Here is a 57,671-nt window from a genome sequence, read left to right on the forward strand (position 1 = left end):
TCCATCATATTCCTGTTTATGGGAAGGGAGAAGCGTATGACAGTTATAATCCTTGCCGGGACGAATGGGGAGCTATTTTGGAAAAGGCTCCGTTTGCTGTGAGCATCAATGCGCATACACACCGTTTTGCCTATCATCCCAAGGGAACTGTCGGCAATAATTATCCGGTTGTAGTCGGTGGCGGCTACCGAATGGACGGGGCGACGGTTATGGTTTTACAGAAAAAAGGGAAAGAGATGACGCTCAGTGTGCTGAATGCGAAAGGTGAAACACTCCAGAAACTGAATTTATAAAAGACAAACAAATACAAGTATGAATCTTAACTCCGATCTTATCTACGGCATAGACGACCGTCCCCCTTTTAAAGAAGCTCTGTTTGCGGCGTTGCAGCATCTGCTGGCTATTTTTGTGGCGATTATCACTCCGCCGCTTATTATTGCCGGAGCTTTAAAGTTAGATTTGGAAACGACCGGTTTCCTGGTCTCGATGGCCCTGTTTGCTTCCGGAATTTCCACCTTTGTCCAATGCCGCCGGATCGGACCGGTCGGAGCGAAGTTGCTTTGTATCCAGGGGACGAGTTTTTCTTTTATCGGACCGATTATCTCTGCCGGATTAGCAGGCGGGTTGCCTCTTATATTCGGCGCTTGCATTGCTGCCGCTCCGATCGAGATGGTGATCAGCCGTACATTTAAGTATATGCGTTCTATTATTACGCCGCTGGTGTCCGGCATTGTGGTATTGTTGATCGGTCTGAGTCTGATTAAGGTCGGTGTCGTTTCGTGCGGCGGCGGATATAGTGCGATGGATGACGGCACGTTCGGTAGTTTCCGGAATATAGGAGTGGCGGCGACTGTCCTGTTGAGCGTACTGTTCTTTAACCGTTGCAAGAACAAATATCTCCGGATGAGTTCTATCGTGCTTGGATTATGTATCGGGTATGCGTTAGCTTATTTCCTGGGTATGGTCGACATGGCGGCGGCTTCTTCGCAAAGCCTGATGGGATTCAATATCCCGATGCCGTTCAAGTATGGGCTGGACCTGAATATCTCGGCTTTCGTGGCAATCGGCCTGGTCTATCTGATTACAGCGATTGAGGCTACGGGTGATGTTACGGCAAACTCTATGATTTCGGGGAAATCGATAGAAGGAGACAGCTATTTGAAAAGAGTGTCGGGCGGCGTATTGGCAGATGGGGTGAATTCCTTTATCGCCGGTATCTTTAATTCCTTCCCGAATTCGATATTTGCACAAAATAACGGCATTATCCAGTTGACGGGTGTTGCCAGCCGGTATGTCGGATATTATATTGCCGGTATGTTGGTGTTACTGGGGCTGTTCCCGATCGTAGGCGTTGTCTTTTCGCTGATGCCCGATCCTGTGTTGGGCGGGGCTACCTTGTTGATGTTCGGTACGGTTGCGGCTGCCGGTATCCGCATTATCGCTTCCCAGGAGATCAACCGGAAAGCGACTTTGGTATTGGCTGTCAGCCTTTCCCTGGGGTTAGGCGTGGAGATGATGCCGGATATCCTGAATACGGCGCCTCAAGCCATTAAGGGCATTTTCTCTTCCGGCATTACGACCGGAGGACTTGCAGCTATTGTTGCAAATGTATTGATACGAGTAAAAGAAGATAAAACAGAATAAAATGGAATTACTTAAACAACGTATTTTGCAGGACGGCAGATGCTATCCGGGAGGCATCCTGAAGGTTGACAGTTTTATTAACCACCAGATGGACCCTATGCTGCTTTATAAGGTGGCTGAAGAATTTATTTATCGTTTCCGGGATGCTGATATCAATAAGATCGTAACAATAGAAGCAAGCGGTATTGCCCCGGCTATCATGGTCGGATACATCATGCATCTGCCTGTTGTCTTCATCAAGAAAAAGAAGCCGAAGACAATGGAAAATATGTTATCTACCGTTGTTCACTCGTTTACGAAGGACCGTGATTATACAGTCTGTATCAGTAATAACTTCCTGACTCCCGACGACCGTATCCTCTTTATCGACGACTTCCTGGCGTATGGTAACGCTGCAATGGGAGTGCTCGACCTGGTGAAACAGTCCGGCGCCAAGTTGGAAGGAATGGGCTTTATTATAGAAAAGGCGTTTCAGCATGGACGCGATGTGCTGAACGAGGCGCAAGCGCGTGTCGAAAGCCTTGCTATCATCGACAGCCTGGAAGATTGTACGATTACGATCCGTTAATAAAATATCCGTCGGAAGATTACGGCAGTGTGAAACGCATACATGCCGTATTCTTCATGATCGGCAATTCAAGCATCTGTTCGGGGGCGCATTTTTCCAGTCGTACTACGATGGCACGGTTGAAGCCGCCGTGCCCGATTGCCAGAACCCGTTTTCCCGGGAACTCTTTTTTCAGGAAATCGATAAACTCTCCGGCCCTCTTATACATCGCTTCGATTGTCTCCACACTTTCAGGCAGCGTGGTGAAATCCATTTCGTCCGCCACTTTTCCGGTATAGACGCCCCAGTCCATTTCCCGGAGCAGGGGAGTGGCTACCGGTTGTAATCCTTTCTTGCGCGCGACAGCCATCGCCGTGTCGTAGCTGCGTGCCAGATCGCTGCATACGATCACATCTAACTTTTCTTTATCCAGCTTTTCGGCCAATGCCTCGGCTTGCTGTTTGCCCAGTTCCGACAGGTGGCCGGGTAGCTGGCCCTGCATGATGTGCTGTTTGTTTTCTTCCGTTTCGCCGTGACGGCTCAGGATTAATTCTATCTGTTTCATGATTGTTCCTTATTTGGCGGCAAAGGTAAATAAAAAAAGAGAACCAATTGCTTGATTCTCTTTTACTGGTTGCGGAGGCAAGACTCGAACTTACGACCTTTGGGTTATGAGCCCAACGAGCTACCACTGCTCCACTCCGCGATATAGTTGCGATCATCCCTGATTGCGAGTGCAAAGGTACAAAAATATTCTTACAAACCAAATTTATTTACAAATAGTTTGTAATATATTCTTGTACCCAGTCTACTGGAGCCTATGAAACAGCAATTTGACAGTTTATAAATCTGCTATCGATTCATGATTACCCGTTTCGTATAACCTCAGTTTGCTCTTCAGATGATTAATTTCCTGCTGCATGGACTTGATCCGGTCCAACAGATGATGGATGGCGTCTATTCCTTCCACATTGATGGACAGGTCGTAGTACATACGGGTGTATCGTTCAACGTCGTACAGTTGGGATGCAGGCAGGTAGCTTTCTCCTTCTACGGTGTCAATCTCTATCAGTCCGCCCTTTTCCAGCATGTAAAGGAATGACGGTTCGATATGGCATATCTGGCAGTATTCACTGACTATGATTAAATCTGTTTGCATAACAATCTTGTTTTTTTAATTAAGACTCTGTATCTCGCGGAATAGCTCTTTCTGCTTGTCCGTCAGGTTGGTCGGGATCTCGATAGAGTAGGTGACTATCAGGTCGCCAAATTTTCCGTCCTCTTTGTAAACAGGGAATCCTTTTCCTTTCAACCGCACCTTGCTGTTGTTTTGGGTTCCCGGGTTTACTTTGAGTTTTACTTTTCCGTCCATTGTCTCTACGATCTGTTCCCCGCCGAGGATCGCCGTGTAGAGGTTTAACGGAGCGGTGATGTAAAGGTCGTCGCCCACCCGCTTGAACCGGCTGTCTTCGGGAATGTGGAACGTGATGTAGAGGTCGCCTGCCGGTCCGCCGTTCACGCCCGGACCGCCCTGGCCTTTCAGTTTGATGGTCTGTCCGTTTGTAATACCGGCCGGGATTGTGATACGCAGGTTCTTGCCGTTTACCGTAATAATCTGCTTGTGTGTCTTGGCTGCCTCTGTCAGGGAAACCTGCAATTCTGTCGTATAGTCCTGTCCGCGGAAGCCATGGCTGCCTCTGCTGCTGTAGCTGCTTCTGCCACCCATGCCTCCGAACATTTGCTCGAAGAAGTCGGAGAACTCGCTACCGTCGCCTGATGTGCTCCAGTAAGTGCCGCCGCCCTGTCCGTTCTGGCTCTGATATTGGCGGTATTGTTGTTGCTGGGCTTCAAACTCGTCGGCATGTTTCCAGTTCTCTCCGTACTGGTCGTATTTCTTACGTTTCTCCGGGTCGCTCAACACCTCGTTGGCTTCATTTATTTCCTGAAACTTGCGGTGTGCATCCGGATCATTCGGGTTCAGATCGGGATGGTATTTCCGCGCCAGCTTCTTGTATGCCTTTTTGACATCTTCCGGCGAAGCGCTCTTGTCCACTCCTAAAATCTTGTAATAATCTATATAGGCCATATTTATATATGTTGTTAAGTCTGCTTTTTCTTTGTTTCAATACATATATAAAATAACAACAAACGTGCCAGAGAGTTCAAACCGGACTTCATGTGTATGTTTGTGCCGTAGAGGAAGGAACAACCCGGCAGATAGAATGAATGATGCGGAATGTGTGGCCCCTCCATACCTGCCTGCTATTCATGTTACAGCTGTGAAACAAAAGAAATCCAGCTGTAACATAGAAGGAAGACAGTTGTGACATGGAAAGAATACAGTTGTGACATGCAATAGAGGAGCATAGTTAGGTGGTAATAAGAAAGCCTCCGGTTCAAAAGAACCGAAGGCTTTTATTGTTGCGGAGGCAAGACTCGAACTTACGACCTTTGGGTTATGAGCCCAACGAGCTACCACTGCTCCACTCCGCGATATAGTTGCGATCATTTCCTGATTGCGAGTGCAAAGGTACGGATTATTTTTAATAAAACAAACTTTCCGGGTATTTTCTTTCGTTTTGGTCTGGAAGTAATCTCCGGGAAGGCTTTGTCTGCATAAGTTCTGTCTTATTATAAAAGGATTGGTCCATATCTCTATTATAAAGGTTTGTTTGGATAAAATGTAAACATGTTTTTGGTAGTTAATAATTTTTCCGGTACTTTTGCGCACAGTTTTAATCAAAATGTGCAATACAAATGCCGATGACAGTTTCTAAAACACGTGAGATGTTGGTGGATGTGGCCAGACAATTGTTTGCCCGCATGGGGGTGGATAATACGACAATGAACGATATTGCACAGGCATCCAAAAAAGGAAGACGTACGCTTTACACGTACTTTAAGAGTAAGAACGAGATTTATCTGGCAGTGGTCGAATCCGAGTTGGACCAGTTGTACAAGATGCTGCAGGATGTGGCTGAGAAAGACCTTCCGGCAGATGAGAAGTTAATGACGTTTCTTTATGCCAGGCTGGATGCTGTTAAAGCGCTGGTGTTCCGTAACGGGACGCTGAGAGCAACCTTTTTCCGTGATATATGGCGTGTAGAGAAAATCAGGAAGAACTTCGACATCCGTGAAACAGAGATGATACACGGTATTCTGGACGCCGGGGTGAAAGAAGGTATCTTTGATATGCCCGATACTGAAATTACGGCAATTGTTCTTCATCATGCCCTGAAAGGGTTGGAAGTACCGTATATACGTGGAATCATGGGAGACAACATCAGCCAGCGGATTAAACGGAGAGATAATGTAATGAATTTAATATTCAATGGTATAAAGATAAAGTAACACAATACTGAGGAATGTTTATTAATGCAACAGGGTTTTATGTGCCTGAAGAACGGGTAGATAACCAACATTTTTTAGAGTTAAACGGGCTGACAAGCGAGTGGATTGAACAACGTACAGGAATTCGTTCCCGCTCCAAAGCAAAAGCGGAGGAAAATATTAATACGATGAGTATGGATGCTGTCCGCAATGCCCTTCCCAAATTACCGTATGACATCACGGAAGTAGACTTGATTATATCAGCCTCTTATTCCCCTTATGATACGGTAGCGACTGCTGCCCATCTTGTCCAGCACGAATTTAATATCGAGAACGCAAAAGCACTCTATCTTTCTTCCGCCTGTTCTTCTTTCTTGAATGCGCTGGAAGTAGTGGAGGGATATTTCGCTATGGGAAAAGCAACAAAAGCATTGATTCTTTCTGCGGACAAGAACTCTGCTTATTATAATGAAACGGACCCGAAAGCCGGTCACCTCTGGGGCGATGCGGCAGCAGCTTTCTTTATTTCAAAGGAACGTGTGTCGGATACAGACCCGGAAGTGGTGGAAGTCTTTACGCAAGGACTCGGCCATCTGGGCAAAGCTCCGGATGCCGTGCATCTCCGTCCGTGCGACGGCGGTATCATGATGCCGGAAGGACGTGATGTCTTTATCCAGGCTTGTACCTATATGCCGAAGAATGTGCTCTTCCTGTTAGAGAAGAATGGTTACACACTGGACAACCTGACTTACTTCATCGGTCATCAGGCTAATATGCGTATCATGTCCAATATAGCCAAGCAACTCGAACTGCCGGAAGAAAAGTTCCTGCATAATATTGAAGAATTAGGCAATACCGGTTCTGTAAGTTCCGCATTGGTGTATGCTCAGAACGATCATAGTTTCAAGAAAGGCGACCTGGTGGCTATCACCGTGTTCGGCGGTGGTTATTCGGCAGGAGCCTGTCTGATTAAATGTTGAATCTAAAAACGAAATGAATATGAAATTATTAGAAGGAAAAGTGGCAATCATTACCGGTGCCGCACGCGGTATCGGCAAAGCTATCGCATTGAAGTTCGCAGCCGAAGGCGCAAACATTGCATTCACGGACCTGGTGATCGACGAAAACGGTCTGGCTACCCAGAAAGAGATTGAAGCATTGGGCGTAAAAGCAAAAGGTTATGCTTCCAACGCTGCCAATTTCGAAGAAACACATAACGTGGTCGCTGAAGTGGTAAAAGACTTCGGTCGTGTTGATATTCTGGTGAATAACGCCGGTATCACGAAAGACGGCCTGATGATGCGTATGAGCGAAGGCCAGTGGGATGCTGTTATCGGTGTCAATCTGAAGTCTGCTTTCAACTTTATCCACGCTTGTACTCCGGTGATGATGAAACAGCGTTCAGGCAGTATTATCAATATGGCATCCGTTGTCGGTGTACACGGTAATGCCGGCCAGAGCAACTATTCCGCCTCCAAAGCAGGTATGATCGGTCTGGCTAAGTCTGTTGCACAGGAATTAGGTTCACGCGGCATCCGTGCCAACGCAATCGCTCCGGGCTTTATCATGACAGATATGACGGCTGCCTTGTCGGAAGAGATTAAGGCCGAGTGGGCAAAGAAGATCCCTCTGCGTCGCGGCGGTACGCCTGAAGATGTGGCTAACATCGCTACATTCCTGGCTTCCGATATGTCTTCTTACGTATCCGGCCAGGTGATCCAGGTTGACGGTGGCATGAACATGTAATATATGGAAGTTATCTACGAAGACAATCATATTATTGCGGTAAACAAGACTTGCCGCGAGATTGTACAAGGAGATAAAACCGGTGATACTCCTCTTTCAGACATGCTTAAGGCGTGGCTGAAAGAGAAGTATTGTAAACCCGGTAATGTCTTTGTAGGCGTTACGCACCGGCTGGACCGCCCGGTTAGCGGCGTCGTTTTGTTTGCCAAGACAAGCAAGGCGCTTTCCCGTCTGAATGAAATGTTTCGTGTGGGTGAGGTGAAGAAGACCTATTGGGCGATCGTCAAGAACTGTCCGCCGGCGGAAGAAGGCGAACTGGTGAACTGGCTTGTCCGCAATGAGAAGCAAAACAAGAGTTATGCTTACAACACGAAACGGGCGGATGCCAAGAAAGCAATCCTGCACTATAAAGTAATTGCCCGCTCGGACAATTATTATCTATTGGCCATAGACCTGAAAACCGGCCGTCATCATCAGATCCGTTGCCAGCTTGCCAAAATGGGCTGTCCCATCAAAGGCGACTTGAAATATGGTTTCCCCCGTTCCAACCCTGACGGCGGTATCAGCCTGCATTCCCGCAGTGCCGAATTTATCCATCCTGTCTCAAAAGAACCGGTCAGCATTGTTGCTCCTGTTCCGGAGGATGCGCTTTGGAAAGCGCTTACAGTTGAAAGTTGAAAACTGTAAAAACTATAAAAACTTCTCCTGCCGTATTTCCTGTTACGGGACCGTCTTGCTTAAGTCAATTATAATCTGTAACTTTGTCGGATAAACTGAATTTGTAATGAAATATAATACAGAAGAAAAGAAATTAGTGATGCCTGAGTACGGACGTAATATACAGAATATGGTAGATTATTGTGTCGCTATTCAGGATAGGGAAGAACGTAAACGCTGTGCCGATTCTATAATTAACATCATGGGAAACATGTTTCCCCATTTGCGCGATGTAAATGACTTCAAGCATATTTTGTGGGACCATCTGGCTATCATGGCTGATTTTAAACTGGATATCGATTATCCGTATGAGATCATACGCAAGGAAGACCTTTACTCGCGTCCGCCGCGTTTGCCGTATAACAACCAGCGCATCCGGTACCGTCATTATGGAAAGACGCTTGAAAAGATGATTCAGAAAGCAACGGAATTTGAGCCGGGAGCCGAGAAGGACCAACTTGTCAAATTGTTGGCTACCCAGATGAAGAAGTCGTTCCTGACCTGGAATAAGGAGTCAGTTGACGACCGGAAGATATTTAAAGATTTGGACGAACTGTCGGAAGGACAGATTGTGTTGGACGAAGAGGTGCACAAGCTGGCGGAAAGCCGTGACATCCTCGCACGCAACAATACAAACAGCGGCGGCAGCAAAAAGAACTATTCACGTAAAGGCCGATGAGTTCATTTGTCATAGAAGGCGGTTACCGGCTGTCCGGTGAGATTGTACCCCAGGGCGCGAAGAACGAGGCCCTGCAGGTGATCTGCGCGACACTGCTTACGCCGGAGAAAGTGACGATTCATAATGTCCCCGATATCCTGGATGTGAACAACCTGATCCAGCTCTTGCGTGAGATGCAGGTGAAGGTGGAGCGTCCGGCAGCCGATACTTATACTTTTCAGGCGGATGCCGTCGACTTGAATTATCTCGAAACGGACGAGTTTCTGCGTAAGAGCAGTTCCCTTCGCGGTTCGGTGATGATTGTCGGGCCTTTGGTCGCCCGTTTCGGAAAGGCATTGCTCCCGAAACCGGGAGGAGATAAGATCGGACGTCGCCGTCTGGATACTCATTTTGTCGGCATACAGAAATTAGGTGCCAGCTTTGGTTATGATCCGGACCGTCAGTTATACGAAATTGAAGCCAAGAAGCTGAAAGGTGCGTATATGCTGCTCGACGAAGCTTCTGTGACCGGTACGGCTAATATCCTGATGGCTTCTGTGCTGGCGGAAGGAAAAACAACGATATATAATGCTGCCTGCGAACCATACCTGCAACAACTTTCCTCCATGCTGAACCGCATGGGAGCCCGTATTTCGGGTGTCGGCTCTAATCTGCTGACGATTGAAGGGGTTGAGGCGTTGGGCGGTACGACACATACGATCCTGCCGGATATGATCGAGGTCGGCAGTTTCATCGGAATGGCCGCTATGACCGGTTCCGACATTACGATTAAGAATACAGGCTATGAAATGTTGGGAATTATTCCCGATTCATTCCGCCGCCTCGGGATCACCGTCGAACAGATGGGAGACGATATCCATATCCCGGCACACGATTCTTACGAGATCGAGACATTTATCGACGGTTCTATCATGACAATTGCCGATGCGACCTGGCCGGGACTGACGCCGGACTTGCTGAGTGTCTTCCTTGTTGTAGCGACACAGGCGGTCGGCAGCGTGCTGATCCATCAGAAGATGTTCGAGAGCCGTCTCTTTTTTGTCGACAAACTGATTGATATGGGAGCGCAGATTATCCTTTGTGATCCGCACCGGGCAACTGTGATCGGTCTGGGAAACCGCTTCAAACTGCGTGCTTCCAATATGGTGTCTCCGGATATCCGTGCCGGTATCGCCCTGCTGATTGCCGCCATGAGCGCCGAAGGGACCAGCCGTATCCATAACATCGACCAGATAGACCGCGGATATCAGAATATTGACAAACGGTTGAATAGCATCGGGGCACGTATTACCCGACTTTAAACATTCTTGTCATGATAAAGAAAGAAGACGTTTTCAAGATAGGACAGTTTGCCAAACCTCATGGCATAAAAGGGGAGATCGCATTAGTGACGAACAGTGACGTATTCGATGATTCGGACGATCCGTATATCGTCTGCGAGATGGACGGAATCCTGGTTCCTTTTTTTATCGAAGAGTACCGTTATAAGACGGACACAGTCATTTTGCTGAAGTTGAAGAATGTGGACGATGAAAAGGCAGCCCGCGAATTTTCCAACCGCGAAGTGTTCTACCCGCTCGATGAGGTGGACGAAGATGACCTGGTCGGAGATATGACATGGGACAGCTTTATAGGCTATACCGTCATAGACGAGGTACATGGCGAGATAGGAGAGGTGACCGATGTCGATGAATCGACGCTCAACGTACTTCTGCAGATCGACCATAATGGCGAGGAACTCCTGTTGCCGGCTGTCGAAGAGCTGATCCTGTCGGCTGATCACGAGAATAAAAAGCTGGTCGTGTCCATTCCGGACGGCTTGCTGGATTTATGAAATTGATGAATACACATGGCACGTAAGCAAAAACGAACAAACACAAAATCATTCTGGCACCGGATCCGGTTTAAATATAAGCTGTCTTTCTTCAACGAAAGTACATTGGAGGAAGTATGGTCGTTCCGTTTGTCGCAGCTTTCCGCGTTTGCCATGTTGGGCTTGTTCGCTTTTCTGCTGATTGTTTTCACATCGTTGATCATTATTAAGACGCCGATACGAAACTACCTGCCGGGTTATCTGGATGTGGAAGTCCGGAAAGAGATCATGCAAAACGCCCTGCGTGCTGATTCGTTAGAAAGGATGATACAGATTCAATCCCTTTATCTGAATAATGTTGCCGGTATCCTGTCGGGGACGATGCCGATCGATTCGATTCGCGAGATCGATTCGCTGGCGCGTGTCAATCCGGATTATGAGATTCCGCGCAGCAAGGAAGAAACGAAATTTGTAAAAGAGTTTGAGGAGGCGGAGAAATATAACCTGGCTGTGCTGGACCCGAACCCGGTTCCGACCGACGGGGTCTTCTTCTACAAGCCGGTGAACGGTGTTGTCTCTGCCCATTATGATGCCAATATCCGCCATTACGGGGTCGATCTGGTGGCCGCTCCGAAAGAGAGTGTGCTGGCAACGTTGGACGGCACGGTGATCTTTGCCGGTTTCGATCCGAATAGTGGAAATGTGATACAGGTACAGCATAAGAACGGTTTTTTATCGATCTATAAACATAATGAACTATTGCTGAAAGAGGTGGGCGACCGTGTTGTGGCGGGTGAAGCCGTCGCTTTGGTAGGCAATACGGGGAAACTGTCGACAGGCCCTCATCTCCATTTTGAGTTGTGGTATAAAGGCAGTCCGGTCAACCCCGAAGAATATATAGCATTTTAATACGCATGAAAAGAAGCTTGGCCATATTAGGCTCTACAGGTTCTATCGGGACGCAGGCACTGGAAGTTGTCAGTGAACATCCCGACCTTTTTGAAGTATATGCTCTCACTGCCAATAATCAGGTCGATCTCCTGATCAACCAGGCACGTAAATATATGCCCGAAGTGGTGGTGATCGCCAACGAACAGAAATATCCCGAATTGAAAGAGGCGCTGGAAGACCTTCCTATCAAAGTGTGGGCGGGTTCGGATGCAATAGCCCAGGTGGTCCAGTCGGAACCGATCGATATGGTCCTGACGGCTATGGTGGGCTATGCCGGTCTGAAACCGACGATTGCCGCTATCAAAGCAGGCAAGGCGATCGCGTTGGCAAACAAGGAAACCCTGGTCGTGGCAGGCGAATTGATCACAGCGTTGGCTGTCGAACATAAGGTGCCGATCCTTCCTGTCGATTCTGAACATTCTGCCATTTTCCAGTGTTTAGCGGGGGAATGGGAGAATCAGGTCGAGAAGATATTACTAACGGCTTCCGGCGGTCCTTTCCGGACGAAGACTATGGAAGAACTGGCTGTTGTTACCAAGGCGCAAGCGTTGAAACATCCGAACTGGAGTATGGGCGCCAAGATCACGATCGATTCGGCCTCCATGATGAATAAGGGTTTCGAGATGATCGAGGCGAAATGGCTGTTCGGAGTGACTCCGGAACAGATACAGGTCGTTGTACATCCGCAATCCGTGATCCATTCGATGGTTCAGTTCGAGGACGGCGCGGTGATGGCACAGTTGGGTATTCCCGATATGAAGCTGCCGATCAGCTATGCCTTCTCTTATCCTAAACGGTTGCACAGTAAAGCGCCCCGTCTGGATTTCAGCCAATATGCAACGCTTACTTTTGAAGAGCCCGACATGGAGCGTTTTCGCAACCTTGCGTTTGCTTTCGATGCCATCCGGAAAGGCGGGAATATGCCTTGTATCCTGAATGCGGCTAACGAAGTGGTGGTGGCTGCTTTCCTGCGCGACGAGATCGGTTTCTTGCAGATGAGTGAAGTGATCGAAAAAACAATGGCAAAAGCCACCTTTGTCCCTGTCCCCACCTATGACGACTATGTGGCGACAGATGCGGAGGCGCGGCGCATAGCGGCGAGTTTGTTTTAAAGAATATATAAATTAAAGAATAATAGATGGAAACATTTTTGGTTAAGGCACTACAGCTCATTCTGAGCTTATCGATATTGGTCCTGGTCCACGAGTTCGGGCATTTTATCTTTGCCCGTATCTTTAAGGTCAGGGTAGAGAAGTTCTACCTCTTTTTCGACCCCTGGTTTTCGATATTCAAGTTCAAGCCTAAAAACAGTGAAACGGAATACGGCGTCGGCTGGCTTCCCTTGGGAGGTTATTGCAAGATATCCGGTATGATAGACGAGAGCATGGACAAAGAGGCAATGGCACAACCGCCCAAGCCTTACGAGTTCCGCTCCAAACCAGCCGGGCAACGGTTGATGATTATGATTGCCGGCGTATTGTTCAATTTCCTGCTGGCTCTCTTTATCTATTCGATGGTATTGTTTACCTGGGGTGATACCTACCTGCCTTTGAAGAACGTGAAAGCCGGTATGGATTACAGCGAAACTTTCCATAACGTAGGCTTTCGTGACGGCGATGTCCTTTTGCGGGCTGACGATACGGAACTGGAACGTTTCGGTGAAGATTGCTTGCGCCATGTGCTCAATGCACAGACTGTAACAGTTCTGCGCGACGGTGTGGAAACCATCATTCCCATCCCCGAAGATATGGCACAGCGTTTTATGCGTGACAAGCAAGGCTTTGCCGCTTACCGTTTCCCGATGGTCGTGCGCGAGCTTGCCGGAAATGATTCGCCCGCCGCTATTGCCGGGCTGCAACCGAAGGACAGTATCGTGTCGATCAATGGTGTTATGACGCCTACTTTTTATGAAGTCGGAGAAATATTGGCGCAGAATAAGGATAAAGATATCACGGTCGGATTTTACCGCGCCGGCGCCCCGCAGTCCTTGACATTGCGTACTGATACGGCAGGCAAGTTAGGCGTTTATTCTCTCTCTTATTTTGATATATATCAGACCGTGACTCGCAAATATAGCTTCCTTGAATCATTCCCCGCCGGCGTTATGTTGGGCGTGAATACGTTGAAAGGCTATGTGAGCGACATGAAATATGTCTTTACGAAAGAAGGCGCTTCCAGCTTAGGCGGTTTCGGAACGATCGGAAACCTGTTCCCTGCCGAATGGGATTGGCAGACATTCTGGATGAGGACGGCATTCCTTTCCATCATCCTTGCCTTTATGAACATATTGCCTATCCCGGCATTGGACGGCGGACATGTGATGTTCCTGATCTATGAAGTGATTGCCCGCCGCAAGCCGAGCGACAAGTTCCTCGAATATGCGCAGGTCACCGGCATGTTCCTCCTGTTCGCCTTGTTGATTTATGCGAACGGCAACGACATCTTCCGGTACTTCTTCAAGTAGCGGGAAGCACAAGCATTTATACAAAAAAAGGCGGGTCATTGCGATCCGCCTTTTTTTGTTCTATTGTTTTCTGAATTATTTTGTCATTTGATAGCATCCAGAATCTTTTTGGAATTGGCATCTGCCGGATTCAAGGCGATTGCCTGCTCCAGGTAACCTTTTGCTTTTGCCATCTGGGCGTCTGCTTTCTTCTTTTCGGCAGCGTATTTATCCGGATCGGATGTTGCGATAGGAGTGGCATCTGTCAAGATTTTAGCACCTGCATTGTAAAACATTACGCCGAGGCTGTAGAGGGCGTTGCCTTTGTATGTCTTGTTTCCGACAACCAGAACGTCTTTGAACAGTTCTTCCGCTTCGTCTGTCTTGCCGGCTTTCTGGGCTGCCTGTCCTTTTTTCATGCAGTAACCGTAGAGTAATTTCTCCAAATTGGTATTTTGCGGGTTGACTTTTAAACCTGCTTCGACTGTTGTTGTGAAATCGGCTGCTTTGTCCTGGCTACGCAAAGACATTGCTTTCCCTACGTAAGCGTCGTCGACTTTATAGCCTTTCTGGATGGCCATGTCGTAGAATTTGATAGCGTTGTCAAACTGTTTTGCATTAAAGGCTGCAAAGGCACAGTTAAAGATACGGCTTTCATCTTCATAGTTTGTTAGTTTCAGAAATTCGCTGTACTTGGTGACAACTTCAGGATAGTTTTTAGCAGTCATGGCTGCATCTCCTTCTTCACGCAATTTGTCTGCGTTCGCGTCTTGAGCGAATAAATTGCCTACGCTCAGGCAAAAAGCCAGTAATAAGATAATTTTCTTCATGGTGATTAAATGTATATTTTAAAATTAATTCGACTAAGGTAGTAAGTGTGATGTAAGGGACAAAAGGTTTTTGTGTTTTTTTAGATTTATAAAGAATATGAAGGGGCAACGTTTTCGCTGCCCCTATGTTTTTTATATTGTTTGTATCATTTTATAGAGCGGTGGAGCAAGGCAATTCGAACGCTTCCGCTACTGCCGGATAGACGATGTTGCCTTCCACGATATTAAGACCGAGTGCCAGCCCTTTGTCTTCTTCGCAAGCCTTCCGCCATCCTTTGTCCGCCAACTTCAGGACGTAGGGAAGCGTGGCGTTGGTGAGGGCGAGGGTGGAAGTCTGAGGAACGGCCCCCGGAATATTGGCTACGCAATAGTGTACGATCCCTTCCACTTCGAAGATCGGATCGGCATGGGTCGTCGGGTGTGAGGTCTCGAAGCAGCCGCCCTGATCGATGGCGACGTCTACCAGCACACTGCCTTTCTTCATCAACTTGAGCATCTCCTGGGTTATGAGATGGGGCGCTTTGGCTCCCGGAATCAGGACGGCACCGATCACGAGGTCGGTTGTCGGAAGTTCTTGTTCGATGTTATGGGTGGAAGAATATAATGTCTTGACATTGGCCGGCATGATCTCGTCTAAATAACGTAGGCGTGGCAGGGAGATATCGGCAATCGTGACATCCGCACCCATGCCGGCAGCCATCAAGGCTCCGTTATGTCCGACCACACCGCCGCCCAACACCAGCACTTTGGCGGGCTTGACACCCGGAACGCCACCCAGCAGGATGCCTTTTCCGCCTTGCGGCTTTTCAAGGAAACGGGCGCCTTCCTGTACGGACATGCGGCCGGCGACTTCACTCATGGGGATCAGCAGCGGAAGCGTACCGTCCGGATTCTCGACCGTTTCGTATGCTAAGCAGATAGAGCCGCTTTCCATCATGGCTAATGTCAGTTTCTCGTCGGAAGCGAAATGGAAATAGGTGAATACTAATTGCCCTTTTCGTACGAGGGGATACTCGGCTGCGATAGGTTCTTTTACTTTGACGATCATCTCGGCAATCTTATATACATCTCCGATAGAGGGGAGGATCTGGGCGCCTGCCGCCTCATAGGCTGCATCCGGAAATCCGCTGTTTTCACCGGCTGTGTGCTGTACATACACGGTGTGTCCTCGTGTTACCAACTCCTTTGCACCGGCGGGCGTAAGTGCCACGCGGTTCTCATTGTTCTTAATCTCTTTAGGAATTCCGATGATCATATTGTTAGTATTTAATGGTTTATTGGCCTCCAATATACGAATAATCTGACAAAATGATATTTCGGTAATGTTATTTTTTCGAAACAACAAAGACGACCTTTTGGGCCGCCTTTGTTTATAGCAGGGAGGGGATTATAAACCCTGTCCGTGACAGTTCTTGTATTTCTTACCGCTTCCGCAAGGGCAAGGATCGTTGCGGCCTACGCGTTTTTCGGCGCGAACCGGTTCCTGGCGCGGCTGTTGCGGTGCACGGGCTTCCGGATCGTTGTTGCCGGTGATATCGGTTTTTACTGCACGATATTTGCTCATGTCCTGGTGACGTTCGGCCTCGGCTTTCTGGATGGCGATACGCTGGCGGGCTGCTTCTTCGGCTGCTGCCTGGCGGGCTGCCATAGCCTGCTTTTCTTCTTCGGTCGGTTCTTCGCGGACAGGGATCTGACCACGCATCAGGACGGCTGCTGTCTTGCGGTTCATTACGTCCACCATGTTCTTGAACAGGTTGTATGATTCCAGCTTGTAGATCAACAGAGGATCTTTGTTTTCGTAGCTGGCGTTCTGTACCGAGTGGCGCAGTTCGTCCATTTCACGCAGGTGTTCTTTCCAGGCTTCGTCGATCGTATGCAGGACGATTGATTTCTGGAATGCCTTTGTGATGGCCTTACTCTCTGTTTCATATGCTTCTTTCAGGTTGCAGGAAACATTATACATGCGTTTGCCGTCTGTGATCGGGATCATGATGTTTTCATACATTGCTCCCTGGTGTTCGTAAACCTGTTTGATAACCGGGTTGGCAACCTGTGTCATGCGTTCCATACGGCGTTTGAACAGTTGCAGCGCTTCGTCGAACAGTCTGTCGGCCAGTTTATCCGCCTTTTCGCTCTTGAATTCCTCTTCTGTGAACGGACATTCCATAGCGAACGTCTTGAACAGTTCCAGCTTGAAGCCTTCGTAATCGCCATCCGAATGCTGGTCGACGATTGCAACGGAAGTATCATAAATCGTATTCAACACGTCCAGTCCGATACGTTCTCCCATCAGGGCGTGACGGCGGCGGGTGTAGATCACGTTACGCTGTGAGTTCATCACGTCGTCGTATTCCAACAGGCGTTTACGGATACCGAAGTTGTTTTCTTCCACCTTCTTCTGTGCACGTTCCACAGACTTGCTCAGCATGCTGTGCTCCAACACTTCGCCTTCCTTGAATCCTAACTTGTCCATCAGTCCGGCAATCTTTTCGGAAGCGAACAGACGCATCAAGTCATCTTCTAAAGAAACGAAGAATACAGAAGAACCCGGGTCACCCTGACGTCCGGCACGACCACGCAACTGGCGGTCGACACGGCGGCTTTCGTGACGTTCCGTACCGATGATAGCCAAACCGCCGGCAGCTTTCACTTCCTGCGATAGCTTGATGTCGGTACCACGACCGGCCATGTTGGTAGCGATTGTCACCGTACTGGTTTGTCCGGCTGTTGCTACGATCTCGGCTTCCTTCTGGTGCAACTTCGCATTCAATACGTTATGTTTGATCTTGCGCATCGTAAGCATACGGCTCAGCAATTCGGAGATTTCGACGGATGTCGTACCGACCAGTACCGGACGTCCGGCTTCGGTCAACTGCACGATCTCTTCGATTACGGCGTTATACTTTTCGCGTTTGGTCTTGTAGATGCGGTCGTTCATATCGTTACGGGCGATCGGGCGGTTTGTCGGGATTACGACAACATCCAATTTATAGATGTCCCAGAATTCGCCTGCTTCCGTCTCAGCCGTACCGGTCATACCTGACAGCTTGTGATACATACGGAAGTAGTTCTGCAGGGTGATCGTTGCGAATGTCTGTGTGGCAGCTTCCACTTTCACACGTTCCTTGGCTTCGATAGCCTGGTGCAGACCGTCCGAATAACGGCGTCCGTCCATGATACGGCCCGTCTGTTCGTCGACGATCATGACCTTGTTGTCCATCACCACGTATTCGTCGTCCTTTTCAAACAAGGTGTAAGCCTTCAACAGCTGGTTGATCGTATGCACACGTTCGCTCTTGACAGAATAGTTGGCCAGCAGTTCGTCTTTCTTGGCCTGTCTTTCTTCCTCGTTCTGGATGTGCTCCAGTTCGGAAAGCTGTGAGGTGATATCAGGCAATACGAAGAATGTCGCGTCGTCCGAGTTACCGGTCAGCAGGTCGATACCTTTATCTGTCAGTTCGATGCTGTTGTTCTTTTCGTCGATCACGAAGTACAGTTCGTCTGTCGCTTCGTGCATATGGCGCATGTTTTCAGACATGAAGTATTCTTCCGTCTTCAACATCTGGGCCTTAACGCCCTGTTCGCTCAGGAATTTGATAAGCGCCTTGTTGCGTGGGTATCCCTTGAAAGAGCGGTAGAGCTGGATGGAACCTTCTTCCACCTCTTTCTGGTCGCTGCTTGCCATTTTCTTCTTGGCTTCGATCAGGAATTTGGAGCAAAGGTCTTTCTGTGCATTAACAACCACTTCCACGTTCGGACGGAACTGTTCGAACAACTGTTCCTCACCGCGGGGGATCGGACCGGAGATGATCAACGGCGTACGGGCATCATCGATCAATACGGAGTCGACCTCATCGACAATCGCATAGTTGTGTTTGCGCTGTACCAGGTCGTTCGGGCTGATCGCCATATTGTCGCGCAGGTAGTCGAAGCCGAATTCGTTGTTCGTACCGAATGTGATATCTGCATTGTAAGCCGCACGGCGGGCATCGGAGTTCGGCTGGTGTTTGTCGATACAGTCAACGGAAAGTCCGTGGAACATATAAAGCGGGCCCATCCATTCCGAGTCACGTTTGGACAGATAGTCGTTCACTGTTACGACATGCACACCGTTGCGTGTCAGCGCGTTCAGGAATACCGGCAGAGTTGCTACCAATGTTTTACCTTCACCGGTTGCCATTTCTGCAATCTTACCTTTATGCAGAACGACACCACCGAACAGCTGGACATCGTAGTGGACCATGTCCCAAGTGATTTCGTTACCGCCGGCAACCCAATGGTTGTGGTAGAGGGCTTTGTCGCCGTCTATTTCCACAAAGTCGAATTTGGTAGCCAGATTGCGGTCGAAGTCGTTTGCCGTCACTTCGATCGTTTCGTTCTCTGTGAAACGGCGAGCCGTATCTTTCATGATGGAGAATACTTCCGGAAGAGATTCTTCCAGTACGACTTCCATCTTTTCTGTGATTTCTTTTTCGATCTTGTCTACTTCAGCCCAGATCGCTTCACGTTCTTCCAGTTCTTTGTCGTCGATGCCTTTGCGCAGTTCTTCCACTTTGGCGCGTTCATCGGCTACATAGTCCTGGATACGTTGTTTGATCTCGTCTGTTTTTACACGAAGCTCGTCGTTCGAGAGCTTTTGGATTGACGGACATACGGCCTTGATCTTATCCACATACGGGGTAATCTCTTTCAGGTCACGCTGCGACTTGTTGCCGAACAGCTTCGTCATAAATTCATTAAATCCCATGATATAATTATTGAATTGAAGATTAAGAGTTCTCCTAATCTTCGGACGTTATTATTCTTTTATTTAGTTTTAAAATAGTATTGTTTGAAACCGGGGGAACTGATGATTCAATCTTATTTTTTGATTGTCAATTCCCGGAGCGGCAAGCTGAGGGATGCGTTTGGCGGTCTGATCCTCAGCACGTGGGTTACCGTAGGGGCTACCTCTGTGGCTTTTACTTCGCGGTAGATATGTTCCGGTTTGAGACCGTTGCCCATAAATACCAGCGGGGTTATCACTGCATTATTTCGTATTACTTTTATTTTCGCTTTCGGATCGTCGTTGTTGATGGTCCATCCCGGTTGCAACTCGATGATCAGGTCGCCACGGTTTGACAGATGCGTACCATGTAGGTATTGGGAAGTTTTTTCGTTCCAGTTGCCCGTACGGAGCACATTTTCCGTTGCAACGAACTGTACGCCGCTGAACTCGCGCAGGAATTCGGCGGCCTTTTCCTGTATGGTGATCAGTTCCAGCTTGGCATCTTCTATCGCTTTGCGGTTCAGATAAATCTGGTTGTTATAGAAACCTTTTACCCAGTTTGTGTGCTGGCCGTAGAGAGCCATCAAGTACATATTGAGCAGGGCGACGCACCGTTTCGGGTGGAATTCGCCGTTAATCAGCTGCATCCCTTCCGGGTATTCTTCTTCGCTCTTGTAATAGCCGGAACCGGTGAATACGATCAGCGTATTGTTGAGCCCGACCTTCTTGTCGATCTTGTCCAGCAACTCCTCCAGGTCCTTATCCAGTTGATAGTAAGTGTCCTGTATCTCGCGGGTGTATTCCTTGTTCATGTTTCCTCGATAGTTGCCGGCATAATAAGTGATGGCAAGCATATCCGGACAGGAACGTGTACCGAAAGCTCCGTATTCGAGGAATTGAAGCGCCAAGCGGTTGACTTCCTTATTGATAAAGGGCGAGGTCTTTAAGTTGAAGAAACACTCGTTTGTGTTTTCCTTAAATGTATATTTGAAAGGAATTTCATCCAGCACATACGGGAAAGCATTGAATTTGTCCAACGGCAATGACGGCGTCCAAGCCATCTGTTCCAGGCGTGCCGACAAGGATTCCGGCCCGTTATTGTAGCGGTCGACATACCAGGGAAGCCCTTTATAGTAAGTCGTTGTCGCCCATTTTCCGTTGTAATCGTCCATCCAGAATGCACCGTTGGCCGCATGTCCGGCCGAGATGATGGCGCTCTCCGGATTGGGAGCGATGGAGTAAACGTCGCTTCTTCCTTTGGAGGCGATTTTCAGTTCGTCTCCGATGGTGGAGCTGATTAGTTTGCGGGGAGAATAATGCTCTTTCGTATAGTTGCCGAGATAATCCGGATCGTTCAGGATCGAAACTTCCCTGTCTTTATCGAAATCGTATGTGTTAGTCCCGGATATCCCGTTGAAGTTCGGGTTGCTTCCGGTGAACAGGGTTGCAAAGGCGCTGGCCTCGTCGATATCGGAAAATTCGAACCGGATATTGCTATACACCAGTCCTTCATTCATCAACCGCTTGAATCCGCGCTCGCCGAATGTATTGTAGAAGTATTCGATGTAATCGCCACGCAACTGGTCAACCGTGATGCATACAACCAATTTGGGCGTGCTCTGTTGAGCCTCCATATTGGTCGCTGCCAGAATTGCGATGAGCGATGTTAGTATTTTCCGTACCCGATGTTCCATATTTTTCTGTAAACGCCATATCCCGAACGCAGCCAAAGGCTCATTACCAAAGGGATGAATGCTGTATTTAAGTGCTGTGGAATGAAATACCAGCCAGCCAGCATTAGCGTAAGCGCCGCAAAGTTAATAAAATGATAGTAATATGCAGCCTTTCTTAACTTTTTTACTGCAAACAAAATAACAGCTATCAGATCAAATGGTTGTAACCAGACGATCGACCAGTTCGGCCAGATGCTCGGATGCGTTGAAATGAAGCAGAGGAAGAACATCACGACACCTGCCATTCCCGCTATGAAAAACAGGACGCAGTCGACAATGCGGAAATATGTTTTCCGGCGCCATTCGATAAAAGTGACCGCTAACACAAGCAGGAAAAACGTCCAGCAGCAGACAAGCGGGGTGAAGAGATCGCTCTCCACGTCGGTATCGTCCGTGATCCCTTCCGTCAGGATTTGTTCCGAGCCGACCAGATTCCGGACCGAACCGTCTGTTCCGTTGATGGTAGCCTTCCCGAAAGCCTCTTTCAGATAGATCGGCAGGAACATCTCTTCGCGGGGCGTCGCGACGCGGTCGGTCGGGCTTCCCAACGCCAGGTCGCATCCGAATGTCAACCAGGGATGATTGCGGGTGCAATCGTTTATCATATTGCGGAACGTCTGTTTCCTACCCGGGTCGGGAAAATGAATCTTGCCTTCTACGTTCGCCTCCACGATAGCTGCCGGACGGGTCGCGCAGTTATCGAAAAAGAAATTATACCGGTAGACTCTGTTTTCCGGCCGGTTATTGATGAGCAAGGCCTCCCATATCCGGTTCTTCGTGATGGAGTCGAGGTCCAGCACTTGTTCCGTCACTTCGCTTCCCCGCATCTCATATTCGATCATGAAGTCTCGGAAGTGTTCCACACCTAATCGGTAATCCGTTTCCCCTTTGGCAAAGCGGTAAATGAAATTAGGTTTGGCAAAAGAGAAGATCCCGTAGTTGAACACCGCATCGATCTTTTGCGCCGCGTCCTGCACCCGGAGCGCCGAATGCCCGTAAACCGTATAAACCGCATCATCCGACGGCGAAACCGTCAGCAGGCTGATCTTCGCATCGTTACTAAGCTGTGGAGTCTGCGCCTGAAGCGGCAGCAGGAAAAAAAGTAATAAAGAAAGGATCAGGTGCTTATTTATTTTATTCCCCATAATTTGTAGCCTTTGTTTGCTCGTTCGATAGATTTTGCTTATTCCTATTTCCAGACTATCCGTCAGTAAATTTTTGTGTACTGCACGTGATTGTCTGCGCAACAAAGATACGACAGAACAGGAGAAAAAAGTGCCGGAGATGCGGATTATTTTCTCCGGCCTTCCAGTCTTCTTCCGAATACTCCTGCGATCAAGATGAAGATAGCAGCAAAGCCGGACAATGTAATCAGTGAGTCAAAGTTCGACTCCTGCTTGTAAGTCTGCTGCAGCACTTCGTCGTAGCTACGGACATCGAAAGATGATTCGTTGTCGAACCCGGCTAACGATTCGCGTACATGTTTCATCCCCGCGTGCAGGTCACTACCCGCCTTGAACTTCACGTAGGCGACGTCGTAGAAATGGCCTTCCTGTCCCCACTGGTACTTGCCCCACACGTAAAAAGCCATTGGCGCAACTTCCTGGCGGAAAGAGGCGAACTTGATGTCGGGGATGAAGCCGATAATTTCTGCCCCTTCTATCTTTTCATTCAACTTCAGGCCATATTCCGCCCTCGCCTTTTCGTTAAACAGATAGCAACCTGTCTCTTTCTGATCGTCTTCCGGGCGGAAATCCCGGCCTTCTGTCACTTCTATTCCCATAACTTTCAGGAAGGAAGATGATACGGGAATGCACTGGAAAGTAATCGGTTTACCGTTGTAATCGCGTCCGTAGCCCATGTATTGCTTTTGACTGGATAACAAGAATTGGGAATAGGTGACGTCTTTTACATCGGCGAATGCTTTCAACCGATTCGTGAATGCCTCCCGGTTTCTGTTGATCTTAACATTTAAATGAGCGACAACAGTTTCGTTTTTGTCATAACCTAACGGCGCATGCCGCATATAATAATTTTGCAGGTGCACGATCAAAGCTCCGGCGATTAGCACGAGAGAGACCGCGAGTTGGAAACCAATCAGCATGTTCCGCATCCGGTGTCCTATCCTGCTGAAGTTCGTGAAATTAATCCCGGCAATGATAAGGATGATAAAGGCGATGGAGAATAGAACGAATATCGTCTGGCGGCTCGCCTTCGGCATCGTGTCGAAATCCACGTTAGTCAGGAAATGGAGAGCCGGCAAAGAGGTCAGATGGTAGACGATCGCGTCCTTGTCTTCTCCGAACAAGCCGCTTTCGAGGATTTCTTTCGCATTGAAGTTCTTCCTGAAATTGTCCAGGACACTTTCTTTATTGGCCGGATCGTCGAGGCGGAGGAAAAACAGATAGCCCCAGTTTTCCCAATCGTCGTAGCTTTCCTTCGGATTCATGGATGCGTACATCGAGTTCTTCAGGGAAGAGTTGCGGGGGAAATCCTTATAGACGCCTTTGACGGTCATCGGAGCCATTTGCGGAATGTAAACGTGCAGTTGTTTGTTTATCGCCGATTTGTTGCCGAAGAGTCTCCGGGCTGTACTTTCAGGGATGATAACGCTGTTGGGCTCGTCTAACGACTGTGCGTCGCCTTCCAGCATGTCGAAATGGAAGACCTGCATGATTTCGGGCGAAACGCTCCAGACATCTTCATCGTAGTTCACCTGTTTTCCGTTTTGTTCCACATAGAGCAGGAAGTTGTTCGACCATGCTGCCATGACACATCCTTCTTTTATATGTGGAGACGATTCGGTAAACGCCCGTGCGAAAGGGCGGCAGACGATTGCTTTCGCGCTTCCGCCCTGTTCGATATCCAAACGGAATATCGAACAGGCATTCTTCTGGCAAGAATCGAAGCCCAGGTCATAATTCACTTGTATCATGATAAGCATAAAGGCCACAAAGGCAATGCTCAATCCCAACACATTCAATATGGTTGCCATTTTGAAACGGCGTAGCACACTCAGGAAGTTTCGCGCGATTGTTTTCATATCCGATGTGATTTAAAGTGAATTAATAGTTGTTGTTATCCGGTTGTTCTCAGACCGGTGTTTCGCCGCTCTTCGCTAACGAAACCAAGCCTCCCATAGCGCCCAGATTCATAGAATCGAGTGCCGAACTGGGAACGATGACCATAGAGCCTTTTTCTTTCAGGCCCTCAAACAGCATATTCATGCCTCTCAGATGCAAGGCGACAGGATTATTGGTGTACTTCCGGCTTGCCTGCTCGAACTTTTCGGCAATCTCCGTTTCGGCCGTTCCTAAGATGACACGCGCCCTTCTTTCACGCTCGGCCTGCGCTTCTTTACTCATGGCATCGGCCAGAGCCTGCGGGATGGCGATGTCGTTGATGCCGACGGTTTGACAGGTGATGCCCCAAGGGCTTGTGTTATGGTCTAAAACTTGTTGCAGGTCTTCGGCGATTTTATCGCGCTCCTGCAAGAGAGTCGACAGCTCATGTTTGCCGATCGTATCTCTTAAACCGGTTTGGGCGATGTGTTCGATGGCTTTCTGGTATTCCTGCACTTCCAGGGCTGCTTTTTCCGCATCCCAAACCGTCCAGTACACGACTGCATCCACATTGACCGGCACCGTATCTTTGGTCAGTGTCTGCTCCGCCTTGAAAGAACTAACCCGCACCCGCTGGTCGATATAACCCGAGACTGTGTCGATGATCGGGATGATCATAAAAGGACCGGGGCCTTTTAACCCTTTGTATTTTCCCATACGCAACACCACAGCACGTTCCCATTGGTCGGCAATGCAGATGGCGGAAGCCAGTAATCCGGAAAAGATAACCAGAAGCACCAGCATCGGAATGTTTATGATGTGCAAAACATACAACACAACCGATACGCAAAGCAATATCAGCAACACGGAAAGGGAAATGGGATTAAACCGCCCCTTGTTAATTACACTTGTTGTCATAATCTTTATTTTTTAGAAGTTCCTATATTCTTTAGTTCTCGTATGACTTCATTTAGGCTGAAGCCGTAACTGTGTGCAACGGAAGAAAACTGTATGCAAATTTCTTTCAGTTTATCATTCCTTTCCTTTTCCGGCATCACGTTTTCCGTCTTGTTGATAAAAGTTCCGGTTCCTTGTTGAGTCTCTAAAATGTCTTTAATCTCCAGTTCTTTATATGCTTTGGATACCGTGTTGAGGTTTACTTTTAACTCTACGGCAAGCGCTCTGACCGTAGGAAGCTGTTCGCCCAATTTAAGTTGTCCGGATGCTATACCGAATATAATCTGGTCGATAATCTGGCGGTAGACCGGCACTCCGCTGGAATAATCTAATACAAACTTAATCATAAATTCCTATATTATATTATACAAATATTGCACTATTGTTATATGACAAAGGTACGGAAAGATTTTAATCTTCCAAATCTTTTGTGAGATTTTTTCGGATAATTTCTGTACTCGTACATTTGTCCTTGTTTTCGGATATTTCCTACAGTGGGCATTAGGTTACATTCAAAACAATATATCTTCGTCGTTTGAGTTTTTATATATATGATAATTAAGGATATATTTGTCAACTAAATATTACAAGATGAAGACAAACAATCAGAAACGAATTACAAACAGTCGGATCCAGGAACTGAATCCAGGAGAAATATTTGTGTTTGGCAGTAACCTGGAAGGCGCTCACGGTGGAGGCGCAGCACTTTTAGCCTTCCGTAAATGGGGGGCAATCTGGGGACAAGGCGCCGGATTACAGGGACAAACGTATGGCATTCCTACGATGCATGGCGGAGTAGAAGAAATCCGCCCTTATGTGGATGAGTTCATCCGTTTTGCCAAGGAACATCCTGAACTGACTTTTCTGGTAACGGAAATCGGTTGCGGTATCGCTGGTTTCCGCCCGGAAGAGATAGCGCCTTTATTCAGAGATGCTGTTCCGGTTGAGAATATTCATCTTCCGGAAAGGTTTTGGAATATATTATTGGAATAACCGTTCTATATATTAATGTATTAGTGACGAAACTTGGAAATAATTAAATTTAAGATGGGAATAAGACAATTGTATTTACTGTTGGTTGTTGCAGCCTTGAATCTCGTCAAAGGTGAAGCACAGAGCTTTTTAAATGATACGATTGGGGTTCGTATGGACAGTACTGCCATAATAGGAGAATGTATTGATTTTCCTTGCTGGATACAATCTGTAAGTGCGGATTCTACAGGAACACTGTTCTTGGTACAAGGTCGCGATCTGAATAAAAAGGAGACATCTGTCAAGAACACCGGAGATATATGGATGATTTCTCTGCCTGATAAAAAAGTCTTGTGGCAACGTCCTATTAATTATTTTATGCAAGAGGCCAAACTTACGAATAAAGGAGTGTCATTTGTTTCAAAGGATAAGTACTTTTTACTTGATTTGCGGACCGGAGCAGAGATATGGAAAGGGAAGAAAATGGTCCCTTATTCATTGAATACACAGGGTAATTGTTTGTTGGCTTACAAGGGAAGTACAATGAATGGAGTTTCCAGACAATTGCAAGGCTATGATATGAATACCGGTGATATGTTATGGAAGCGGGAAATCAGCCATCGGTATGGTTGGAATGAAAGTTTAATGCTGGATGATTCGACAAGGCTGATTGTCTCCGACGGACTTCATACTGTAAACTTGTCTGATGGAACAGGTAATAGTTTTCTGATGAAAACCGGAGTTGATGACTATAGAGCGACTGCTGCATTGGGGGCATTAGGCGTTTTAAGCGGTGTTTTAACAGGAATGGCTGTTGTTCCTTATGGAAATAACGTAGTGGTTGATCTCGTTTCAGATGTGTTGCTTGATGATTCTTTGCTTTATGTAGCAAACCGGGAACAACTTCTTTGCCTGGATCGGCAACTAAATATGAAATGGGGATATCCGATTCCTGAAAGTTCAGCATCCCGCTCAGTACTCTTTTTTTATGGGGATTATTTGTATATGGTTAATTATGGATATGGATATCGTGATAATATAAGGAATCATTCGGATTCTTATGCCAAGAGTCATCTGAAGGCTAAGATCGGTAAACCATTTATTGCCTGTTTTGATAGGAAATCAGGTAAGAATATCAGTTTTCACTTTTTATCGGAAAAGAAGGAAATGGTTGAGGACTTGTGGGTTGACAGAGACAACGAACGTGCTGTTTTACTGTTTGAAGACCGGATGGTGGTAGCTCCGTTTGGGTCGGATTCCATGATGGAGTATCGATGGGATACCGAAACGGATGGCAAAATAATAGGCATGGTGAAACGTCCTTTTTATTTGGAAGATAAAAACAGTTCCGGTTTTAAGAAATGCAATGAAACGTTGGGGACTCCGACTTATTTTATTTACACGGATAAAGGGCAGGTCTTTGATGTCGATCAATCTTTGAATCGTTTGCAAACATTCTCTTTTGAGGAAATCGGATTTTACAGGTCGCTGCAGGATGACTTTTCAATGGTCGATTATAAAAAGGATGTTTATTTGTTGAACCCTGAAGGAAATAGAAAAGCGACTTTACGTGTTTCCTCTGATTTATTTACTATTGGAGATAAAATCTATGCTTTCAGTCCTGATCGAAAACGGCTTGTTGAAATATCGGGAATAGAAGAATGAAATACTGGTTGAATATATTATTAAGTTTGGTATCTGTTCAACAGGAAGACTTCTTAATTACTGCAGTTTCTGAGCCTCCTTGTTTCGATGGGGATATAAAAGCCTTTATTCAATCAAATATATCTTATCCTGTTGAAGCGCTTCATGATTCCGTAGAGGGACGGGTTTCTGTTGAATTTTGGGTTGACACTGCCGGTAATACGGTTAAACATGAGATTCTTCGTGGCGTGCGTGATGATTTGGATCGGGAGGCGTTGCGAGTTGCCCGCTTGATTAAATTTGTTACTCCGGCGAAGCAAAAAGATCGGCCAGTTGCTGTTAGATATGTTATTCCGGTTGATTTTTTTCTCGATGAACAAATGAATCGCAGGGTATTCTTTGACAAGGATACATCTGATTGCTTTGAAGAATTTAATGAGAGGTATGGGAAATGGATGGAGAACTCTCTTGTTACATTTTGGGCTGTACCTCCAAGTTTGAAGAGGTCGTCTAAAAAATATGCAGACTTGATTTGTGAAAGGCTGTCTGAAATAAACTATGGAAATCAGTACTTGCAGACAATGATATTGATAGATGAAAATGGAAAGCCTTATTGTTGTTCGCTTTCATCCCAAGAGAGTTTGGAAGGAGAGGATAGGCGTGCTATACTGGGACTTTTGAAGTCGTTAAGGTTTAATCCGGCGAAAGATATTAAGCGGAATGTCAAAAGTTTTTACAGTTTTTCCCCCAGGAAAAATAAAAAAGACGGTCGCTGGTTCTATCCCGAATCAACAAATTGGGAAAAGGAACGTAGGCATGATAAGTCCTGACCAGAAGGAAATCAACATTCAATTACTTAGGGGGGCTTATTGTATAAAACGCATTTTTCAGACCCAAAAGACATCCGAAACAAAACAAATGTTAATCCGCTTTTCGGGCCTCAAAAAGGGACTTTTTCGCTTTTTTTGAGCGTTTTCCGCAATTATGACCGTCCTCTTTGCCATTGCGACCGTTCTAATAGGCAGTGCACTCGGCACCTCGCGAAGATTAGGACGGTCGTAATGGCGATTATGACCGTCCTAATTGAAAAGAGGACCGTTTTCATGGCAAAAAAGCGTCTGAATTTCCTTGCGATATTTGGAACGCCGTCCGTTTTATTTTCAAATATTCGATTCTCCGGGAGTTAAGGTTTATCACATTGTCGGCGTTTTCGCTTTTTGGTAATCAAATTGTACGCTTTCCGAGACGGACTGCGCACCTCATTTTTTCTATTGTCATTCGATCTGATTAAAACCGTGAAAAGAGTCAATCCAAAATGGATCAAGATTTCGGATGAAATAGAAAAACGGCCGGAATGGGGGTTATTGTAATTTATTAGGTTTGCAGGAGGTTCAAAACTTGGCAGAACTGAACTATCCCGTTCCCGCGCTCCGACGCGGGATCGCAAGGAAACAGGCGTTATCCTGAACCTATAAATGAAGATTAAGGATGTGGCAGGCTATTTTGCGATCCCGCGTCGGAGCGCGGGAACAGGATAGCTCATTATTTCTTAAAACTGTTTCTGTGCCATTCAATAAAATAAAAAGCGGGTTGTCAAGGTAGTCTGTAAAGCGTTTGGCTAATTTATGAAATAGAGGACTGGGGGTATCTGTTTTTGAATATAGATAAAGATACTGATAATTCTTTCGTATCCTGTCTTATTTGCGTATATTTGTGAACATTTTGGCACGTCTAAGAATGAATACACAAATAAAATCTATTAATATCTAACATGGACAACTTGAAAAAAATCTCGTTAACCTTAGCGCTTTGCTGTGCCTCTTTTCATGGTATGGCGGATCAACAGCCGCTTGGGGGATTTAGTTATGGTTCGGTGGAAGCGCCGACCGGTAAAGAATGGGAGTCGCCTGAGAATCTGGCTCTGAACAAAGAACAGCCGCATGCTTATATTTTCCCTTTCCAGGATGTGGAGAATGCCCGTAAGGTGTTGCCTGAAAACAGTAAATTCTGGCAGTCGCTGAATGGTGACTGGAAATTCAATTGGGCGCCCGATCCCGATTCCCGTCCGAAAGATTTTTATAAAACAGAATTCGATGCCTCCGGATGGGATAACATCCCGGTTCCTTCCAGCTGGAATATCTATGGTATTCAGAAAGACGGAAGCCAGAAATATGGTGTGCCTATCTATGTGAACCAGCCCGTTATCTTCCAGCATAAAGTGGCGGTGGACGACTGGCGCGGCGGTGTGATGCGGACTCCTCCGACAAACTGGACGACTTATAAACACCGGAATGAAGTCGGCTCTTACCGTCGTAACTTCGACATCCCGCAGGATTGGGATGGCCGTGAAGTCTTTATCAGCTTCGATGGCGTCGATTCTTTCTTTTATCTGTGGATTAACGGTCAGTATGTCGGTTTTTCCAAGAATTCCCGCAACGCGGCTAATTTTAATATAACTCCTTATCTTCGTAAAGGGGCAAATGTAGTGGCGGCAGAAGTCTATCGCAGTTCCGACGGCTCTTTCCTGGAAGCGCAGGATATGTTCCGTCTGCCGGGTATTTTCCGGACGGTGGCTCTTTATTCGGTTCCGAAAGTGCATGTGCGCGACCTGGTTGTAACACCTGATTTGGATGCTGCCTATACGGATGGTTCGTTAGCAATCTCAGCCGACGTGCGCAATCTGGATAAGAAGGCGGCAAAAGGATATAAGCTGGAATATACGTTGTATGCAAACAAACTGTATTCGGATGAGAATACAAAAGTCGACAATGTGATCGCTACGGCTATGCTCGATGCCGTAAACCCAGGCCAGACACAATCAGCACAGGCTGTGTTGAACGTGAAGGCTCCCAATAAATGGTCGGCCGAATTTCCGTATCGTTATACGTTGGTGGCGGAATTGAAGAATGCCAAAGGAAAGACGGTGGAAACGGTTTCGACAATTGTCGGATTCCGCAAAGTAGAGATAAAAGATACGCCGGCAGAAAAAGATGAATTCGGGTTGGCAGGCCGTTACTATTATATAAATGGTAAGACTGTTAAGTTGAAAGGCGTCAACCGTCACGAATCGAATCCGGCGGTCGGACATGCCATTACCCGTGAGATGATGGAAAAAGAGGTGATGCTGATGAAGCGTGCCAATATCAACCATGTGCGTAACTCGCACTATCCGGATGATCCGTATTGGTATTTCCTGTGTAATAAATATGGTATTTACCTGGAAGATGAGGCGAATATCGAGTCGCACGAATATTATTATGGTGCTGCTTCCCTGTCGCATCCGGTTGAATGGAAGAAGGCTCATGTAGCACGTGTGATGGAAATGGTCCATGCCAATATCAACAATCCGGCTATCGTGATCTGGTCGTTAGGAAACGAGGCGGGCCCGGGCGATAACTTCGTTGCCGCTTATAATGCTTTGAAGCAGGTAGATAAATCACGTCCTGTTCAATATGAACGTAATAATGACATTGTGGATATGGGTTCGAACCAATATCCGTCTATCGGGTGGACGCGTGGCGCAGTAAAAGGCGATTATGATATCAAATATCCGTTCCATATTTCCGAGTATGCCCATTCGATGGGAAATGCTTGCGGTAACCTGGTGGATTATTGGGAAGCGATCGAATCGACGAACTTCTTCTGTGGCGGTGCCATCTGGGATTGGGTGGACCAGTCTATGTACAATTACGATAAGAAGACCGGCAAACGTTATCTGGCTTATGGAGGTGATTTCGGTGATACGCCGAATGACGGGCAGTTTGTGATGAACGGTATCGTGTTTGGTGATCTGGAGCCGAAACCGCAGTATTACGAAGTGAAGAAAGTGTACCAGAATATAGAGGTGAAAGCCCTCGATGTACAGAAAGGCTCCTTTGAAGTCTTCAATAAATACTATTTTAAAGACCTTTCGGATTATGACGTAAAATGGTCGCTTTATGAAAACGGCAAGGAGGTTCAAACCGGTCTGGTTAATGCCGGAACAATTGCCGCCCGTACCAGAGCGAAAATATCGATTCCTGTGCCTTTCGATAAACTCAAAAACAGTTCGGAGTATTTTGTAAAGGTACAGTTCCTGCTGAAAGAGAATATGCCTTGGGCTGAAAAAGGATTTGTGCAGGCAGAAGAACAGATGTTGTTGCAGGAGGCGACAGCACGTCCTTCTATAGCCGAAGTGACAGCTTCTGCCGGAAAAGTAAGTTTGAATGATTCGGACGCTTCGATTAAAACGATAGCAGGCGATGGCTTTGTCGCTAAGTTCGATATGGGAACGGGTACAATTTACAGTTTGGTGTATGGCGGTAAAACGATTATAGCCGACGGAAATGGACCGAAGCTCGACGCTTTGCGTGCTTTTACCAATAATGATAACTGGTTCTATTCGCAATGGTTTGAACAAGGTCTTCACAACCTGAAACATAAAGCAACGAACAGTACGATCCTGGAGAAAAAGGACGGTACGGTTGTCCTTGCTTTCACTGTTGAATCGCAGGCCCCGAACGGCGCAAAGATTAAAGGCGGGACAAGTTCCGGAAAGAACAGCATTGAAGAATTGACAGATTCTAAATTCGGAGAAAACGATTTCAAATTTGTAACCAATCAGATTTGGACTGTTTATCCGGATGGCTCTATCGAGTTGCAGTCCAGTATCACATCCAACCGTCCGAGTCTGGTTTTGCCGCGCTTGGGTTATGTAATGAAAATGCCGAAACAGTATTCCGACTTTACTTATTACGGACGTGGACCGGTCGATAACTATGCCGATCGTAAGAGCGGGCAGTTTATCGAACAGCATAAAAATACGGTGGCAGGTGAGTTTGTAAACTTCCCGAAACCGCAGGATATGGGAAATCATGAAGATGTGCGCTGGTGTGCATTGACCAATCCTGCCGGAGAAGGTGCCGTGTTTGTGGCCACCGACCGTTTGTCTGCATCCGCTCTCCAGTATTCGGCTTTAGACCTGATTCTGGCACCGCATCCGTATCAGTTGCCGGCAGCCGGAGATACGTATCTGCATCTGGATGCAGCTGTGACCGGATTGGGAGGAAACAGTTGCGGACAAGGCGGGCCGTTGGAACAGGACCGTGTTTTTGCCGGCCATCATAATATGGGCTTTATCATCCGTCCTGCCGGAAAAGATCTGACGGCAACGGCTAATGTCGCACCTGCCGGTGAAGTACCGTTGACAATCATGCGTAACCGTGCCGGAGCGGTAGAACTTTCTTCTGCGCGTAAAGGAGCCGTGATCTGCTATACGATCGATGGAAAAGGGAAAGCAAAAGAATATACGGAGCCGATTCCATTCCGTGATGGCGGCATGGTAAAAGCTTGGTTTAAGGATAATCCTGAAATCAATGCGACGGCTTCATTCAGCAAAATAGAAAGTATCCAGACTGAAGTAATCTATACGAGCAGCGAAGAGTCCGGTTATGGAGATGCCAAGAATTTGACGGATGGTGATCCGAATACGATCTGGCACACGATGTTTTCAGTAACGGTTGCCAAGTATCCGCATTGGGTGGATCTGGATGCCGGCGAAGAAAAGCTGATCAAAGGATTTGCATTCCTGCCCCGCCAGGATGGCGTTAACGGAAATATCAAGGATTACTCCATCAGTGTCAGCCAGGATGGTAAGAACTGGGGCGAACCGATACAAAAAGGCACTTTTGAAAATAACCTGAAAGAAAAGAAAGTGCTGTTTGATAAACCGGTAAAAGCCCGTTATATCCGTTTTACAGCATTGAGCGAGCAGCGCGGACAGGATTTTGCTTCCGGTGCCGAGCTTGTGATTCTTGCTGATTGATTGATCTTTATATCATATATTGAAACAGGAAAGAGATTGTCCTCTTTCCTGTTTTTTTACTTTGTGCCTTCAAGATGTCTGTTATCTCATCATTTTTATGTTTCTTTGCGGAAAAATTCAGACACGTGAATCTTATTATAGAACAAGGAAACACATCATCGAAGGTGGCTGTATACAACGGGAAGCGTATGGAAGCTTCTTTTGTGTTTAAGAAGTTCGACGTGGAAGTTATCTCTGGCATATTTAAGAAATATCCGTTGACAAAAGGAATATTCTCTACAGTGATAGACAAAGATGACGAGCTGGTCGCATACTTGGAAACGAATCTTCGGAATTTTGTGTTTTTGGATGAAACGGTGCCTCTTCCGATTACGGTGCAGTATAAAACTCCCAAAACATTGGGCCGGGACAGGCTGGCTGCCGCCGTCGGAGCCAATTACCTGCAACCTGGAAAGGATTTGCTGGTGATCGATGCCGGAACGGCTATTACATATGAACTGGTCGATGCTTCCGGTGCTTATCTGGGCGGGAATATTTCGCCCGGGATGACAACCCGGTTCAAGGCTCTGAACCAGTTTACAAAAAAATTGCCTTTGGTGGTCGAGCAGGAGGAGATACCCCTGGTCGGAACGGATACGGAAACAGCGATTCAAGCTGGAGTAGTAAATGGTATAGTGTGCGAGATGGATGGGTATATCGAAAAGCTTCGGCTAAAATATCCTAACCTTTTGGTTTTTTTAACAGGCGGTCATTCGTTTTATTTTGAAAGACGGCTAAAAAACTCCATCTTTGCAGACATTAATTTAGTGTTGACAGGATTAAACAGAATCTTAGAGTATAATGTTGAAGATTAATAAGGTACTAATAACAAGCGTTCTTATATTCACACTGTTGCCTTTGATGGCGCAAAACAATACTAACTCGCCCTATACCCGTTTCGGATATGGTGATTTAGGAGAACGTTCGTTCGGCGCAGGTCGAGCCATGGGCGGTGTAGGTTACGGATTACGTTCGCCAAAACAGATCAATCCGATGAACCCGGCGTCATACAGTTGCATGGACTCCCTGACATTTCTCTTTGATTTTGGTATAGCCGGCCAATTGTCATGGTTTGATGACGGGAATGCCCGCCAGCATGACATAAACGGAAATGTAGAATACATCGCGATGCAATTCCCGATCCATCGGCGTGTAGCCTTGAGTGTCGGCTTATTGCCCTATTCCTATGTCGGATATAAATTCGGGGCTTTGCGTAACGATCAGGATGTAACGTTTACGGAAACTTATAACGGATCAGGCGGTTTGAGCGATTTGTATGGAGGTATTTCCGTGGATATCTGGAAAAAACGTTTGGCTGTCGGTGCCAATTTCGGCTTTTTGTTCGGGAATATTAAGCATTCGCAGTTAATCAATATGGCTGCGGAAGGTTCAGGCGCTTATAATACTTCCCGTAGCCAAGAGTTGAGAGTGCGTGATCTCCTGATGGATTTCGGAGTGCAATATACACATCCTTTCAGTAAAACGGAAAGTGTTACATTAGGGCTTGTCTTTTCTCCGAAAAGGAATCTGAATGCTGATTCTTATAATTATACGGAAACGCTGACCTCCGGAGGATATACGGATGAGGTTATTTCTTCCGATACGATTTCTAACAAAGAATTCGGGCTTCCGAACAAGTATGGAGTTGGCCTTTCATATGTGAAACAAAATAAATTAACGTTAGCGGCTGATTTTTCCTATGAAGATTGGGGAAAAATGCTTTACTTTGGTGAGAAAGGTAATTTTAAGGACCGTTACCGTATAGCTGTTGGTGGTGAGTTCATTCCGGATTATATGCGTAAATCATATTTCAGCCGGGTTCGCTATCGTGCAGGTTTTCATTATGGCAATTCATATTTGCGTATGAACCGGACTGAGGCTAATCCTTCCGGAGATGGTTATAATGAAATCGGAGCAAGTCTCGGTTTAGGATTACCGTTGATCGATAACCGTTCATTGATAAACATATCGTTTGAATATGTAAAAAAGAAACCGGAAGTGCGGATGAATATGATTGATGAACAATACTTCCGTTTTACTGTGAACTATACGTTCAACGAAGCTTGGTTTATGAAGTTTAAGGTCGATTAATTAAATAGTTAACTTTAATAGAAATAAATATGAAGATCAAAGTATTATTATTAGCTCTCGGATGCTCGATGATGTCGTTCGGAGCTTATGCACAAAAAGGTGTGGATACTGGTACTCCGTTCGGGTCTGGTGAAGACAGCGTACGTTGTATTACCAATATCAGCTTGTTTACCCCTTACGCCAAAGCAGGGAATTTCAAGGATGCTTATGAATTCTGGCACCAGGCTTATACCGAATGTCCGGGAGCTCATAAGGATATTTACCTGTATGGTGTGAAAATCATGGACTGGAAAATCAATACAGAAACGGATCCGGCTAAGAAAGCTGCTCTTATCGATGAATTGATGAAAGTTTATGATACGCGTGTGAAATATTTCGGCAATGACCGGAAGTATGGTAAAGACTGGATTGTTGCTCGTAAAGCAGCCGATTATATCCGCTTGAAGGGTGATGATGCTGATCCTAAAGTGTATTATGCTTGGTTAGGTGATGTTATCAATGAGTTTGGTGAAAATACCGAAGCAATGGGTGTCTCCCTGTATATGATGGCTTCCCACCGTCAGTTGCTGGCTGATCCGAACTTCAAGGAAACTTACCTGGAAGATTATCTGAAGTGTTCTAAGATCATTGCTACTCAGTTAGCTGCTGCTCAGGCTGCAAATAATGAGAAGGAAGTGAAGAACCTGACTACTTACAAATCTGCTATCGACGGCGGTTTTGCCGGTAGTGGCGCTGCTGACTGTGAGACTTTGCAGGGTATGTATGCTCCTAAGGTAGAAGCTGCCAAGGGTAATCTGGAAGCCCTGAAAGAAATTGTTTCAATGTTGAGACGTGTCCGTTGCCAGGAAATCGAAGCATTCTATACGGCTGCTGCCTATGCTTATGAATTGGAACCGAGTGCAGATGCTGCTCTGGGTATTGCAAAACAAGCTGTAAAAGCAAAAGATTACGATAAGGCAATCAAGTATTTTGAAGAAGCAGCCAACATGGAAACAGATGCTGTTTCAAAAGCTGAAGATTACTACCTGATCGGTGTACTTTTGTTCGAACAGAACAACTTGGCAAAAGCAAGACAGTATTGCCAGAAAGCTATCGAAACAAACCCGGATTACGGAGCACCGTATATCATGATCGGTAACATGTATGCTAAATCTGCCAAGTCTATTTATCCGAATGACCCGGTATTGGCAAAAGTTGTATATTATGCAGCTATTGACAAATTTGAAAAGGCAAGACAGGTGGATCAGAACGTAGCAGAAGACGCTGCAAAATTGGCTAATACGTATCGTGCTCATCTCCCTTCTACGGAAGAAGTATTCATGCACCCGGATCTGGAAAAAGGTAAAACATTCAGAATTGGCGGCTGGATCGGTGAGACTGTAACAATCCGATAAGTATGAATTGGAACCGTTTTCTTTGTAAAACGAATAATCAAGGCATAACAACTATCTTTACGGTAGTTGTTATGCTTCTTTTATTTACTGCCTCTTGCGGGAGTGATAATAAAGAGGTCGTGGTGGTAGCCTTCGACCCGGAGACAACCTATACCTTGAAGACTACGGACTACTCGACCTTAATTTCCGATTCGGGGATTACGCGTTATCGTGTGAATGCTAAAGAAATGTTGAGCTTCGATAAGGCGAAAGAACCGTTTTTGTATTTCCCGGAAGGTTTTTATGTGGAAAAATTCGATACCTTGTTCAATACGGTAGCAAGTGTCAAAGCTGATACGGTCTATAATTATAAGAAAAAAGAACTATGGAAACTGATCGGAAACGTGAAAATAGAAAGTGTGGAAGGAAAGAAGTTTGAGACTTCCCTGCTCTTTTTTGATCAGAAAGAAGAAAAAGTCTATTCCGATAAGTATATACGGATAGAAGAAGAGGATAAGATAATAACAGGTATCGGGTTCGAATCTAATCAGGATATGACTCGTTATAAGATATTTAATTCACAGGGTGTTTTCCCGGTCAATGAGTCGGCTGTTGCCGATTCAACGAATACTGAGGCTTCGGTAGATTCCGTTGCTGTTAATGCTGTCCCAACGGTACAGCCTGTGACCTCTGATACAAACTAAATGGGAGCATTGACATACATATTAATATCACTGGCTTTTTCGGCTTTTTTCTCAGGAATGGAGATTGCTTTTATCTCTTCGAATAAGCTGCGCTTTGAACTCGACAAGAAGGAAAAAAGCCTGACGAGCAAAATTCTGGAAATCTTTTACCGGAATCCGCATCAGTTTATTTCGACGATGTTGGTCGGAAACAACATCGCATTGGTTGTTTACGGCCTGCAGATGGCTATTGTCTTGGAGCCGTTTATCGCCCGTGTGGTCAATAACGAGGCGCTGATCGTGCTGATCCAGTCTATCATTTCCACCCTTCTGATTCTGTTTACGGGTGAATTTATTCCGAAAACGATATTTAAGCTGAATCCGAATTTTTCACTTACCTTGTTTTCGGTACCTTTATTGATCATTTATATCGTATTATATCCGATTTCCAAGTTCTCGTCTTTACTTTCCTTTTTGATTCTGAAGATTGTCGGGGTAAAGAACGTGACCGATTCGACACAGCGGGCTTTGGGAAAGGTGGACCTCGATTACTTCATTCAACAGAGTATAGAGGATGCGCCGCAGAATTCGGATATGGATACGGAAGTCAAGATATTTCAGAATGCACTTGATTTCTCAAACGTACGTCTGCGCGATTGTATTGTTCCCCGGACAGAGATTGTAGCGTGCGACAAGACGGTAACAATAGAAGAGCTACGTTCCCGTTTTATTGAAACCGGACTATCCAAGATACTCGTATATAATGAGAATATAGACGATATTATCGGATATATCCATTCGTCGGAGATGTTTAAGAATCCGGAGGATTGGACGCAGAGTATCCGGAGTGTCTCGATCGTGCCGGAAACGATGGCTGCCAATAAGCTGATGAAAGTCCTGATGCAGGATAAGAAGAGCCTGGCTGTCGTGGTGGATGAATTCGGAGGAACCTCCGGTATTGTGACCTTGGAAGACTTGGTGGAGGAAATTTTCGGGGAAATTGAAGACGAACATGATATAAAGTCCTATGTGGCAAGGAAGGTCGGAGATGACGAATACCTGCTGTCCGGCCGTATGGAGATCGATACTTTGAACGAGAAGTTCGATCTGGAGTTGCCGGAATCGGATGATTATGTCACGATCGCCGGTTTCATTCTGCACTTCTATCAGAAATTCCCGAAGCTGAATGAAACGGTAGTAATTGATAAGTATTCTTTTAAAATCATAAAAGTTACAGCAACGAAAATCGAGTTAGTTCGTATGAAAGTAACGAGTTAATTAAAAAAAGAGCATAAAAAGATGCAGCAATCTCTTTTTTTCGTATCTTCGTGCCCTTAAAATGTGGAATAATAAACTTTAAAAATAGATAAAGATAAATGGCTACGCTGGAAAAAATCAGAAGCAAAGCAGGACTGTTAGTACTCGTTGTGGGTTTAGCATTGTTCGCTTTTATCATCGGTGACTTTTTGAACTCCGGTTCTACTTATTTCAGACAATCTCAGGAGAAGGTTGCGGAAGTAGACGGAGAAGTTATTAAAATTCAGGATTATCAGAATCGTGTAGACGAGATGACTGAAATGTACAAGATGCAGTCAGGTTCGGCCAGTCTGCCCGAAGAATATCAGACTCAGATCCGTCAGTCTGTATTCGATGGTATGGTACAGGAGATCGTATTGGATAATGCGACTTCCAAATTAGGCTTGACTGTCAGCCCGGAAGAACTGTTCGATATGGTTCAGGGTGAAAACATTTCTCCGATGATCCAACAGATGCAGATGTTTGTGAATCCTCAGACAGGCGCATTCGATAAAACTGCATTACTGAACTTTTTGAAGACTATCGACGATGATAACATCGCCAACTATCCTGCCGACCAGCAGGCACAGTTGATGCAGGCCCGCCAGTTCTGGATGTTCTGGGAAAAGAATATCAAACGTCAGCGTCTGGAACAGAAATATACGACGCTGTTAAGCAAGGCTGTTTCTGCTAATAAGCTGGATGCAAAAGACGCTTTCGACGGTTCTGCCGTAAGTTCGGATATCGTTTATGCAATGCAGTCTTACGCTACGATTCCTGATTCTACAGTTCAGGTAAGCAAGAGCGAAATTGAAAAGCTGTACAACCAACGCAAAGAGTTGTTCAAACAAAAAGAAGGTAAAGTAATCAAATATATTGCTGTCGATATCCGTCCGAGCAAGGAAGACTATGATAAGGCAAGTGCAGAGATCGAATCATTGAAGAGTGAATTGGCCTCTACGGATCGGGTAGCTGACCTGGTTACTGAAAATTCTGAAATACCTTATCTGGATGCTTTCTTCGCAGAAAACGCATTGGATGCTGAAATGAAACAGTTTGTAAAGACTGCAAATGTCGGTGATGTATATGGCCCGGTATTTGAAAACGATAAATACAGAATGTTCAAGCTGGTTGACAAGACAGTTGCTCCCGACTCTGTAAAAGTAAGCCATATCATGTTGGCCAATACTGGTGATGAAGCTGCAATTAAGGCTAAAGCCGACAGCTTGCTGAACGTATTGAAGAAAGGCGGCGATTTTGCTGAACTGGCAAGAGAGTTCTCTGCTGACCAGGCTGCTGAAAAGGGTGGCGAATTAGGTTGGTTCACGGAAGCAACAGCTTTAAGAGGCGTAAACGAAGATTTCAAGAAAGCAGTCTTCTCTACTCCGGTTAATGATTATTCAATCGTAAAATCACTGTATGGAACACATATTGTCAAGGTTACTGAAAAGACAGCCAATGTCGATAAATATAAAGTAGCCGATATCGATATGACTGTATCTCCGAGCACAAAGACTTATGGTAATATCTATAACGAGCTGAACCAGTTCATCTCTAAAAATCACGATATGAATAAGTTGGATGACGCTGCAAAAGAAGCCGGTTATAACCTGCTCTCAAATGTAACGGTTACAGCTAACGACCAGCTTTTGGGTTCTATCAAGAACTCCCGTCCGGTTGTCCGTTGGGCTTTCCAGAACAAGAAAGGCGATATCTCTGAAATCTTCGAATGTGATGATAAGTTTGTGATTGCAGCTATTCAGGGAACATTGCCGGAAGGTTATCGTTCTGTTGAATCGGTTACTCCGATGTTGAAGTCTGAATTGGTAGCCCAGAAGAAAGGCGAAAAGATTTCTCAGGATCTGGCTGCAAAGAATCTGACTTCTGTCGATGCTTATGCACAGGCGATGAATTCTTCTGTGGATTCTGTTAAGTTTGTTAGCTTTGCAACACGCCGTATCGCCGGTATCGGTGTCGAACCGAAACTGAATGCTATGGTTTCACTGGCTCAGGAAGGTCAGTTGAGCGCTCCGGTTGCAGGCAACAACGGTGTATATGTATTCAAAGTGTACGGACAAAACAAAGATGCTAAGGATTATGACGAAGCAGCCGAAGTCAAAACATTGGATGCTTCCAATGCTTACCGTTTCGGTTTCCAGGCTATCCAGTCATTGGTTAACAAGGCAGATGTCGAAGACAACCGTATCCGTTTCTATTAATCGTAAACAATAGCGGCAGCTTGCTGCCGGACTATCATAGGAAACCGCCAGTCGTATCCCGATTGGCGGTTTTTTTATATCTTTGCGCCAAAGAAACAGATGAAGGATCATGAGTGAGAAAAGACGTTTATTGGGAATGACCCTGGAAGAGTTGAAAGAGGTGGCTGCCGAAGTCGGACTTCCGGGTTATGCTGCAAAGCAAATGGCAGATTGGCTGTATAAAAAGAAAGTGGCCTCCATCGCTGCCATGACAAACATTGCGGCAGCCAAACGCGCTTTGCTGGAAGAAAATTTTGAAGTAGGGGCTGTGCCTCCGTCCGACCTGATGAAATCGGTGGACGGGACAATCAAATATCTCTATCCGGCCGGTCCGGGCAATTTTGTAGAGTCGGTCTATATTCCGACAGACGACAGGGCTACTCTGTGTGTCTCCTCACAGGTGGGCTGCAAAATGAACTGCCTTTTCTGTATGACGGGCAAGCAAGGTTTTACCAAGAATCTGACGGCTAACGAAATCCTGAACCAGATACAATCCCTTCCGGAAACGGATGAATTGACCAATATCGTTTTTATGGGGATGGGAGAGCCGCTGGACAATGTGGACGAACTGTTCAAAGTGCTGGAGATTCTGACTGCATCGTATGGGTATGCCTGGAGTCCGAAACGGATCACCGTCTCCACGATCGGAGTGGCCAAAGGACTTAAACGCTTTCTCGAAGAGAGCGAATGCCACTTGGCAGTCAGCCTTCATTCTCCATATCCGGCAGAACGCCTTTCCCTGATGCCGGTCGAAAAGGCTTTCCCGGCACGCGATATAATCGAGACGATCAAACAATACGATTTTACCCACCAGCGCCGCGTGTCATTCGAATACATTGTTTTTAAAAATTTGAACGATGATCTTCAACATGCAAAGGCTCTGATTTGTTTATTAAACAAAGTCCCCTGTAGAGTCAACCTGATTCGTTTCCATGCAATCCCCGATGTTCCGTTGGAGAGCTCGGATCTGGGTAGGATGGAAGCATTCCGGGATACCTTGAATGCCGCCGGCGTAGTCTGTACGATCCGGTCGTCGCGTGGGGAAGATATATTTGCAGCATGCGGAATGCTTTCTACGGCTAAGAAACAACAAAAAGGGTAGAAAAGGCCTCTGTTGAGGGAAAAAGGAACTATATTTGTATAACAAAAAAATAAACGGGTATGAAAACACATTCTTTATTAATCAGTTTTTTAATGCTTCTTGTACTGATGGGGGCATGTAGTTCGGGCCCGATAGTAAGAAACGCTACCGGTTTCGCCTATGAAGTGGTGGTAACAATGAATAAAGCCGACTGGGACGCTCCTGCCGGGAAGGCTATCAAGGCCGAACTGACTTCAGATATACCGGGACTGCCTCAGGCAGAGCCTGCTTTTAAGATTACATATGTAACTCCGGATCAGTTTAACGGTCTGTTGACATATGTGCGTAATATCTTGATAGTCAAGATAGACAAAACTCAGTACACGAAAGTCTCGCTAAGCTACGAAAACAACCGTTGGGCAAAGGGACAGGTCGTTATGGTGTTGACAGCCCCCGACGACGAAGCGATTCTTGAATATGTCAAGGCCCATCCGCGCAATATCGTAGATTTTTTCACCAAATGTGAAAGAAACCGTACGATCGGGCAATTGGAAAAAGAACATAGTGTCGTAGTGGCAAATCATGTCAAGGACCGCTTCAACGTGATATTGAATGCCCCGGGCAATATGACTTATTTCCGTGATACGACCGACTTTTTCTGGGCGTCCAACAATGCCAATACAGGGCGTACGGATATTGTCGTATATGATTTCCCATATGAGGATGCCGACACATTCACTGCCGATTACCTGATCGCCAAACGGGATTCAGTCATGAAGGCGAATATGCCGGGAACCTTCCCCGGTTCCTATATGGCTACGGATACGGCTTGGGTGACATACACTCCGACCATGATAAACGGTAAATATTGCGGTGTGCTGCGCGGATTGTGGCATATGAAAGGCGATATGATGGGCGGTCCGTTCGTCAGCCATGCCCGCCTGGATGAAAAGAATAACCGGGTAGTGGTCGTCGAAGGATTCGTATTCGCACCTGAAACGGATAAACGAAACTTTATCCGCCGTATAGAATCGGCTTTGTACACATTGCGCCTGCCGGGCGAGTTTGAAGAAACGGCGATAGAGAAACCAGATGTCCCAGAAGAGAAGTAACAAACATACATAATAAATGGAAGAACGATTGATTAAAGTGGGTATTACTCACGGAGATATAAACGGTATCGGATACGAAGTGATACTGAAAACTTTGTCCGATACCCGTATAGCCGAACTTTGTACGCCGGTCATTTACGGTTCGTCGAAGATCGCCGCTTATCACCGGAAGGCTTTGGAACTGCCCGCTGTGAATTTGAGTATCATTGCACAGGCTGAAGATGCCGGGGCAAACCGGGTGAACATTATCAACTGCGTGGATGACGAGACAAAGGTTGAATTGTGTCAGTCTACATCTGTTGCCGGAGAAGCCGCTTATATGGCTTTGGAGGCCGCTGTAACCGACTTGAAACGCGGTGTTGTGGATGTCCTGGTAACGGCTCCTATCAACAAGCACAACATACAGAATGAACAATTTCATTTCCCCGGCCATACGGAATATCTGGAACAGTGTTTCGGCGGTTTAGGGAAGAAAGCCTTGATGATTCTGATGAAAGACAGTCTCCGGGTTGCGTTGGTGACGGGGCATATTCCTCTGGCACAGGTCGCATCGAAGATATCTGTCGAAGACATCGTTTCGAAATTGCGTATCTTTAATCAGTCGCTGAAACAGGACTTTGGGATCGTACGTCCCCGCATAGCTGTTCTTGCCCTGAACCCGCATGCTGGCGATGCCGGACTGCTCGGAAAGGAAGAGGAAGAAATCATTATTCCCGCTATCCAGGAGGCCGAAAAGAGAGGCGTGATGTCTTTTGGACCCTATGCCGCCGACGGCTTTTTCGGTTCGCAGATGTATGAGAAGTTCGACGGTGTCCTGGCTATGTATCATGACCAGGGACTGGCTCCGTTTAAGACGTTGGCAATGGACGACGGCGTTAACTATACAGCCGGCTTGTCGATCGTACGTACATCCCCGGCTCACGGCACGGCCTACGATATTGCCGGCCGGAATATAGCTTCCGAAGAATCTTTCCGCCAGGCTTTATATGCAGCCCTGGATATTTATCGCAACCGTATGAACTACCGGGAAGCAACCGCCAACCCCTTACGCAAACAATATTTCGATAAGGGAGGCGACAACGAAAAACTCGACTTGACGAAAGAAGAAGAGGTCTAAGGTCTGAGACCAGATGTATGATGGAGGGCTGTGTCAAAAGTCCTATTTATAGCGTCTGTGTCCTGGCGGGCTTGATCCGCCATCTCATTCTAATTACTGTAAATCAGTATAGTATGAGGTTGCGGGTCAAGCCCGCAATGACACGCTAAAGCGTTAGAACTTACTTTTGACACAGCCCCCTTTTTATATGATCAATTATGAAAGAGAGCAGTATAAGGATGCCGGATGTTGGACAATAGAGGGATGTAAATGGGGTAGGCTTATTGTAAAAAACGCCTCGAAATGCTTCTGTAAAGCTTCCGTGAAGAACCTTTCGAACAGTTGCCCCCGGACAAAAAATCACGGCTATTCCCCGGTTATTACCGCGAGGTGCGCAGAAAATTCCCCTAAAGTACCGGTTCATAGCTCTGAAGTTTACCTTCGTCACCCATGAAGTCAGACTTCAGAGCAACGAAGTTCCGGGTCAGCGCGATGAAGTCCGGCTTCATGGAAATAAGGTGCCGGTTCCTTCCAAAATCATCTTCTGCTCCTTCCCATATTTCCATATCCTCCCCTTTGTCGTTTCAAATATTCGATTCTCCGGAAGTTAAGCTTTATCGGAATGTCAGCAAGAATATATTATGGCTTGACAATTGTCCTGCCATTAAAACGAGCCGCGCAGTCCGTTTGTTCGCATATCATAAAAAGCGTTGTTCCGGTAGCAAAATGTCAAACCGAAACAGTGCCTTTTTTACGGTGAAATAGAAAAATGGGGGTTATTGTAAAAAAACGTGGATTATTTAGTAGGGGATATAAGTATGAAAATATAAAAAAGAGGATGCGCCAAAATAAAGTACATCCTCTTTTTTATTATACAAAGTTTTAGAAAACGTTTTCCTGAGAAATCAAAGAACAGTCAAGTTCAATTATCTCAACGGACAATAACCTTTTCTACTTTCGAAGTATTGTCTCCACCATCGACATGGACAACATAGATACCTGCCGGTAAATGGAATACATATTGGACCGTATTCAAGTTCATATAATTTTTGACCATTCCGCCATTCAGGGAATACACCTTGACATTCCGGATTCCCTCGGTTCCCGAGATGATAACTTTTCCGTTTTCGACTGAATAGACAGCAATCGCGTTGTCGCCTATACCGTTGGCAGCGGAACTGCGCAGGTAGTAACGTCCGTGGCTTGCTCCGGAAACCGTCAACGTATAGCTGTCGCCTTCTAACAAGGTGCTTTTCCGTGTATGGGCGTCATACAGGTAAAGTGGTTCGGCCAACTGGCTGATACCTTCGATTGTCAACGTTACCTCTTCTTTGGTGTCGTTGTAAACACCTACCGGAATATTGTCGATGCGCTTCACGGCATTCACCTGGGCGGCACGGTTGCCGGCAACAGAATAGGCTACCGGAACATCCAGCTCGGAGTCGAGCAGGACAACGGCATCTTCGTCGGCCTTATAGCTGTTGTCTGCCTTATCACGCAAAGAAATTACCGAGCGGCCTTTCTTGCCGTCACGCTCTGCCGTCAAGGTCAGGATAGGAGCGGAGGCGGTGACAGATTTGGTTCTTGCGGTTTCTGCCGGTTTAGAGGCCATCATATCTGTTTTGAATACGATATTGATTGAACTTGCATCTTCTGCTTTAGTAGTCGGTTCTGTATAACCACCGGCACGTTCCACAAAGAATGCGGTCATAGGAGGGATAAAGCCGGATATTTTTTGGATATCATCCGTACCATCTTCCGTTTCGTTGCCTGTCCAAGGCACATCCGGAGTACCGACAACAGCCTTAGAGGTTCCGTCTTCTATCGTCCAATATTTAGGATTCAGATTATTCGCATTTGCGTCAAAGAATTTTTGCATATTCAGATAGGTCATATACGGATTGCCGACCAAGAAATGGTTACCATCCCCATCTACATCCGGTGTAAGCGTGACGGTTATATCCTCACTGCCTGCTATCCGGCCTGCCCCTTCTCTGGTGGTTGGTTTCGTAGAAAGACCCGCACGAGTTGTCGGCTTTGCTTCATACCCGTAGTCTAAATCGGCTTTTGGCAAACGGACCAAAGCATCCTGTCCTTCCACACGGGCATAGAAGCCTGTACCCAATGTATAGGGAACCCATACGTCGTTGTATTCGATGCTCCAGTTGTTCTTGACTGCATTGACAGATACAGATTCCAAACCATCCTCTTTCGTAGCATAAGCAATCGCCTTATCCCATGCCTTCTGGTAGAAAGCTGGTTCCCAACGGCTGTTTTCCCCTTCTTTATATGTGATATAATCAAATGCCGGAGTGTTTTGTTTTCCAGCAGTCGGAGCATACATATCCCCAGCATAAACCGTTTTCAACGGGGAGGACATCCAGTAAGGAATGCTCTGTTCCATCTCAAACTCCACACGTGCCGTGTCGTAAGTCAGGAGATACTGGTTCATCAAGGTGGCATTTGGCTTGAAGTAGATTTCGCTTACTTTATTCGTATAGTATTTATCTACTTTTAAAGTACCATCTTCATCTGTATTGACTGCCATGTCGTATTGGATATTTTCAGTCGCTTTACCAGCATCAACAGTCAATACATTATTTGAAAGTTGAACCTCATTCAGTACCAAATCCCCACTGTTACCTGTTTTGTCAGGGTCAATCGTGATCTTCGTAAAATACAAGGGAGAGAATGCGTTTGTGATGTCGTCATCGCCATTGGCATCTTTCTCGCTTTGACTGCCCATATACAATTCTTTCTCAGTCGACTGCTCCCAATTGTTGTCATTATACCAAGCGTCATCGGCATCTCCCTTCCAAGTCAGGTATTCAGGGACGATCTTGATCTTCAATGTGGCATAGCCTAAGCAAGAGTTTTCAATTGGAGTTTCAGTATCTTCGTCTGCATATTCGCCGAACGGGATATATAAGGTATAAACCTCGCCTTCTTTGAAGTACGTGTCAACCATCTCATCGTTCAAATTAAATGTTAAGAACAACTTATTATCCTTTCCCTCTTTCACAGCCAGAAGGCTATTCAATGTTGCTACCGTTTCATATTTACTACCGCTTATTTCCAAATAGATAGTCTTTTTGTCTTTTATATCTTTTAATGCTTTTCCATCATCTTCTAATGCTTTTCCATCATCTTCTCTTTCAGTCCCGAAGATGACTCCTTTTTGAATCGGAATCTCCAATGTAACGCCCTCCCTTATATTTGCAAGACCTAAACGTAATGGGATGGTATTCAATGGAACATCATCCGGGTAGTCTACATCGGGGAAACCGACATTCAGTTCCGGCACGTCTGGGCTTGCTTCTAAAGTCAGTTCCTGCGATTCTGTACAGAATAATTTGGAATTGTCAGTGTCCAGATCTCCTCCATACGCATAAGGCATGGCAACTACCTTCTGAACCCAACGGAATGAAACCGTCTTGCCCGAAGTCAATCGTGACTCATTCAGCAACCCGATCAAAACCTTCTTTGCCTCATCACTTAAACCTGATTGCTCGACATCTTCAACCGTAAAAGGTTTGCATTCTTTTTTTATTTCATCTTTCGCGGTAGAACGAAAAGCATATAAAAGAGCTTGCAAGCTGGGATATCCCTCCTTCTTTGCCAATTCCAGGGCCTCTTCAGCAGGACCAAGGAACCAATCGAAAGTATAGGCGTAACCTTCATCTTCAAATGTGGCATCGAAATCCTTCATATCCGTACTTAACACGTTGCCATATATATCTACATCCGCTACGAGCAGTTTGGCGTTTACCGTATGTATCTCACCTAAGCAAGTGACACCACTGGTTCCCATATCCGTATCTATCTTTATCGTTGTGGCAGGAACGACGAAGATCTCTCTTTTCAAAGTACATTGGCTATTTAAATCGACCGCATCTTCCTTATTCTCCGCATTTGCAATATCTCTTGCGCTGAATAATACCACATAATACTTTCCTGTTGCGGTGTGTTCCCCTTCGTTATCCGTATATTTCTCATTTGCAAACCGCAAATCGGTATTATCTACATCGATCGTGCTCAGGAACAAAGTCAAGTTGTCTTCACTCCGCCAAGGGCAACGGATACGGGGAATTTGCAGACACAGGTATAAGTCTTTTACCGCAGCCTCGTATTCTTTATACAAATCGGGGCTCTCCAATATTTGATCAACATAGACAGATTCTATCTTCAAAGGTTCTTTTGCTTTATTATTCGGATCTGTAGTTTCAACTCGATTACATAGTTTCTGTATTGTTTCTTGCAATTTAGTAATATGATCTTGATGACCAGAATCTTCTACCCATATACCACGATCGACATCCGCCAGAAAATCGTTCATGGCCCGTACGTTCATGGTAATCTCACTCTTTAAGGCAGCATCCGCTGTCACGGGGATCATATTGTTAGGATTTTTGTTCATATCCGACTGGACCGCCACACGTATCGTATATTGCAGGCCAAGTTCCGCCATTTCTTCATCCTCTTCCAGGTCCTTATTGACAACGACCCAGTCTCCGGCATCTTCATTCTCTTTGATTTCGGTAAAAGAGAAATAGACATTACCGATATTGGAATGTAATACTTCCTCTAACGGGGCATACGGGTTCTCACCCATCAATCCATAACGGTACTTTCTATATGTCGGATTGTTCAGCTCTACCTCATCAATTACGTTCGGATCCAAGTCCCAAGCCATATTCTGTTGTAGGGTGGTATAGTCCGAACTGACAACTAAGGTGGAGACGCTACAAGCATCCTTGCGTTGTGCAGTAATGGCTGGGCTGGATTTATAGACTTTGATATCGTCTATTGCGTAGTCCGCACCGTTGGAATGTGGCGTGTTGTTCGCAATTTCTAAAATATATTGATCTTCATAAGTCCCATCCGGGAAGGAGAACTGGAAGAAGATTTGTTGCCATAGGGCCTGATTATTTATAGAATCATTATGAGCAGGCTTGGTCACAATAGATCCGGAATAGTATTTGGAAAGAATGACTTCCGTATCCTCGCCATCGACTTTATCCACTCGTTTAAAGGTAAATCCGACATCCGCATGTGCAACATCGGAGGCATTGCTATGAGCTAAATCGCACACCCAGGCGCTGACAATCAAACTGGTATGCGGGCAGAGGCCGCTTATGTTCATCTTTGTAATCACACCCGGTTCGTCCGTCGCATCCACATACATGAAAAAACCGGATTTTTTTCCGTCTTCACGTTCCCATAACCGGTCTACGACTTTTTTGTTGTAGCCATAGTGACCAAAATAGTCTTTATAAGAACCTAAGGGCTCTATCTTATCTCTAGATATATCAGGATAATTTAAAGTCCGATATAACGCATACTCGCCGCGGCCTACATTCATACGGTTTAATCGGCGTAGCGCGTAATCTCCTGGATTTGCAAAAGCATAGTATGAGTCGACATTGGACATCGGCGCTTCGGAGTAGTTTTTAGTCGGGTTCTGTTCTAAATACTCTTCAATATTTTCCTCCGTTAATATATCATTCTCCTCCTCGAATACGATTGCCTCCAACTGTTCGTATTGATTCCCTTCCAAGAAATCGTCCAAACGATGCTGATAATTCGGATTTGTCCGTCTATTCTTTAAATCCTTATCGGTCAATGCTTCCAAATAGGGCTCCAAAAACACCTTTAACAAAGTAACCGGATACCAAGTATTATTATTACTTGAAACTTCAGACGTGATATAATATGTTTGTTGTTTGCTATACTCATTGCCGGTGTAAAGTTTTTTGTTAGGGAGAATATTATTCTCTGTGGTTGTTTGGTCTATATAGGTACCTTCGCTATTATATACGCGCCAACGAACAGACGAAGCTGCCGTTAAATTATCACCCTCAGGGATATAATAGTTAGATAGTTTTTCCGGTAACCGGAAGGTATTCATATTCCCCTCACTATTACCTGCTGCATTAAGCCTGCTAATTGGCGTATGAATTTCGTAACTCTGCAAAAAGTGATTTTCCAGGGTTGGCATATCAGTGATAGGCAAATTATTATTCCACAGATCGCCTATGCTTTCTTTCAATCTATTTGTCGCTTGTCGAATGATGTAAACTTGCCGATAGGAGACCATAGGGGCGATCCATTCATCCTCTCTTTGGCCGGCAGTCATATTTGCGTTCGCACTGGCTTCGCAAACCAAATATAATTCTTTTTTACCGTTGAATAGAACCGTATAATCGATTTCATTGATATCTTTATCTGAGGATTCACTCCCTTGTCTAAGCCATGCTACTCCATTTTTAAAAGTATGGATTTTGTCCCCCTCTTTAGAAAAACCTGTAGGAACAGTTTGTTTTCCGGCATCTTTCAAATCATTCAGATCTTCTACTTCATACCATCGTAGATATCCATCCAGGTTCTCTTCAGCATTTTTTGTTTTTTGTATCATAAAATACTTACTCTCTTTATCATTCGCATAAATAACCTCGTGGAATCCACCTATATCAGAGGGCTCTTCTTCTGTCTGATATACGATCGTAATATCCTGATAGCTTTTAGTTCCGAGTTCGGGCCACCCTGCTTTCGCATTCCCAATCCCCAAAGTCACTAAAATAAGGATGAAGCCTATTTTGTTTATAATTGTTCGTTTCATCATCGATTACCTCCTTTCGCTGTTTTTCCATTCGTTATTGTTAATGTATAAGGCAAAATAACGACTGTGTCATCAGTCTTATGTTTTGCGACTAATGTCAGCTTGATTTTAGCCGTACCCAAATAGGACAGTTCCTGCGCGGTGACTGTGAAAAAGCCTTCCAGGTCGTTTGTCTTCTTCAAAACATATCCGTATTTCGGTTTTGTTGCTGCATCTATCCACCATGATAAAATGTCTTTATCTTTCGGCTCTAACAAAAAGTTACTATCATTGGCTACCGGCACAGCATAACAATATTGATTTTTCGACTCGGTTGTTCCTCCTTCAGTATAGTATTGCAACTCCCAATTGATAGAACCGTTCAACTGATCCAACTTGTATGAGATCGTTATATCGCCGGCATGTGTAGTGGTCAACTGTTTATCTGAAATAGTAATCCCTTTCTCAAATGTGATTGCTGTGGGAAGTCCGCCGATCGGCATGTGCTTCTGCTCGAACTCTATGGTTGTTGTTGCCTTGGAAAGTAGGATCGGTATCTGTAGTAAGTCGTTGCGACGGATGAAGCAGAATTTCGTCTCCTTCGGGTCGCTGTCTTTTTCGATACCTTCCACTTCAAGGGCGATTTTTATGTCGCCACTGTTGGGATCTACACTCTTCTGGTCGGTTTCATTGATGTAGAACATGTATTTCCGTCTGTTCTGATCGTCTGTTGCATCGCTCCCGATTACTTGGTCGTCAGCACCTTCGGCCGGCTTGTATATCCAATCAGTACCTGTAACAGGTGTCTCGGAAGTCGGGAACACCGGATTCATTAAATCGTTTTCCGCGCTTTTACCAATCAGCAAGTTCGGCATGTACGGATCCGAGTTTATCGCATCGTAGGGGAACAGATAGATCGCTCCGCTTTGGCGGAACTTGCCCATCTTTAGTTCTTTTACGGTAACTTCCTTTCCTGTGGCGTTCGTCACTTCGATGCTGACTTTGCCTAAGAGGCGGATCAGTTCGAGGTTGACCACGTTTAAGCGCTCATCATTAGAAACCTTTATCGATTTGCCGTAGCTGCTCATCGGGATATAGGACGTACCCGTTTCCCCTGTATAAGCCGTTGCTATTGCTTTCAGCGTGGCTTCCGTCTTCCTGAATTCGGCAAAGCTCTTTCCTTTTAGTCCTTTTAAGGCTTCAATGACAGCATCTGCATTCTCCAATCCTTTGATATTGGCTAAGGCGTAAAAGGAATAGGTCTTCCCGACGACCAGTTCCATACTGATTGTGGCCTTGGAGTCCGGGTCGTTATTGTTTACCGTCGCGTTCGACTGCTCAAAAGTCTCTATGTCTGAGTTGTTTGAAATGATCCGGTCTACCTTGTCATCGCTGTCTACGACGATGATATACCAGTCCTCTATATGGTGTTCATATTGGGTATCGGCTGAATCCGGATTGATAATGTCGTTCTTATAATAATCGGTCGCCCTCGTATAAGCCGGCATCGTGTTACCCAAGCTGCCGAGGGCGATATTCAGCTTGGCATATTGCGTTTCGGGGATGTCGGGGGTGCTGCTGCCACTCTCGTCGGAACAGGAGGGGAGCAGAACGAGCAAGAGCAGTAGTACGGAGGTTACTGCCATCACCTGTCTATATATCTTTTTTCTCATATTTGTCTGTTTTTATAGTTCTCCTTCGTTGATGCGGATCACCCAATCCTTTACCTGTACTTTCAGGCAAGTGTATTTTACGATCGGGATGACGGGGTCGGGAATGTCGGGGTCGGGATCGTAGGGGCCGTCGTCGGGGTCGGGCTCTTGGGGATCGTCTGGGTCTTCGGGATCGGGTTCTTCGGGATCAGGGCAGTCCGGGCAATAGGTCGGGGTCAGGAAGAAGACGATGGAGTATTCGTCCTGGCGGTCGAGGTATTCCTGCGCGCTGATGTTGTGTCCCTCCATCTGGGTGAGGAGCAGGTAATTGTTGAGGTTGATGTTGAGCACGTCCTTTTCCCAGTTTTTGTGGCGCACGACGAGGCGGTAGTTCTCGCCCGCCATCAGGCGCATGGTATTCATTTCGGCCACGGCGACGGTCTGCATGACAGGCTTGCCCATCAGGCTGTCACCTTCGGCGATGTTGACGTTTTCAGTGTAATAAGGGAGGTATGAGATCACAGGGTCGTCGAGCAAGCTGTTGTCATGAGCCATATAGCCGTTGTCGGCCTTGATCTCGAAAGTGAAATCGCGGACGTCCATGCAATTGCCGTCGGTGTCTTGCAAGACGAGGCGCAGGCGGTTGGTGTTCTTGGCCAACGAGATGTATTTGTCTTCATGCGTGTTGCGTACTACCGTCAGCGTGTCTAAGCTGTGCCATAGCGGGACCAGGTCTTTGCCGTTCGTACCGTCGGCCTCGCGCAGGGTGCGTAGGCGTAGTTCCTGGAGGGTTGTCGTTCCGGGTGCCGGTGCCGGCATTTCGTAGAAGGCGTCGTCCAGGCCGGCCCAGGTCACGGCGTAGTAGGTGCCGGGTTCGAGGTCCATCTTGATGTTGTTGGCCTTGAGTTCCGCCCCTTCGATATCGCGGCGCATGATATAATTACCTTTGTCGTCGCAGATAAACAAAGCGGCCCGGTCGACTTCGTGCTGGAAAGCATCTGCAAATTTCATATTATAATCGTACACGAAATGCAGACGATATTCGCAGGGTTGGAGCGAATCGTCGGAAAAATAATCGCAAGAGGCCAGTCCTGCCAGCACCATCGCTCCGATTGTTTTTGTAAACAGTGTTGATAAATGTTTCATATTCAGTTGTACTATTTTTTGTTTTCTGCCAAAGATAACTTGGTTGAAAAAGTCGGATGACAGACGTCCGGGGCCTCTTCTCCCGATCGGGCCCCGGCCTCTGTAAAACCCCGGGAGGGCTGCCGGCTTCTACCGGAAGCACCTCACACGGGATAACCTATTTAGTTAGTGATTAGAGATTACAGGATGATGTCGGTGTTCTTACGGACTACCCAGTTCTTGACTTTGACTACTACGTTCATTTTCGCTTCACCGTCTTCGTCCGGTGCGTCAGGATCCGGAACATCTGCCCCCGACAAGCCCAATCCGGAAATACCGGAAACGGCCAAATCGTAGATGTTGTTGCGGACGATAGCAAATTCCATCGGGCCCATCACGTTATTCTTTTTGTTATCTTCATGACGGATCCAATACAGATAGTAGCATTCGCCGTTTTCGTAGGATTTGATTCCTGATTTCTTATAGTATTCTTTACCCATATCGCTTTTCAAATATTCTGAAAAGGTCTTCAAATTCTCTGCTGAATCGTCATCAGACAGTTCTTTTACATCAGCAAATACTACTTCTTTTGTTATTGATGTATTGTCTTCTGTTAAATGTTTTCTCAGATAAGCGAGATATCCGAACATATCATCTACAGTCTTGCTTAAGAATGTCTTGGAATTCATAAACGTTGCGATGTGGAGCGTATCGATGGCTTCTTTTGTTTGGCCGTTGTCTGTATAAGTATTACCTAATTTGTCAAAGAAATAGAAGCCTTCCATGAGTTTTATTGCCTCTTCTTCTGATGTTTCATTTTCGAATACCTTTTCCGGTACCTGCTTAGCCAACGCATAAGCAAAAATGGCATCTAAGCTGGCATACTTCAATTCAGGGATACCGTAGGTATAGAATGTAGGAGCATTATTTTCTACTGTGGGAGTAGTCTCTTTTCCCCACTTTGTATCCACTGGTTTAACGCTTCTGTAGTAGCCCGGTTTAGAATTATCATCTTTCAGAATATCCATTACTTGCTTTGCGTAATAAGAACCTTTGAACAATGCGCCAGTCGAGAAGCCGTTCTTGGAATTTGCCACATCGGTTGTGTTTTCCATTGTATAGGCCAGTAACAGATTCTCTTGCTGCTCATCAGCGTCCTCGCTGTATAACGTTTTCGCTTTCAGGTTATCATCGTTCGTACCCTTAATACTCTCAAACAGTGCTCCATAAGAATCTGCTTTGATATGATTCCCATACTTAAGATTAGTAGATGGAGTCGTACCAAAAGTCGGCCACACTGGTCCTCCCGTCTCAGGAAATACAGTTGTTGCTATTTTATCGGATGTCCATGGATCCAATACGAATCTTGCTTTGGTACCGTTGCTCTCATCATACTTTTCGTCGATCAATAACTGATATTCTGAGTCAGTAGCCAACTCATCCATTGCATCTTTAGTCGCACGTTTCAACAAGTAAGAACCGGATGTCAACTGGTTGATGATAGCTACGTTATCCAATCTGACTTTATCTCCAGCACTGCCGACTGTGTAAACAAAATTTTCAGCATCGCTATATTCCGAAATCCGGATTTTAGCAGCTAAGCGTTCTACAAATACATAAGCAGTCGGAACGTCTTGTGCATTTGTAACCTCCGGAAACGTAACATAAGATTCATGCGTGTCGGTATCTTTCATCATGTGAGAAGACATGACAAACTCATTCTTATTCGTTGAATTATAGAGGTTAGTCTGCAAATAGTTTGCCAAGTTAGAGATCTTCACTGGGTTCTGTTCATCTCCCAATGTAAACTCATCGGTTATATTACCTGTATTCACCACTGCGATGACACCATAGGTTTTTCCGGAGAAATCGGCGGCGCCATCCTTCTCCTCGAATTTAACTTCTATTGATGCTTGATAACCATGATCCGAAGGGTGATCGCTATCGGTCGTATTGCTGACGGTCGCGTATCCTTTTGCTACGATAACTGCTTCTTCGTTTAAAATATTTTTATTGGCAGCAGCAGTTGCATCATACTCGAATAGGAATACGTTAAGATTCTTCACTTCCGATTCTTCGAAAGTGCCTTTTTCATCTCCGTCGCCTTCTTCTCCGTGTGTCTTTGTGGTCATTTCTGTGTTGATGATGACTTTCATTTTGGCTGTTTCTCCATTGGCTTCATTACCTTGGTTACCATTTTTGTTCGGATTCTCGAAATCGTCCGAACAAGACACCGCGACGAATGCGAGCGCGAATGCCCATAGTGAATTTCTTAATTTCATTTTGTTTGTTTTTAGAATTAGTAATAATAATTATATGGGTTATTATCAGTCTGTTACACTAATTTAATTGATTATTCTTGCATCTGTTTTACTATTTTCAGATTCGCAGCTACAGCTTCCGCCACTTTTGGCTTGTCGGTCAGTCTGTTCAACGCAGCTTCGGCTTCCGGCCATTTTTCTTCGAGCATCAGGACGATGGCTTCGGCTAATTCCTTCTCCGGTGAAGGGGTTGCTTTTACCAGATAGCGACGTGCCTTGTCGGCTTGTTTGTTCTGCAGGGCGATGTTGGCGGCGTTTAAGTTCGAGACAGGGTCGTCCGGATACATGCGGACAGCGATCTCGAACACCTCTTTAAACTCGTCGCTTCCGGCCGGGTAGGTCAGCGCCACGCGGTGCATCTCTTCGAGGCTCAGTTGCGAGGGGTCGCGATAGATGATGTCGCGGGCTTCCTCGACGGTGAAGTTGCGGATGTTGTATTCTACCACATAGTCCGAATGGCGCAGGGCGGGATAGATCTCGTTTAGCAGCTGTTTGTAGACAGGCAGTTGTTTCAGTTTCCATTCGCGGGCATCCGGATCGGCCGGTTCATCGGCGCGGATGATGGCGAGAGCGTCTTCCTTTCCTTCGAGGTTCGAGGCGGAGAGGCGTGTTTCCAGTCCTTCCCAGTCTTCCGGCTCAGAGGTCACGTCGCAACGTATGCCGCTGAGATCATACAGCTCCTTCACATAGTCAAGTAGGGCTTCGGCACGTCCCTTCGCCAACCGTCCGTTATTGGCATAGGTCCCTTCGGGTGAAGCGAAGCCTTTGATAGAAATATGGGTGATAGTAGCATTCTTGTTTTCCTTGACGGCTTCAATTGTGCTGCGGATGGCGGCCAGCTCGCTGGGGTTTTTGCGATAGTCCGGACGGATCACCGTACTGTTGACAGGGAAGTCCAAATAAGCTTGTCCGTTAAGCGCACGTTTTTTTACTTCTTCGGCTGCAGGGGCCATAAAGACGGGTACCGGTTTCATTTCGGGGGCTTCCAGATTGATGGCAAAGAGATGGGACTTGTCATTCTGAAGCGTTTCCCAACCGCAACCGCAGAGGTCGGTCACCATTGAAACATCTGCCCGGTTCATCCATGTACGGTAGGGGACTTTCATCAGGTAATCCACCTTTTGCTCTGTCTTGTTTTTGCGGCGTACCACCACTTCGCCAGGTTGTACCAGCACGGCTCCATTACGGCGTTCGTAGGCAATTTGGCGTACACGCCCGTTCACTATCACCGGTGGTAGAGCCATGAGGCTGTCGCCTTTTTGCAGCAGGGGTGTGCAGACAACTGTCCGGTTACGGCCTAATTCCAT

43 protein-coding genes and 2 tRNA genes (2 of these 45 running past the window's edge) are annotated in these 57,671 nt (G+C 46.1%); 26 read left to right on the top strand and 19 right to left on the bottom strand.

Annotated features, from left to right (window positions below):
- The 3 genes in view from DWU89_RS03025 to xpt are tightly spaced (at most 19 nt apart) and all read left to right on the top strand, a layout consistent with a single transcriptional unit that may run on beyond the window.
- Positions 1-293 carry the end of a metallophosphoesterase gene (locus tag DWU89_RS03025; protein WP_244205840.1) on the top strand. 1,543 nt of this gene lie to the left of the window's left edge, so only the last 293 of its 1,836 coding nucleotides appear in the window; the start codon falls outside the window, past its left edge; it ends in the stop codon at positions 291-293.
- A 19-nt stretch (positions 294-312) separates the two neighbouring features.
- Entirely contained in the window at positions 313-1,644 is a 1,332-nt protein-coding gene (locus DWU89_RS03030; protein ID WP_115498201.1) for a nucleobase:cation symporter-2 family protein, read from the top strand.
- Position 1,645: 1 nt separating this feature from the next.
- Positions 1,646-2,212, top strand: a complete 567-nt coding sequence (gene xpt, locus DWU89_RS03035) for a xanthine phosphoribosyltransferase (protein ID WP_115498202.1) — start codon at positions 1,646-1,648, stop codon at positions 2,210-2,212.
- Positions 2,213-2,231: 19 nt separating this feature from the next.
- On the opposite strand, the gene DWU89_RS03040 is transcribed toward xpt, so the two are convergent.
- From DWU89_RS03040 to DWU89_RS03060, 5 genes are all read right to left on the bottom strand, one after another.
- Positions 2,232-2,756 carry a histidine phosphatase family protein gene (locus tag DWU89_RS03040; RefSeq protein WP_115498203.1) on the bottom strand — a complete coding sequence of 175 codons (525 nt, stop codon included), beginning with the start codon at positions 2,754-2,756 and terminating at the stop codon, positions 2,232-2,234.
- 66 nt (positions 2,757-2,822) lie between these two features.
- Positions 2,823-2,897: transfer RNA gene (locus tag DWU89_RS03045), tRNA-Met, on the bottom strand.
- Between the two features lie 135 nt (positions 2,898-3,032).
- Entirely contained in the window at positions 3,033-3,350 is a 318-nt protein-coding gene (locus DWU89_RS03050) for a chaperone modulator CbpM (RefSeq protein WP_115498204.1), read from the bottom strand.
- 15 nt (positions 3,351-3,365) lie between these two features.
- A complete protein-coding gene (locus DWU89_RS03055) occupies positions 3,366-4,277 on the bottom strand; it encodes a DnaJ C-terminal domain-containing protein (protein WP_115498205.1) in 912 nt (303 codons plus the stop codon).
- A 335-nt stretch (positions 4,278-4,612) separates the two neighbouring features.
- Positions 4,613-4,684, bottom strand: a tRNA-Met gene (locus DWU89_RS03060).
- Positions 4,685-4,948: 264 nt separating this feature from the next.
- Between DWU89_RS03060 and DWU89_RS03065 the strand changes: the two genes are divergently transcribed.
- The 10 genes from DWU89_RS03065 to rseP all read left to right on the top strand — a co-directional run bounded on the left by DWU89_RS03065 (position 4,949) and on the right by rseP (position 13,891).
- A complete protein-coding gene (locus tag DWU89_RS03065) occupies positions 4,949-5,542 on the top strand; it encodes a TetR/AcrR family transcriptional regulator (RefSeq protein ID WP_115498206.1) in 594 nt (197 codons plus the stop codon).
- Between the two features lie 14 nt (positions 5,543-5,556).
- Positions 5,557-6,501 carry a 3-oxoacyl-ACP synthase III family protein gene (locus DWU89_RS03070; protein WP_115498207.1) on the top strand — a complete coding sequence of 315 codons (945 nt, stop codon included), beginning with the start codon at positions 5,557-5,559 and terminating at the stop codon, positions 6,499-6,501.
- A gap of 19 nt (positions 6,502-6,520) precedes the next feature.
- On the top strand, positions 6,521-7,267 hold the full coding sequence (gene fabG, locus DWU89_RS03075; RefSeq protein WP_115498244.1) for a 3-oxoacyl-[acyl-carrier-protein] reductase: 747 nt from the start codon (positions 6,521-6,523) through the stop codon (positions 7,265-7,267).
- 3 nt (positions 7,268-7,270) lie between these two features.
- Positions 7,271-7,945 (top strand): RluA family pseudouridine synthase, encoded by a 675-nt coding sequence (locus DWU89_RS03080; protein WP_115498208.1) that lies wholly within the window; start codon positions 7,271-7,273, stop codon positions 7,943-7,945.
- A gap of 106 nt (positions 7,946-8,051) precedes the next feature.
- Complete coding sequence (locus tag DWU89_RS03085; RefSeq protein WP_115498209.1) at positions 8,052-8,663, top strand: DUF4290 domain-containing protein; 612 nt, start codon at positions 8,052-8,054, stop codon at positions 8,661-8,663.
- The gene (murA, locus tag DWU89_RS03090) at positions 8,660-9,964 is read left to right on the top strand and encodes a UDP-N-acetylglucosamine 1-carboxyvinyltransferase (RefSeq protein WP_115498210.1); all 1,305 of its coding nucleotides are present in this window, start codon (positions 8,660-8,662) and stop codon (positions 9,962-9,964) included. Before DWU89_RS03085 ends, murA begins: the two co-directional genes overlap by 4 nt.
- Before the next feature lie 11 nt (positions 9,965-9,975).
- On the top strand, positions 9,976-10,497 hold the full coding sequence (rimM, locus tag DWU89_RS03095; RefSeq protein ID WP_115498211.1) for a ribosome maturation factor RimM: 522 nt from the start codon (positions 9,976-9,978) through the stop codon (positions 10,495-10,497).
- Positions 10,498-10,512: 15 nt separating this feature from the next.
- Entirely contained in the window at positions 10,513-11,385 is an 873-nt protein-coding gene (locus DWU89_RS03100; RefSeq protein WP_115498212.1) for a M23 family metallopeptidase, read from the top strand.
- A gap of 5 nt (positions 11,386-11,390) precedes the next feature.
- Positions 11,391-12,539 carry a 1-deoxy-D-xylulose-5-phosphate reductoisomerase gene (locus DWU89_RS03105; RefSeq protein ID WP_115498213.1) on the top strand — a complete coding sequence of 383 codons (1,149 nt, stop codon included), beginning with the start codon at positions 11,391-11,393 and terminating at the stop codon, positions 12,537-12,539.
- A 26-nt stretch (positions 12,540-12,565) separates the two neighbouring features.
- Positions 12,566-13,891, top strand: a complete 1,326-nt coding sequence (gene rseP / locus DWU89_RS03110) for an RIP metalloprotease RseP (RefSeq protein ID WP_115498214.1) — start codon at positions 12,566-12,568, stop codon at positions 13,889-13,891.
- A gap of 83 nt (positions 13,892-13,974) precedes the next feature.
- On the opposite strand, the gene DWU89_RS03115 is transcribed toward rseP, so the two are convergent.
- The 8 genes from DWU89_RS03115 to DWU89_RS03150 all read right to left on the bottom strand — a co-directional run bounded on the left by DWU89_RS03115 (position 13,975) and on the right by DWU89_RS03150 (position 25,567).
- Positions 13,975-14,700, bottom strand: a complete 726-nt coding sequence (locus DWU89_RS03115) for a tetratricopeptide repeat protein (protein WP_115498215.1) — start codon at positions 14,698-14,700, stop codon at positions 13,975-13,977.
- A gap of 151 nt (positions 14,701-14,851) precedes the next feature.
- Positions 14,852-15,955 (bottom strand): alanine dehydrogenase, encoded by a 1,104-nt coding sequence (ald, locus tag DWU89_RS03120; protein ID WP_115498216.1) that lies wholly within the window; start codon positions 15,953-15,955, stop codon positions 14,852-14,854.
- Positions 15,956-16,087: 132 nt separating this feature from the next.
- Complete coding sequence (gene secA, locus DWU89_RS03125) at positions 16,088-19,447, bottom strand: preprotein translocase subunit SecA (RefSeq protein ID WP_115498217.1); 3,360 nt, start codon at positions 19,445-19,447, stop codon at positions 16,088-16,090.
- A 113-nt stretch (positions 19,448-19,560) separates the two neighbouring features.
- Positions 19,561-21,162 (bottom strand): alkaline phosphatase family protein, encoded by a 1,602-nt coding sequence (locus DWU89_RS03130; RefSeq protein ID WP_115498218.1) that lies wholly within the window; start codon positions 21,160-21,162, stop codon positions 19,561-19,563.
- Positions 21,135-22,334, bottom strand: coding sequence for a lipoprotein N-acyltransferase Lnb domain-containing protein (locus DWU89_RS03135; RefSeq protein WP_115498245.1), 1,200 nt, complete (start codon positions 22,332-22,334; stop codon positions 21,135-21,137). The genes DWU89_RS03130 and DWU89_RS03135 overlap by 28 nt, the downstream gene beginning before the upstream one ends.
- A 158-nt stretch (positions 22,335-22,492) precedes the next feature.
- Complete coding sequence (locus tag DWU89_RS03140) at positions 22,493-24,244, bottom strand: ABC transporter permease (protein ID WP_115498219.1); 1,752 nt, start codon at positions 24,242-24,244, stop codon at positions 22,493-22,495.
- A gap of 49 nt (positions 24,245-24,293) precedes the next feature.
- On the bottom strand, positions 24,294-25,181 hold the full coding sequence (locus DWU89_RS03145; protein ID WP_115498220.1) for a slipin family protein: 888 nt from the start codon (positions 25,179-25,181) through the stop codon (positions 24,294-24,296).
- 5 nt (positions 25,182-25,186) lie between these two features.
- Positions 25,187-25,567 (bottom strand): GntR family transcriptional regulator, encoded by a 381-nt coding sequence (locus tag DWU89_RS03150; RefSeq protein WP_115498221.1) that lies wholly within the window; start codon positions 25,565-25,567, stop codon positions 25,187-25,189.
- A gap of 244 nt (positions 25,568-25,811) precedes the next feature.
- Between DWU89_RS03150 and DWU89_RS03155 the strand changes: the two genes are divergently transcribed.
- The 13 genes from DWU89_RS03155 to pdxA all read left to right on the top strand — a co-directional run bounded on the left by DWU89_RS03155 (position 25,812) and on the right by pdxA (position 44,689).
- Positions 25,812-26,213 (top strand): A1S_2505 family phage non-structural protein, encoded by a 402-nt coding sequence (locus DWU89_RS03155; RefSeq protein WP_115498222.1) that lies wholly within the window; start codon positions 25,812-25,814, stop codon positions 26,211-26,213.
- 54 nt (positions 26,214-26,267) lie between these two features.
- Complete coding sequence (locus DWU89_RS03160) at positions 26,268-27,857, top strand: outer membrane protein assembly factor BamB family protein (RefSeq protein ID WP_115498223.1); 1,590 nt, start codon at positions 26,268-26,270, stop codon at positions 27,855-27,857.
- On the top strand, positions 27,854-28,666 hold the full coding sequence (locus DWU89_RS03165; protein WP_115498224.1) for an energy transducer TonB: 813 nt from the start codon (positions 27,854-27,856) through the stop codon (positions 28,664-28,666). The genes DWU89_RS03160 and DWU89_RS03165 overlap by 4 nt, the downstream gene beginning before the upstream one ends.
- Positions 28,667-29,616: 950 nt before the next feature.
- Positions 29,617-33,639 carry a glycoside hydrolase family 2 TIM barrel-domain containing protein gene (locus tag DWU89_RS03170; protein WP_115498246.1) on the top strand — a complete coding sequence of 1,341 codons (4,023 nt, stop codon included), beginning with the start codon at positions 29,617-29,619 and terminating at the stop codon, positions 33,637-33,639.
- A gap of 74 nt (positions 33,640-33,713) precedes the next feature.
- Positions 33,714-34,493: a type III pantothenate kinase gene (locus DWU89_RS03175; protein WP_115498225.1), complete on the top strand. Its 780-nt coding sequence runs from the start codon at positions 33,714-33,716 to the stop codon at positions 34,491-34,493.
- On the top strand, positions 34,480-35,769 hold the full coding sequence (locus DWU89_RS03180) for a hypothetical protein (protein WP_115498226.1): 1,290 nt from the start codon (positions 34,480-34,482) through the stop codon (positions 35,767-35,769). Before DWU89_RS03175 ends, DWU89_RS03180 begins: the two co-directional genes overlap by 14 nt.
- Positions 35,770-35,798: 29 nt before the next feature.
- Positions 35,799-37,163, top strand: coding sequence for a tetratricopeptide repeat protein (locus tag DWU89_RS03185; RefSeq protein WP_115498227.1), 1,365 nt, complete (start codon positions 35,799-35,801; stop codon positions 37,161-37,163).
- Positions 37,164-37,165: 2 nt separating this feature from the next.
- Positions 37,166-37,846, top strand: a complete 681-nt coding sequence (lptC, locus tag DWU89_RS03190; protein WP_115498228.1) for an LPS export ABC transporter periplasmic protein LptC — start codon at positions 37,166-37,168, stop codon at positions 37,844-37,846.
- Entirely contained in the window at positions 37,847-39,103 is a 1,257-nt protein-coding gene (locus DWU89_RS03195; protein ID WP_115498229.1) for a hemolysin family protein, read from the top strand.
- Between the two features lie 98 nt (positions 39,104-39,201).
- Entirely contained in the window at positions 39,202-41,340 is a 2,139-nt protein-coding gene (locus DWU89_RS03200) for a peptidylprolyl isomerase (RefSeq protein WP_115498230.1), read from the top strand.
- A 109-nt stretch (positions 41,341-41,449) separates the two neighbouring features.
- The gene (rlmN, locus tag DWU89_RS03205; protein WP_115498231.1) at positions 41,450-42,481 is read left to right on the top strand and encodes a 23S rRNA (adenine(2503)-C(2))-methyltransferase RlmN; all 1,032 of its coding nucleotides are present in this window, start codon (positions 41,450-41,452) and stop codon (positions 42,479-42,481) included.
- 59 nt (positions 42,482-42,540) lie between these two features.
- Complete coding sequence (locus DWU89_RS03210; RefSeq protein WP_115498232.1) at positions 42,541-43,572, top strand: DUF4837 family protein; 1,032 nt, start codon at positions 42,541-42,543, stop codon at positions 43,570-43,572.
- A 16-nt stretch (positions 43,573-43,588) separates the two neighbouring features.
- The gene (gene pdxA / locus DWU89_RS03215) at positions 43,589-44,689 is read left to right on the top strand and encodes a 4-hydroxythreonine-4-phosphate dehydrogenase PdxA (protein WP_115498233.1); all 1,101 of its coding nucleotides are present in this window, start codon (positions 43,589-43,591) and stop codon (positions 44,687-44,689) included.
- A 386-nt stretch (positions 44,690-45,075) separates the two neighbouring features.
- Here pdxA and DWU89_RS20580 read toward each other — a convergent pair whose 3' ends face one another.
- The 6 genes from DWU89_RS20580 to DWU89_RS03240 form a co-directional block, all read right to left on the bottom strand.
- Positions 45,076-45,234 carry a hypothetical protein gene (locus tag DWU89_RS20580; protein ID WP_158543314.1) on the bottom strand — a complete coding sequence of 53 codons (159 nt, stop codon included), beginning with the start codon at positions 45,232-45,234 and terminating at the stop codon, positions 45,076-45,078.
- Between the two features lie 365 nt (positions 45,235-45,599).
- Positions 45,600-51,290: a T9SS type A sorting domain-containing protein gene (locus DWU89_RS03220; RefSeq protein ID WP_115498234.1), complete on the bottom strand. Its 5,691-nt coding sequence runs from the start codon at positions 51,288-51,290 to the stop codon at positions 45,600-45,602.
- Positions 51,287-52,939, bottom strand: coding sequence for a hypothetical protein (locus DWU89_RS03225; RefSeq protein ID WP_147292086.1), 1,653 nt, complete (start codon positions 52,937-52,939; stop codon positions 51,287-51,289). The genes DWU89_RS03220 and DWU89_RS03225 overlap by 4 nt, the downstream gene beginning before the upstream one ends.
- A gap of 12 nt (positions 52,940-52,951) precedes the next feature.
- Positions 52,952-54,064: a FimB/Mfa2 family fimbrial subunit gene (locus DWU89_RS03230; protein ID WP_115498236.1), complete on the bottom strand. Its 1,113-nt coding sequence runs from the start codon at positions 54,062-54,064 to the stop codon at positions 52,952-52,954.
- 179 nt (positions 54,065-54,243) lie between these two features.
- A complete protein-coding gene (locus DWU89_RS03235; protein ID WP_115498237.1) occupies positions 54,244-56,325 on the bottom strand; it encodes an Mfa1 family fimbria major subunit in 2,082 nt (693 codons plus the stop codon).
- A 71-nt stretch (positions 56,326-56,396) separates the two neighbouring features.
- Positions 56,397-57,671: the 3' portion of a DUF3868 domain-containing protein gene (locus DWU89_RS03240; RefSeq protein ID WP_115498238.1), read on the bottom strand. The gene runs 156 nt beyond the window's last position; the window shows 1,275 of its 1,431 coding nt (coding positions 157-1,431); the start codon falls outside the window, past its right edge; its stop codon occupies positions 56,397-56,399.

It is taken from the genome of Parabacteroides acidifaciens, assembly GCF_003363715.1.
GTDB lineage: Bacteria > Bacteroidota > Bacteroidia > Bacteroidales > Tannerellaceae > Parabacteroides > Parabacteroides acidifaciens.

What these genes read in the sequence shown, in the direction of transcription:
- DWU89_RS03030 (WP_115498201.1), top strand. Translation starts at nt 313, where the DNA reads ATGAATCTTAACTCCGATCTTATCTACGGCATAGACGACCGTCCCCCT.
- xpt (WP_115498202.1), top strand. Translation starts at nt 1,646, where the DNA reads ATGGAATTACTTAAACAACGTATTTTGCAGGACGGCAGATGCTATCCG.
- DWU89_RS03040 (WP_115498203.1), bottom strand. Translation starts at nt 2,756, where the DNA reads ATGAAACAGATAGAATTAATCCTGAGCCGTCACGGCGAAACGGAAGAA.
- DWU89_RS03050 (WP_115498204.1), bottom strand. Translation starts at nt 3,350, where the DNA reads ATGCAAACAGATTTAATCATAGTCAGTGAATACTGCCAGATATGCCAT.
- DWU89_RS03055 (WP_115498205.1), bottom strand. Translation starts at nt 4,277, where the DNA reads ATGGCCTATATAGATTATTACAAGATTTTAGGAGTGGACAAGAGCGCT.
- DWU89_RS03065 (WP_115498206.1), top strand. Translation starts at nt 4,949, where the DNA reads ATGCCGATGACAGTTTCTAAAACACGTGAGATGTTGGTGGATGTGGCC.
- DWU89_RS03070 (WP_115498207.1), top strand. Translation starts at nt 5,557, where the DNA reads ATGTTTATTAATGCAACAGGGTTTTATGTGCCTGAAGAACGGGTAGAT.
- fabG (WP_115498244.1), top strand. Translation starts at nt 6,521, where the DNA reads ATGAAATTATTAGAAGGAAAAGTGGCAATCATTACCGGTGCCGCACGC.
- DWU89_RS03080 (WP_115498208.1), top strand. Translation starts at nt 7,271, where the DNA reads ATGGAAGTTATCTACGAAGACAATCATATTATTGCGGTAAACAAGACT.
- DWU89_RS03085 (WP_115498209.1), top strand. Translation starts at nt 8,052, where the DNA reads ATGAAATATAATACAGAAGAAAAGAAATTAGTGATGCCTGAGTACGGA.
- murA (WP_115498210.1), top strand. Translation starts at nt 8,660, where the DNA reads ATGAGTTCATTTGTCATAGAAGGCGGTTACCGGCTGTCCGGTGAGATT.
- rimM (WP_115498211.1), top strand. Translation starts at nt 9,976, where the DNA reads ATGATAAAGAAAGAAGACGTTTTCAAGATAGGACAGTTTGCCAAACCT.
- DWU89_RS03100 (WP_115498212.1), top strand. Translation starts at nt 10,513, where the DNA reads ATGGCACGTAAGCAAAAACGAACAAACACAAAATCATTCTGGCACCGG.
- DWU89_RS03105 (WP_115498213.1), top strand. Translation starts at nt 11,391, where the DNA reads ATGAAAAGAAGCTTGGCCATATTAGGCTCTACAGGTTCTATCGGGACG.
- rseP (WP_115498214.1), top strand. Translation starts at nt 12,566, where the DNA reads ATGGAAACATTTTTGGTTAAGGCACTACAGCTCATTCTGAGCTTATCG.
- DWU89_RS03115 (WP_115498215.1), bottom strand. Translation starts at nt 14,700, where the DNA reads ATGAAGAAAATTATCTTATTACTGGCTTTTTGCCTGAGCGTAGGCAAT.
- ald (WP_115498216.1), bottom strand. Translation starts at nt 15,955, where the DNA reads ATGATCATCGGAATTCCTAAAGAGATTAAGAACAATGAGAACCGCGTG.
- secA (WP_115498217.1), bottom strand. Translation starts at nt 19,447, where the DNA reads ATGGGATTTAATGAATTTATGACGAAGCTGTTCGGCAACAAGTCGCAG.
- DWU89_RS03130 (WP_115498218.1), bottom strand. Translation starts at nt 21,162, where the DNA reads ATGGAACATCGGGTACGGAAAATACTAACATCGCTCATCGCAATTCTG.
- DWU89_RS03140 (WP_115498219.1), bottom strand. Translation starts at nt 24,244, where the DNA reads ATGAAAACAATCGCGCGAAACTTCCTGAGTGTGCTACGCCGTTTCAAA.
- DWU89_RS03145 (WP_115498220.1), bottom strand. Translation starts at nt 25,181, where the DNA reads ATGACAACAAGTGTAATTAACAAGGGGCGGTTTAATCCCATTTCCCTT.
- DWU89_RS03150 (WP_115498221.1), bottom strand. Translation starts at nt 25,567, where the DNA reads ATGATTAAGTTTGTATTAGATTATTCCAGCGGAGTGCCGGTCTACCGC.
- DWU89_RS03155 (WP_115498222.1), top strand. Translation starts at nt 25,812, where the DNA reads ATGAAGACAAACAATCAGAAACGAATTACAAACAGTCGGATCCAGGAA.
- DWU89_RS03160 (WP_115498223.1), top strand. Translation starts at nt 26,268, where the DNA reads ATGGGAATAAGACAATTGTATTTACTGTTGGTTGTTGCAGCCTTGAAT.
- DWU89_RS03165 (WP_115498224.1), top strand. Translation starts at nt 27,854, where the DNA reads ATGAAATACTGGTTGAATATATTATTAAGTTTGGTATCTGTTCAACAG.
- DWU89_RS03175 (WP_115498225.1), top strand. Translation starts at nt 33,714, where the DNA reads ATGTCTGTTATCTCATCATTTTTATGTTTCTTTGCGGAAAAATTCAGA.
- DWU89_RS03180 (WP_115498226.1), top strand. Translation starts at nt 34,480, where the DNA reads ATGTTGAAGATTAATAAGGTACTAATAACAAGCGTTCTTATATTCACA.
- DWU89_RS03185 (WP_115498227.1), top strand. Translation starts at nt 35,799, where the DNA reads ATGAAGATCAAAGTATTATTATTAGCTCTCGGATGCTCGATGATGTCG.
- lptC (WP_115498228.1), top strand. Translation starts at nt 37,166, where the DNA reads ATGAATTGGAACCGTTTTCTTTGTAAAACGAATAATCAAGGCATAACA.
- DWU89_RS03195 (WP_115498229.1), top strand. Translation starts at nt 37,847, where the DNA reads ATGGGAGCATTGACATACATATTAATATCACTGGCTTTTTCGGCTTTT.
- DWU89_RS03200 (WP_115498230.1), top strand. Translation starts at nt 39,202, where the DNA reads ATGGCTACGCTGGAAAAAATCAGAAGCAAAGCAGGACTGTTAGTACTC.
- rlmN (WP_115498231.1), top strand. Translation starts at nt 41,450, where the DNA reads ATGAGTGAGAAAAGACGTTTATTGGGAATGACCCTGGAAGAGTTGAAA.
- DWU89_RS03210 (WP_115498232.1), top strand. Translation starts at nt 42,541, where the DNA reads ATGAAAACACATTCTTTATTAATCAGTTTTTTAATGCTTCTTGTACTG.
- pdxA (WP_115498233.1), top strand. Translation starts at nt 43,589, where the DNA reads ATGGAAGAACGATTGATTAAAGTGGGTATTACTCACGGAGATATAAAC.
- DWU89_RS20580 (WP_158543314.1), bottom strand. Translation starts at nt 45,234, where the DNA reads ATGGAAATATGGGAAGGAGCAGAAGATGATTTTGGAAGGAACCGGCAC.
- DWU89_RS03220 (WP_115498234.1), bottom strand. Translation starts at nt 51,290, where the DNA reads ATGATGAAACGAACAATTATAAACAAAATAGGCTTCATCCTTATTTTA.
- DWU89_RS03225 (WP_147292086.1), bottom strand. Translation starts at nt 52,939, where the DNA reads ATGAGAAAAAAGATATATAGACAGGTGATGGCAGTAACCTCCGTACTA.
- DWU89_RS03230 (WP_115498236.1), bottom strand. Translation starts at nt 54,064, where the DNA reads ATGAAACATTTATCAACACTGTTTACAAAAACAATCGGAGCGATGGTG.
- DWU89_RS03235 (WP_115498237.1), bottom strand. Translation starts at nt 56,325, where the DNA reads ATGAAATTAAGAAATTCACTATGGGCATTCGCGCTCGCATTCGTCGCG.